This window comes from Ktedonospora formicarum (assembly GCF_016587355.1).
In the GTDB taxonomy this organism is placed as follows: Bacteria; Chloroflexota; Ktedonobacteria; order Ktedonobacterales; family Ktedonobacteraceae; genus Ktedonobacter; species Ktedonobacter formicarum.
On record NZ_BNJF01000005.1, the window covers coordinates 1 to 57,671 of the forward strand.

Sequence of the window (57,671 nt, forward strand, 5' to 3'; positions counted from 1 at the left end):
CCGCAAACTCCAACGCAGAAGCACAATGTCTTTTTCTATTTGCCTTGCCGTCACTGTCGCTGTCGGCGTATAAAATGCCACTCTCGGCCTGGGATTGTCTGGTGACAACCGTGGCTGCACCACCCCATGCCAGGATAGTAATGGTTCAATCTCCCCCCAGTGCGCATATTCCTTTGCCGACTCCGTTTTGCCCACTCCTGCTGCTCCATAGCACAGGCCAATATACTGCCCGACTCGGCACTCCTCACAAAACTCCACAAAACGACGATACTCTTTTGTCTGCACAAACCGCTTCCAGAGCAGAGGGGCGCCCTCCTCTACCCAGTCCTCCTCACCTGGTCGCAAACCTCGTTCTGCCCTCGCACCTGCCACATCCTGTGCCTGGATCACCTTACTCATTGCGATACCTCTTCAGGCGTTTGGGTGAGAGAGCTGCCTCCTGCCCTCTCTGCAAACCTAACACATCGCTCTCTTCTCCTCGTTTTCCTGTTCCTTCTCTGGCTCCTGTGAAACAGCCCCATCCGTCCTCACCATCATCTTGGTATACCGCTTCACCAATGCTTCCCGCTCCACAATTTCCACTCGCAACTGTCTTCTCCGCCTCTGGCGGGCTGCCACAATCTCCTTCAAACTCACCGTTTGCCCAGACAATTCTGGACAGACCGCCCGGCAGACAAAACGATCCTCAAAAAACACCCGGAGTTCTGCAAGATCGAGTGGATCGTACCGAATCATGACCTCCTCCCCTACATAGGCCGAAAGCGTCGGATCGAGATACGCATAGCCTTCAAAGGCAATCCCACTCTGCTGTACTCGCCGCTTCCTAGCGACCTGCACTAATAACAAGTCCAACTGCTCCAACGATTCCGGCATTCTCGGCAAAAAGCCTTCTTCTTCCCAACGCTCCTGCGGCCCTTTGCGTTGTCCTTTTTGCACTCGACTATGATAGTCAGAGAGCAACCAATCCCGAAAGCACTGCTCAAAGTCCGAGAGCGTCATCACCCCTAATCTTTCTTTCTCTCTTCCTGGCTCAAGCGTCCTTGGCCAGGCTTCCTTCGGCGCATACCCAGGCAGTTGTTCCAACAACAGTTGCTCCACACTCCGAAAAAAACGCTCAATTTTGCCTCGTCCACGCGGGCGACCCACCTGCGAAAATACCAACTGCATCTTGAGATCCGCTCCCACCTGCTCCAGGTGCACGCTCGTGAAATCGCTCCCATGATCGGTATAAAACACATCAGGTATGCCACACACTTGCCATCGCGCATCTTCTTTTCGCCACATCGCCTGCCGCAGCGTCAACGCCGTCTGGATCGCGCTGGGAGATGACCAACTCAAACGATAGCCCGCAATGGCCCGGCTCTTATCGTCCTCTATCACCGTCAACCACGGTCGCCTACTCTTGCCCTGCTCATCTTTTACCCAGATCGGTAACAGACAATGATCCGCTTGCCACATCTCATTCGACCTGGCGGCTTCCCTCCGATATAAGAGCTCATATTCCTCCCGATACGCCTCCCCTCCCTCCTGCGCTAATGTCACTAGCGCCTGCGGGAGCGCCTTGACAATCTCATACACCTGCCGATAGCTCGGTTCCACCCATCCTTGCCCTAAGACAAGAGCACTCACCTGCCGCTGAATGGTGGCCACCGACCGACGCGGTTTACAGAGCGCCAATCCCTCGATCACTTTGATCATCTCTTCCGAAAGGTTGCGTCGCGTCCCTCGATCCGCGCGCGGTTGCCTCGCCAATCCACACAGCCCATCTTCACGATACTGGCGTATCCACCGTTGCAAGGTCGAAAGCGGCACCCCCGATGCTCGCGACTGCTCCGTTTGCGGCACCCCCTCTTCCACACACGCTCTTACCACTTCATACCGTCGATAGGCTTCCGCTCGCTGATCTTCGGGTATTTCCGAAAGCGTGGAAACTCGTCTCTCCATCTCATCAATACCTCCTCTGTCGCATCTCCTCCTCCTTCCCTCCCCTCACACCGCCAGAGTATACTCCACACACCGCCCTCTTGACCATCAATTTTCCATAAAAAAATGAGGCTCTCTGCCATCTTCAGAGACCCTCTTGGACCTGGCAACACTCACATCCTGCCAGTCTTTTCTCGCTCGCTTCTGCCAGCTGGTCAGATTACCTCATGTTTCTCGACAACTTTCCCCTCAAGAACTGCATCGCAACACAATGCCATCCTCTTATACTCGCTCTTTGAAGCTCTTTTTTCCACGCTTCATAAGGGGCCCTCTCCCCACGCTCCACATGCCACTTCTCCAGAGCAACTGGCATCTCCCGCAAAACTCTCCCTACGCTGTCGTTCCCCCATTCCCCCCTCCCTTTTCAGTCCCGTTTTCCCCTTTCCCTGACCCGCTTTTTTCTCCGCTCTCTGAGGGCTTCGCTCCTTTGCGCCCATCTCCTCCCTACAAACGCTCTTTTCTCCCTTTCTGCTTCCTCTACCACTCACTTAGCTCCGCAATTTCCCCTTCACCTAGCTTATCAATTTACAGGCAGGTACAATCACCTCCAGGCACCTTCGCCAACGTTCCCACCCGCTCTTTGGCCTCTTCATATTGCCGTTGCAATTCAGCAGGAGCACGCACAAACGCCTCATCCAACGATCCTAAATGCGTGGCAAAACGATCGAGGATCACATTCGCCGATGTCAACACCTGATGCCAGGGCGGAGCCGCATAATACCCAGTTACGCGGGTATTCTTCTGGTGCAACAGAACTGCTACAATATCGAGAGGAACCTGCTCAACATGATGGATATGCGTCGCAAACACATGCCGTAACAAGTGCGCCTTGAGCACAACAGCTTTTCCTTCCACCGTCTCAAACACCATCCCATGACATAAAAAACGGAGGCAGGCGGTAATCGCCGAAGGGGAGAGATGTTGCCCTCCATATTGAAAGAGATAGGGGTGATGCCCCGGAAACAGAGCTGCGCGTCCATGATGCTTGCAGAAGGCCACAGCAGGCACTGGCTCCCCTGGCCGTAAACCATAGTGATCCTGCAACATGAGAGCCACGCGTTCAAAGTGGCGACGCGTCTCTGGACCCACCACATACTCAGCAAGCCGAGTCATCCCTTTGGGAAGAAGCCGCACGAGGAGCCGTTGCGTCCCTTCAACCACCATGGTATATAAACAGTCGGCGGTCAATCGCACCTGCAAAAGTTCATTCATCCTCGCTCCGGTCGTGGTAAAGAAATCGAGGGCCGCCAGGCCAAAGGTCACGGCGGCAAAGAGCGGTTCCACCAGCAACAACGGTCCCTGAGCTCGTGCTTGCGCTTTTCGTAAAAAATTCGCTTGCTCAAACGGCCAGGCCAGCAAACCGGCAATCCCAGAACTAAATGGCTTGCACCTTCGCTCGATCTCGTATCCCCATGAATGCAGATACGCCTGCTTGCGCTTGACCTCTTCTGGCGTCCCTAAGCAGGGCCCTTCACTCAACAAATCATAGCGAAGCACATCTCCAAACCAGAGAAACTGCTCTGACATGAGGCCCGGCGAAGGATCATCCAGCAATTCCGTTCCCACCACTTCCAAGAAATAGGTGTTGTTCCCTGGACGAAATGCTCGAATTTGGCGCCGCGCCTCCCATCCCGTCGCACGCGAATACTGATCCGCATGAGCCAGCACAAAACTGCGCCGATCCCATAAGCGGGCATGCACCCGTTGTCTTGGATGGGTTTCTTCATAGGAAAACGCAACCGGACAACTCGCCTGCCCAGAAGTGACCAACGCAATGACCTCCCCGACTTTGGTTCGCAACCGAAAGAGTTGATTCCAACGCAGATGCGCTTCCCCGCGCAGCTTCGCAAAGTGCGGGGTCAGCGCATCCGTTTCGACTTGGCGCCGATGACGCTGGTCCTCAATCACCTCGGCCATGCGATCCAATTGATGGTCTATTCCCCGCGGCAGCAACGGAAATTCCCATTGGCCATAGATCGCTTGCAGATCTGCAGGCAACGCTCGTACATAATCATGCATATGATCAGCTGATGAGCGGTACCAGAATAAAAAATCTTGTTTGGTCTTCACGCTATCGGCACACACCTCATCATTGAGATACCGTGGCAAATGTTCGCATGGGTCCCAATCAGCAAAGGTACGCAACTGATACCGCGCAAACAGGTCTTGCCAACGCACATGCATTCCATAGAGGCGGCTGAGCACCGTTGCAACATTCAACCGGGCCGAGGTCAATAAGACCCCCACCATCAAGGCCAATGGATTGATCCAGGCAGTCCCTGCAACAGACTCCTTCAAATAGCGAATAGCCCGCCCATCGACCTGATCCCAATCCAAAGAAGGGGCCTGTAAAATACGAACATCTACCACATCCAGCAATTCACGCCAGGCCCCCACTTGAAGCCTCTCAAGATTCGTTCGTCGTCGTGGCATCACTTCCTCCTGCAGCCCCTCCCAAGGCCAACAACATTGCCCAGCCATCTTCCATCACTGCATCCCCTCGCAAAGAACCTGGTATCGACAGAACAGGCCTCTCCGGCTCTTGCATCACTTCCACTGTTGCAAGAGCCAACCTTTGGTAGATCATCTCCTGGATCCTGGCATGCCGCTCCGCTTGAAAAAAATGTTCATAGGCTCCCAATGTGCGCAGCACTGCGCCACCCCATGTATCGGACCAGGTCTTCCTTCCCACGCATCACCTCGTCTGGGGTCTGCGCACTCTCACTCACCTGCCGCATTGCCTGCGTCACATACCAGTGCCGCAATCCATGAATGTTCAAATCAATCCCTACCTTCGCACAGAGCGCGTACCAGTGCGGCTTGAATGCTTCATAGTCGTAGGGCTTGCCTCGTCGTGAGACAAAGAGAGGATCGTGGTCCTCTAACTGCTCCAACCGTCTTTGCTGACCATCCCATCGCCAACGCTCCGTGTTCACATACGCACGCACCATCCGCGCTGTCTCCGAGGAAAACCGAATAACCTTCACACGCCGCCCTCGGCTCCCCTTGCTAAACGTTGTCGCCTCCTGCGTGCATCCACGCGCTCGCCAATCTCCCACCAACAAACAGAGAATTTCTCGAATACGAGCCCCTGATTCATAGGCCATCCTGACCACAATCTGATCACGCAACCCCCACTGAGCCATTCTCATTCCCTGCGCCAGTCGTGCTGGCAAACTTGGATCATCCATCGGCTGGGGAATCCACTGCTCCTCTTGCAAACGGAAATAATTTTCCGAACAGCGGTGTCCTCGGGCAATCTCCATACCGCTGTACGCAGGCATACGTGGTCGCCTTCCTGCCGCACGACGCTCCGCTGCTTCCACCTCATGGAGCACCGCACTTGCCGTATCGATCAATGGATTGCCATAGGCATACCATCCTGCACGACACGCCATCTGGTAAAAGTGCTTGAGCGCGGCCAGAAACACTCGCACACTACTCGAACTCCCCTCTCTGAGTCCAATCACCTCATATCCTTGAGACCGACGCGCATGACACCGCAGCCGTTGCACCACATACTCGCGCACCAACTCGCGCACCGTCTCTGGCGCACTCTCCCAGCCTGTTCCATCGGCACACTGGCTCTCATGACTCAGGAGATAGGTGAAATACGGCAATAACACACGCACATAGGTTCGCGCGGCACCAGCCGACAAGATCTGGTTCATCTGCCAGGCAAACTCCGTCAACGCATAGTGGGGAGCACCCGTTCCATCCACTACCACTTCCCGATAACGGCTCGTCACCCCCTCCGGACACGACACACACCGAAAAACTCCCATACTCTGACTCATACACCTCTTTTCCACATCACACACATGACACCTCGTACGCTTCTACAACGTACTCTCCTCTATCCTGGCCCCTCATGGTACTCAGGTTGGGCCCCCTTTTCCTTCATTACCGATTACTTCCATGCTCGTGAAATCGCTCCCATGATCGGTAGACAAACACGCGGGAACCCCATGAATGGGCCAGCGCGAATCATCCTTAACTCTGATGGCCCAGCGCCTCCTCAGGGCTGAAGGGGCAAGCCGATAGCCTGCAAGGCAACGACTCTACTCGTCCTCTCTCGCCGTCAACAACGGCAGCTGCGCTTTTCCCTACTCATTTTTGAGGAAGATACGTCACTGACAGTGATCAGCCTGCCAGATCGCATTCGCACACGTGGCCTCGCGAGGCCATAGAAGAGCACATGCCTCCCGATACGCCACCGCTCCGCGCCTCGGCCCAGCGTCACAAGACTCGGGAAGCTGTCCAACCATTCGATACACCTGGGCACGCCTTTGGAAGCGGGCACTGGTACTCCTGGACGACCTGGCTCACCTACGAACGAAGCCACCGCTGCACCGTTTTCAGCGGGATACCAGGCACCCGTGCGACCTTGGTTTGACACACCACGCGCCTCAAGTGGAGGACGAATGACACGAAAACGTTGGAAGGCTTGCTGGCACCGGTCCTCTGCCATCGCCATCCGCTTGTTCCCTTCTCCACAGACACCATTGTCTCTATCAACACATCAACATCTCCCACTATACCCTACAAAACGAGAGAAATCTAGGGAAACAAGAGTATTTTTATTTTTCACGCCTTTACATAGAATAAGACGAATATATAGTAAGAGCGGAAGCACAAGCAAAATCTGTTCCCTTTGCGTACGGTGGCCCCACACGCAGCACCTGCTGGAGCCCACCCCTCGGCGCTCCTCTCTGGCAAGGAGTGCGTTGCGGCGGGGCGGCTCTGCTTCCACTGCCGCAACGCACATCCTCCTCATATATGCAGGTGCAAAGCGAACAACATGCGAAAGCGACTATAGGAATTTTCGCAAAGAAGGAACGTCTCTCTCGTCTCTCCCTCCCTCAAAGCGAGACTGGCGCATGGAAGAGATGAGCTCTGCCCTCTGCATTTGCCCCTGGACGCTTTGCAGGAAGGCTTCTTCAACACCAATCATATCGAAGCCTTTCTTCATACGTCATATTCCTAAACACACCCTTTCTCAGAACACTCCTTCTTCAATAGCGACTATCAGGTGCAGTTGGCTACCATCTTTTCGCATCTACTGACCAGGCTTTTGCTTTCTTCGATATTCTCCACAATTCGTGCACCCCCCTGGATAACTTCGTGGAAAAATGGGTTGCGCCGTGCCCTACGGTTCAGGTATCCTTTGGAGGAACGAGTGTTCTTCCCCTTCCTGCGCCCGGCGGTGGCCCTTCTATTTCTTCTCTGATCGTTTGTGCTTTTTCTTCTCAAAGGAGAGAACCACTATGCCTGCAACTATCGAGGGAGAGGAGCCTCGTCTGGCCCCACGCAGTCTCCTTGTACGTCGCCGCCTGAGGTCCCAGCCCGCGAAAGCGCCAGCCGTTCAGACAGCGCGTGCCTCTCAATTCGCCAAACCACGTGCACAGCGCCCTGTCACGACTGAAGAGGTACAGGAATTCTCGCGATCGTCAGTTCCACCGTCGAAAACGTCCCGAGGAGGGAACTGGCTCCTGCCTCTTGGGTTGGGAATGTTTTGCGCCTTACTGCTTGCCCTCGCTGGATCGGCGGCGATGAGTTGGAGTAGTCGATATATTGACGATGTTCACTACGGCTATCCAAGGACAACCCAGGTAGACCACTTTGTGGGCCACGAAATCGATCCACACGTACAAACCCATTTTATGGCCATGAATCTCAAGGGACAGGTGTTGATTTTCGAGGTTCCTGGCGCCGATCCACAACATGCGCGACTCCCGCAAGGCCCGCGCCTTGTTGGCCCTGGTGCTGACTTGGCACCGGTCATGCTCACCTTCTCAGGCGATGCACGCCATCCAGATCTGGTGGCGACCATAGACGGCCTCCAGGTCGTCTTCCACAATACAGGAACAACCTTTGAGCCAATGCGGTAGAGGGCAGATCATGGGTATCACACCACTAGGGTATTACACCTCGCGGTCATAGTGGAGAGTGCTACCCTCGATTCTCACGTTAGAGTACACCCAGTACTCCTCACCCAGGGCCACTTGTGCGCATCTGCCCAAGGGCGACCATAGCAAGCGCTAGCGCGCCCAATGGCATCTTGGACAACAGGGGGATCATGACAAAGGGTTGCTCATCAAAAACACCAGAGAACGCAGAAATGGTTCTGCTCCCGCCCCTACATGCTGCGTGATATTCGACGGCTATACGAACAACTTGACTTTTCTCTGCTCTTCAGGTACACTTGATAGGTACACTTTTTTGAGAGACCATTTGGGCTCTCTCTTTTTTTCCCTCATTTCCCTCTTCTTGCGCAAGAACACCCCCTCCCATGCTCTTTTTACGCGACACACAGCTTTTCACCTTCCTCATCCTTGCCCCCAAAAGCATCAGAGAAAACAGGAACTGTTCTCCCCCTGTACCCACATACTGCGTGAGATCGGCTCTCACCTTTGGACTCCTTGCCCACCGTACACTATGCTCCTCATGCTCACATACCCCTTCTCGCAACAGCACCCCACATGGCCGTCACACGCCCATCCTTCTGCACAGAACCGCCGCGAGACGCCGATTGGACACACGCGACCTGCTCTCGCCCCTTTCACCAGAGTACGCTCTATCCTCACCGCACTTCCACCCTCACCCATTCCTGGCTCCATCACCGAAAAATGCACACTGCTAAAATCTGTTCCATGATCGGTATAAAACACCTCAGGAATCCCACACACGGGGCCCTCGCGCATCTTCTTTCCGAAAGACGCGCCTGCCGCAGCGTTAACGCCGTCTGGATGGCGACTTCCAGCTGACCAACTGAAACGATACCCGGCAATCGCCCGGCTCACGCGCGTCCTCGATCACTGTCAACCACGGTCGTCCACTCTTGCCTTGCCCATCTTTCACCAGAATCGGCAACAGACAATGATCGGCTTGCCACATCTCATTGGACCTCGCTGCGCGCACGACGATACAGCAGCTCATATCCTTCCCGCGCTTCTCTCCCCTCCCTCCTTCGCCAACGTCATTAGCCCCTGGGGAAGTTCTTTCACGATCCGATACACCTGCGCATAGCTGGGTTCTTCCCATCCCTGTTCTCACGCAATCTTGCTCACCTGTCGCGCTCATCGTCGCCATCGATCTGCGCGGTTTGCGCAACGCCAATACGCGCGATCAGTTTGATCACTTCTTCCGACAGGTTGCGCCGCGTTCCTCGATCTGCACGTGGTTGCCTGGCTCATCCACACAGCCCATCCTCACGATAATGCTTGATCCATCGTTGTAAGGTCGACAGTGGCACTCCTGACACCCGCGCCTGCTCGGTTTGCGGAATCCCTTCTTCCACACAGGCTCTCACCACGCGCCTATCTGCGATACGCTTCCACACGCTGCTCTTCTGTGAGTTCCGTCAACGGAGGAACGTCTCTCTCCATCTAATCACCCTCTCCTCTCCTTGCGCGCTCCTCCTTCCCTCTCCCAACTCCCAACCAACACCGCCTGAGTCTACTCTGATCAGTGCCCTCTTGACCATTCATTTTCTCTAAAAAATGAGGTACTCCGCCTTCGCGTGTCCCCTCTCTCAACCTTGTCACACTGACCTCCTCTCGGCTCTTTTCCCGCTCGCGCCGCCCCATGGTTCCACCTCTTCATTTTTCTCGACAGTTTTTCCCTCAAGCACCAGATCACGCGCATCATGCCATCCTCTTTGACCCATTCTTTGAGCGCTTTTTTGACAGGCTTCTTGAGGGCCGAACGACTGCGCTCCACATCTCGCTTCCCACAGCAAGCGGCTTCTCCTCATTCTCAGGGATCGCGGGATGCCTTCCGCCTTTGCTCCTTTCCGCCCTTCCCTCTCCTCACTCAGTTGCGTCCAGTTTGGCTCTTTCTTTGAGGCGCTTTTTTTCGCACTTCCTGAGGGGACTCGCCACTTTCATCCCTCTCCTTCTTATTTTCCCTCTTCTACCTCTTTTCAATCATCCTACCACTCATTTATCCTCTCAATTTCACCCTCATCTCTATTATCGATTTACACCTCGTTGCGCTTGAGAGCGTAGCGAAGAATATTACCTTTGTTGTAGTAGGTATCGGCATCGTTGGGATCGAGGCGGATGGCTTGATCGTAGGCAGCCAAGGCCTCCTCATAGCGCTTGAGATCGTTAAGAGCGACACCTTTGTTGTTGCAGGCGTAAGCATAGCGAGGATTGAGACGGATCGCTTGATCGTAGGCAGCTAAGGCTTCCTCGTTGCGCTTGAGAGCATTAAGAGCATTGCCTTTGTTGTTGTAGGTATCGGCATCGTTGGGATCGAGACGGATCACTTGATCGTAGGCAGCCAAGGCCTCCTCGTAGCGTTTCGCCTTCTGATGATCCCTTCCTACACTGAACCATTCCTCTTTCGTGTTACTTCGTGATGCTATCGCAGGAGATGTCGGAGCCAACGGGGGCTGCGCGAATGCTTCTCGCAACGCCAACACAAACGCCTCCACGGAGGCATGCCTCTCGGCCCGTTGCTTGCTCAGAGCTTTGAGCACAGCGACTTCCATGGCCGGTGGGATCTGAGCATTCCGTTGAGCAGGGGGAATTGGTTGTTCATAAAGATGCTGGGCACCCATGGCGAAAAAATCCGCAGCCTCAAAGGGTCGTCGCCCCGTCAACAGTTCGTAGGCAATACACCCCAGCGCATACTGGTCGCCCTCTTTGCTTACCATCCCTCGAAACTGTTCTGGAGCCATGTAGAAGGGTGTCCCAACAATCGTGGTACTCTGTTTGACACTGGCGGAGAGGATAGCGGCAATACCAAAATCTGCCAGCAAGACCTCGCCCTGGGCATCAAAGAGGATGTTCTCCGGTTTGAGGTCACGATGAATGATATTGAGGGAATGGGCGTGGTGTAAGGCCTGTCCAAGCTGCTCCATGATGGTCAAGGCCTCTGTCATGGGCAGTGGTGATTGGCGTTGGAGCAGATCGCGCAGGGACCCCCAGGGGCATAATCGGCGATCATGTAGGACTGTCCCTCACTGAAGCCGAAGTCAAGCAGAGCAAGGATATGAGGATGCTTGAGCTCGGAAAGGATCTGCGCTTCTTGCGCAAAGAGCGCACGCTCCTTCTCCGAGAAGAGATGGCGATGGAGGAACTTGATCGCCACCAGACGATGCTTCAGGTGGAGATGCTCGGCTTGGTAGACGCTGCCGAAGGCTCCACGATTAATCGCTGCGGTAATACGATAGTTGTGAATCACTGTCCCAAGCAATGGATCTGTCCCCATGATGGCTAGCTCCCCTTCATCCTGTTCGTGAGAATACATGCTGCATTGAACAGCATCTATTGTAGCAAACACACCTATCAATGACAACCGGGAACCAACGCATGTGCATCCTTGCTCTGAGCAAGGAGGCGAGAAGCCAGGCTTGACCCGGTGTCCCCTGTGAAAGGAGATGCATCGGCTAAGCAACAGAGCGCTGAGAGCGTGTTTTGGAACACGCTCTCACGAAGAGGAGACCTCCGCTTCTTCCGGCTTCCCCCAGGAAAAAGCGGTCGGCTCCTCAGCGATGTGGATCATCTCCGTGATCGGTTCGGGCTTGCGGTTGGAAGAAGGCCTGATCTCCTCCTCATGCGCTGCCTCCTAAACCCTGTATTATGTGCCGCACGTCCTCTACCCATGCTTCCTGGCTTTTTGTACGCCAAGCAGAGAAGCTTGATGAGAAACGCCATCAGTCTGTTGAGCAAATTTGTCAAGCGCATCTGGACTTGGAGACCGCCTACCAATTAGGACAAGGCCTCGTCATGATGCTCGCGGAGCGCCGAGGAGCGGATCTGGTCGCTTGGCTGATCCAGGCTGAACAAAGCGGTCCGCCCGAATTCAAAAAAATGGCGAAGGGGATTCGCCTCGATTATGCAGCCGTCAAAACAGTATTTTCTTCCGAGTGGAGCAATGGTCAGGTCGAAGCGCAGGTCAATTGCTTGAAGCTTCAGAAACGGATCGTGTTCGGTAGGGCCAACTTCGACTTACTGCGGCTTCGTGTCCTCTGCCGCGTCTAGAAGGCTATATTCCGTTCTAGTTCACATTCCTCCCCAAAGTCTCACAAGAGATCTCTTTCTTCGCAAACAAGCTGGCTCACTTTTTATGAGAAGAAGCCCCTTTTCACTTATCAACAACAGTGCTTCCAGTAAGAGCACCTCGATCATCACTCCTTCGCAGAAAAAGGCCCGTTTGTGCGAAAATCGCTTCGCTGCGATCTCTGCCAGATCATCCACATGGGCCAGGCTCGCGCGACCATCGAGCTAGCGTACAGGTAAGACGTAAGCAAGAGAGCGGCAAGGTTTGGCGCGAAATGGCACATTCTTTCCCTCCAGGGCTTTCCAATTCTAGAAGAGGAGGTGAAAAAGAAGAGCTTTCCTTGTAGAATACAAAAACCAAGACCTACAAAGGAAAACTCTGCATGGACTATAACATATGGACGCTAACAGCGCGAGCCGAAGAGGATCCTGAGAGAGTTCCAGTGACCTCGCTTTATCAGAGCTTACAAGCACTTTCAGACAAGAGAAGAGGACAAGGGAAGCGCTACGAACTCGCCTTGATTCTCTCGCTCCTTGTGCTCGCCAAGTTGGCAGGGCAAAAGACCCTGAGTGGAGCCACCGAATGGATTCGTCATCGCGGAGGGGTTCTCGCACAGCGCTTCGGGCTGCGTCGGGAGAAGATGCCATGCCAGATGACCTACTGCAATGTGCTCGCAAGAGTAGATGACAAGCACCTCGACGTGCTGCTTTCAGCCTTTTTCACCCGGTGGGAGGCCCAAAGCCGCTGTGGGGAGGAACCAAGTCGCTTACACACCCCATCTGCCCAAGCGGATCATGCTCACATTGCCATTGATGGCAAAACGTTGAGAGGGACCACCCAAGGGGCTCATCCTGTACATCAACTCAGTTGTTATGAGGTGGCAACGGGCACGGTGCTGTGGCATTGCAACGTGGGGGAGAAAGAGAACGAAATCAGCGCCCTCAAACCCTTGTTGACCTCTACCTGCGTGAGTGGACGCATTCTGACACTGGATGCTATGCACACGCAACGGGCATTGTGTGCTCTGGTGCAGCAGTTGGGAGGGGACTACCTCCTCATCGCCAAAGGCAACCAGCCGACGCTGCGAGAGGACATTGCGGATCTGCTGGATGATCCCTTCCCTGATCGGCGGCGCTGGCAGCAGGCAGAGACCTGGAGCAAGGGTCATGGGCGGTTGGAACATCGCCAACTCCTCTGTAGTCCAGATCTCAATGAGTGGTTTGGCAGAGATTGGGTCGGTATTGAACAGGTTTTTCGCCTCCAACGAACGACACGCCTTCTCAAGTCAGGCAAGATGCGCCACGAGGTGGTGTACGGGATCAGCAGTCTCTCGTTACGTCAGGCTCCTCCTGCACGAATACTTGAGCTTATCAGGGCGCATTGGGCCATTGAAAATCGCCTCCATTATCGACGAGATGTCTCCCTAGGCGAAGATAGCTGCCAGACGCGCACTGGCTCAGTTCCCAGCCTGCTTGCTCAGCTCAATAGTACGGCATTAAGCCTTATGGATCACCTTGGGGTTCGCAATGTCGCTCGCCAGATGCGCTTCTTGGATGCTCATCTGGACCAGGCTCTCAATCTTCTTCTCACTGGGCAATGTTCCGTTTATTAGAATTGGAAAGCCCTGTCTTTCCCTCCATCTCTCTTGAATTGGCGGCACCAAGATGCTATGCTGCAAGAGAAGTTCACGTCCTTGTTCATCCTCTCTATGATGGGAGTTCGAACGTATGCGCCGGGTTGCTCATGTGTGACCCTCGCGTACCGGTCGCTTCGGCGTTTGTGGCTCGCTATCGCGCTGAGACTATGACGCCAGGAGTGTGAAGGACATAACAACACATGCTCACTGTGTGCTTGACGGACTTCGGTACAACCTGCGACTACAAACCCGTAGTAGCAGCCCTTGCCCGATCCTTGGAGAACTCGCATGCGTGCAAAGAAAGCTCTCGACGTGAGCTTCGTCGTGGGCATCTTCGTGGTCTGCGTCAACGGCAAGATCAAGACGACACTCAGCTACTCTCAGCACTATGTCACCGCCGATGGGAGGCCTCCCGCCATCTGCGGTGACATCGAGAGGATCTCGAAGCAGAGCGAAGGCAGTTCGTTCGACGACCTCAAGGCCTCACTCAAGAGGAAGCTGGGGTCGTGCCCCCGGGAGGGCGTGACCGTGGAGATGTTCAAGGACATCGACATACACCCGGACAAGATCAGGGCCAGTGCCCCCCGTTGGATGCCCTCGGGCGTCCACGAGTGGGTGAAGGACTGCGCCTCGCCGGAGGTTTTGGGGCTTCCCGACCCCGCGTTCAAGGTCATCGTCATCAAGATGTCCGAGGACTGAGTCTCCAACGTAACATCAGGCACACGGATGCGCCGCTCGTCCCTCCTTGCTGGGCGAGCGGCGCGTCGCTTTCGCTCAAAAGTGGCTAGGCCTGCGCGACCGCCTCGCCGCTCTGCCAGAGGCTGCGCATCTCCTCATTGGTCGCAAGGAGTTCGACGAGCGTGCCTTGAGCGTCGATCTTGCCATCCTTGAGGACGATGATATGGTCGGCGCGGGAGAGATCGATAGCCATAATGTGCGCTCCGTGACGCAGGGAAGCCTGCTCCAGCATATCGGGAGAGTTACACAGGAAACCTACTTGTTCAACGCGACAATTCGCGAGAAAGAAGCCTACGGACATTCCGGCGCTGCTGATGAAGAGGTGATTGCCGCTGCGCAGGCTGCACAGATCCACGAACGCATTCTGCAACTGCCTCGCAACTACGTGCTCTCAGGTGGAGAGAAGCAGCGCGTCGCCATCGCTCGTGTCTTACTCAAAAATCCACGCATCTTGATTCTCGGCGAGGCGACTAGCGCCCTCGATACACACTCCGAGCGCCTCATTCAAGCAGCACTCGCTGAACTCCAGACGGGGCGCACGACGCTGGCGATTGCGCACCGCCTCTCGACGATTCTCACTGCCGACCAGATCCTGGTCATGAACGCTGGACGCATCGTCGAGCGTGGAGCGCACGCCCAACTCCTCCAGCAAGGTGGGCTCTATGCCCAATTCTACCTATGAGCAAGTGTCATTGCGCTCAACGCTACCACATCTCTTCTGCCAAACCGAGCAATACGATGCCTCCCCTAACACAAGGAGCCCGCCGCGAAAGGAGGCAAAAACACCGCTTCTCAAAGCCTCCTTCTCCTCACTGAGAAAGCGTTTCCGCATCTTCTGGCTTCCCCCAAGGGAACGCCGTTGACTCTTCAGCAATATGGATCATCTCCGTGATCGGTTCGGGCTTTCGGTTGAAGGAGGGCTTGATCTCCAAACGCGCATGATGGGCCTTGATCTCCTCCTCATGCGTTTCGAGAGAGGCATTGATGGCTTCTTTACGCCCACCAACCAGCTTCTGGATCGCCAGCGTGGTCATAGACCAGCGCTCCAACGGACGGCGCGTCTCATTCCACTGCATCAGCGTATGCACGGCTCGACGATACCGTTCATTGCCTGCTTCAGGAGCCTTCATCCCTGCCAGTTTGGACGTAGGCATGGCGCCGTAGCGTTCGCTATCGTGTCGCCTCGCCTGGCTGCGCAGGTGGCGCGCCTCTCGCTCCCCCGCTGCGAGAAGATAGGCCAACAGATCCGATGTTCCCATCTGGGCCATCCCTTCCCGTAGCAGGGCAGCCGTCTCTGCTGGCACAGTGAGGTGCTCCAAGGAGAGCGAGACCTTCCCCTCCTGGCGCACCCACTGCCTTGTGCAGTTCCTTTGACGACCTGCGCAACCGAAAATGCTCATCGATACTCAATGGACGCGTCGCGACAAAAACAGTCGTTGGCCCTCGCCTTCTTCCAGCCACAACACCTGAGCCAGGGCGAGCGTTTGTTGCACAACCTGACATTGACAAAGACAGTCAGCAGCACCGAATAGGTATCGCTCGCCCACAACTTCAGGTCACATCAGATAACCACAAACTGGAGACCATATGACCATCAATGAATACTTTGCTCCTGATATATAGCAACACCTTCAGCGTGCGGAAGATCTGGGTTCTCACGGCCTCCTCGCTTTTCCCAAGCTGACCAGCCATATCTATGTATCTCATCTCATAGACAAAACGCCATCTCAGCAGCCGTTGCTGCAAAGGAGGTAATGCACGTACGGCCTCATCAAGGTACATAGCTGCTTCATGCCGCAAGGCCGTCTGCTCGGGACGATATCTCTCGTTCTCATAGAGCTCGTCACATATCTCCTCCAGAGGAACACACTCCAATGTGCGGTAGACATCAATCACTTTGTTCCTGGCAACACGCCACATCCAACGTTGTTGTGCCTCTTCTGACCAGAACTGCATACATGAGTTCTCCAAGATGGTTGTAAAGATTTCTCCCTGCACATCCTCTGCCTCTTCACAAGAGGCGAGACGCTTCCAGTGCTCCTTCGTCAGTTTTGACTGACCTGTAACGGCGGGAAGCGACCTTTCATCAGCAAATGTGCTCATCAGTGGTCCTCTCGCTCTCGGTTGGCCTGGCGCGATGGTGTGCTAGCGCTTGACATATCCTGACGACCGTTGCTGCCACCGTCTGTTGCTGTGGTTCCGAGAGGCCGATCCAGACCTGTGCGTTTTGAATGGGGGGAACGTCCAGGACAAGCTTCGTCTGCTGATTCCCTCGTGGAGACATGTGGTGGTTGTGATCGCGATTCATGTTGGGTCTCCCTTCCATCTTCCTCTCCCACTTCCCTTTCTGGTGTTGGTTGTGGGCATATGTGAGAGTACACGTGGATGAGGGATGTCATTGTGGCTACATTAAGAGGAAATGGAGCAGTTACCAGAGGATTTGGTGAGTGATCTGTGGCAGCAACGGGAATGTTGCGTTCACGTCGAGCCGACAATACCACATCACCCTCTGCCTACTGCCGGGATTGCTGATCTTTCCGCTCCTCTTGGAGACATACAAGAGGACTCTGGAGATCAACACATGTCGGGTCTCTAAAAGCGACGTGGGGGAGCCGCCCTTGAGGCGGCTCCCCCACTCACCTCACCGCGGGTGCTTCGTGCTGGTGACGATCAGCGTGCAGTTCCGGGCGCGCAGCGCCTCGGGCAGTTTTCCGGCGATTCGCTCACCGCCGCGGCTCTTCCAGAGGAAGAACGCGCTGCCGCGCTCCCGGTTGCCCACGACGAGGTAGTCCCTGTCGTGGATTGTCCACCACTCGGCACCTTGGCCGCTGGTGCGCGTGCTGGACGTGTCGGCGAGATTCTGGGCGAGCCGGTCTGCGTCCTTCTCGATGTTGCCCTCCTTCGGGTGGGGCATGGTGGTGACGACCAGCGTGCAGCCCCGGGCGCGCAGCGCCTCGGGCAGACGCTCGGAGACCTGCTTTCCGTGCGCGTCCTTCCAGAGGAAGAGCACGCTGCCGCACGTCCGGTTGATCACGATAGAACTCCCCCGGTCTGTGATGCTTGCCCACTCAGAGCACTGGCCAGTCGTGCATCGATCGAAGGTGCTGGCGAGAATCTCAGCTAGCAGGTTCGTGGTGTCCTCGATTTTGCCCATTGTGTTGTGGATCCTTCGTTCCGGTTTCAGGAAACCGATTAGTTCCCCGGAGGAGGACACGAAGTGCGCAATGTGTCCAGAGCCTCAAAACCCACTCGTGTCCAGGAGGTTCGAGTAGCAATTGAAGATCTGGCCAACGCAACAGGCATGGTCCAAGTTATGATCCCGCGTGTGATAGTTCTGAGGCGTATAGCCCTCCCTTCATCGGCTTGCTCCGCGCGAAACGCAGCAGGAGGCTGCGATGAAGCCTTCTCAGGTGAACCACTCCTCTTAGTCAGAAGGTGTGCATGAATAAAAATAATTATAAAGCGTTCCTTCAAGAAAAGCAAGGGATTACATGCTCTTTCCAGGGCCTTCCTACACAGGTCGTTTGCCATTGCAGAGGTGATGTGGCTGGTCTGGTGACACTGGTTGCCAATCTATTTGGGTTGGCGGCCTAAACTGATCAAAGTGAGCCACTCTTTATACCCAGTTTTTTCCCTTTATCATTCTTGCAACACAACCGTTTTGTATAGGGCTAAGCGCTACTGAGAAGCCTTGGAAACGTTGGCTCGGCATCAGCGATTCCTGTTTCCATGGATACGATCAGGCTCACCCACTGCCCCGCTTGCACAGAGCCTCTCAGTACGCTACGCTTGAGGGTGCCAAAGCGTGAAGAACCTGAAAAACAGTTCAAGCTCATGGCATGGAGAGGTGACAGCGATACTCAAAAGCTCCACTATCCGCCTTTTTTACACCCCTAACCTGTATTTACTCCAAAGAAAGAAGGAGAAGCCAGCATGATCTCTGCGGCATTTCCATACCAAAAGCAGCGGCGGTGGGTCCAGGGCCTAGAGATGGCGTACGTGGAGGTGGGAGAGGGCGACCCCATCGTGCTGCTGCACGGCAATCCTACCTCCTCGTACCTCTGGCGCAACGTATTGCCGCACCTGCAGCCACGAGGCCGCTGCATCGCCCCCGATCTGATCGGCATGGGCGACTCCAACAAGCTGCCTGACAGCGGCCCCGGCTCGTATCGCTTCGTCGAGCACCGCCGCTACCTCGACGCTTTGCTCGAGGCCCTGAACGTGCGCGAGCAGGTTACCCTCGTCGTCCATGACTGGGGCTCAGCCCTCGGCTTCGACTGGGCTAATCGGCACCGCGAGGCTGTGAAAGGAATCGCGTTTATGGAGGCAATCGTGGCGCCGCAGGGCCGGGACCACTGGGACAAGATGGGAATGCGTCAAGCCTTGGAGGCGCTGCGTTCGGAGGCTGGCGAGGATATGGTCCTGCGAGACAACTTCTTCGTCGAGCAGATTCTGCCGAAGGCCGTCCTGCGCACCCTCTCCGACGAGGAGATGGCGCAATACCGACGGCCGTTCGCCGAACCTGGCGAGGGGCGACGGCCGACGCTGACGTGGCCCCGGGAAATCCCCATCGAAGGCGAGCCCGCCGATGTGACTGCGATCGCAACTGATTACGCAGACTGGCTGGGGACGAGCACTGTGCCCAAGCTGTTTCTGAAGGCAGAGCCAGGTGCGATCCTCGCCAACGACACACTGGTTAACCTCGTCCACGGATGGACCGCGCTCACCGAGAACAAGGTGTCGGGGATTCATTTCGTCCAGGAAGATTCGCCGGACGAAATCGGGCGGGCTATCGCCGGTTGGATGGGGGCGTTGGGCTGATGGGGGCCGTGCAGGACCACGATGGCCTGACCTCATCCAGACGGCTCGGCGATAACGCTCATTGCCTGCTTCAGGAGCCTTCATCCCCGCCAGTTTGGACGTAGGCATGGCGGCAGAGCATTCACTATCATGTCGCCTCGCCTGGCTACGTAGGTGGCGCGCCTCTCGCTCCCCTGCCGCGATGAGATAGGACAAGAGATCCGATGTTCCCGTCTGGGTCATCCCTTCCCGTAAGAGGGCAGCCGTCTCCGCTGGAAGATTCAGGTGCTCCAAGGAGAGCGAAACCTTCCCATCCTGGCGCACCACACTCCCCTGCGCTTGATCTCCCAGGCGCTCCTGCTGTTCATAGGCCGCAAAAGCTCGACGCAAGAGCTCATCGTCCTTCACCTCACGCTTGGCTTGGCGAGCGATCTCTTTCCGCAGATCATCACCCCAGGCTCGCGTCTGGATCGTCGGTTTGAAGGTCGAGTACCCCGTCTTGTTCTCTTTGGCCGCCTTCTTTCGCCCTTTCTTGAGCATGGGTAGGAACCGAATCTGTTCTGGATGTGCCTTCTCCACCCACGCTTCGTACTCCTTGCGGAACAGATCGAGCACGCTCATACCGGGCTGCCCTAAGCGCACACCCTGGCGTCCATCAATGTTGCCGTCCTTATCCGCTATCTTATCATCCGCATAGTTAGCATGGCTGGCAGAGTTGAGCCGGATCTTCTCCACCTCTTCGGGTCGCCTTACACGGTGGGTTGGCCGATGAGTTCGAGCGAGACCGTCCACAGTTTCTGTGCGATGTCCGGGTCAATCGCCCACTGCTTAACGCCGTCACTGTTTTTGAACAAGTCGGCGTCGTTGGGCACCGTGTGGGCCTCTTGGCCGTCAGTAAGATAGTGTCCGCCGGTGTGGGCGAATTCGGGGGCAACTGCCGCGACGAGGGTAGTTGCGGCCCCTTGCTCGATAGTCTTGTAGACGAAGACTCCCGCGGCCTCAGCGGTGGCCAAGTAATCTTTTTGTTTCTGTGTGAAGTCTCTTTGCAATCCGGTGGCGATACCACCGGGGTTGGCAGTGTTGGTGACAATGCCATCGGCTGCCCAGCGGCGCGCGGCTTCGACCGCGAATAACGAGTTGGCGGTCTTGGACTGTGCGTAGGCCGCCTGCGGGTCGTACTCGCGTCGTTCAAAATGGATGTCGTCGAACACGACTGGTGATCTCATATGTGCTGTGGAACAGACCGAGACGATGCGTGCCTCGCCCCGTTCGCGAGCACCAACGGCGAGGGCATCATGCAATCCAAGGCTCAGAGTGAAGTGACCAAGGTAATTGGTGGCGAACTGCAATTCCCAGCCTTCTGCAGTCCGAGACAACGTGCTCGGAATGGCCCCTGCATTGTTGATCAGCAGATGCAGCGGTCCCTTCCAGCTCTGGACAAAGTTGGCTACTGAGGCTTGATTGGCGAGATCTAGAGCGGTGACGCGCACACTCTCATTCCTGGTTGACTTCGCAATGTTCTCAGCGGCCTTCGCGCCAGCATCGGTATTGCGGACTGCGAGGGTGACTTCCGCGCCAGCACTAGCAAGTGCACGAGCGGTCTCAATGCCGATGCCAGACGAGGCTCCGGTGACAATGGCACGGACACTAGAGAGGTCGAGACCAGCTACGACGTCCGCAGCGGTGCTTGTAGCGTTGAATCGGGTTGTGATGAGTGAATTGGGTGCTGTCATGAAAACCTCTTGAATGAAACATGAGTGTTTGTGATTGTACCGGAAGTGTGGAGAACCATGATTGATAACAGACACGTCCCATTTGCCTTGGCACAATCTAATAGTCAGGCAACGTTTGGCAATCATTTGTTTTATAAATGATTGTTTAGGCACTCATTTAAGAAGAAAATTTTTAGGACCCTGTCACCGCATTCCAGAAGGCGATAAAGCCAGCATCCCAAAAACGATCTGCCTCTGAAGGATGGAGTGCAATGAATTCAATCGTCATATTCATGAGAGAGAGGAGTAAGGCTGTGCCAAATGCATAGGGCTGATCCTTGAGAGCACCATAGGCAAACATCTCTTGAACCATTGCATGAAGAGCTTCGTATCCTTCCATACTCAGGCGTTTGGTCTGTTCCCGGATGGAATCCGAAACGCTCAATTGGGTGATGACTTTGTATTTATCAGAATGGGCAATGCCGAATCTCACATACATGTCCCAAATGTAACGAGCACGGACCTCTAAGCTTGCATGGGTGGGATAGGTGTCGAGCATGTTTGCTCGCACTTCGACCTTCAATTCCAAATACAATTCATTGAGCAGTGTCTCCTTGGTCTCAAAGTAGGTGAAGAGTGATCCTTCTGAGATTCCAGCTACCTTGGCGATTTTGGACGTAGGGACACTCAAACCTTGCTCGGCGATCAGCTGAACTGCTGCCGCAAGGAGAGCGTCGCGTTTCTCTGGACTTTTGGGTCTGGCCATACACGCTCACCAATCGAATAATGACTGAGTACATACGCATTATAGCAAAAAGGAAAGTTTTTTGCTAGGCTGAGCGAATACAGTGGTGCCAACCTAGTTGTAAAAATGCTACGGAACTTCCGAACTGATCAGTTTATGCCCGCTATGTCCGCTACTTTACACCAGATGTATGAGGATCGAACCTCATACATCTGGTGATGGATGCGTCAGAACTGAAAACAAGACCAGAATGTAAGATATTGTCAACTTAGCGAAAAACAGAAGAGCTTTTTGGGGAAGAAGGGAGAAAGGCAGGAAAAAAGCGGAAGATTGGAGAGAATGGCTCGCTATTAGGCGGCAGTTTGCCCGCTGGTCGCTTCGTTCCAGACGAGGAAGCGATCCTACATGAGCACACGATAATCCTCTGCAGTGAGACGGTATTGCTTGGGTCGAAAGTGATCCAAAATCGGTCCAAAAGCGGAGAGAAACCGTTGGGTCTGGACTGCTTGATTTGAAGCATCGCATAGTTCGCTCTCGTTGCCTGGTCGGCTGATGCGAGCGTTCCGCTCGGTTGTTTAAACCCTGGTGTTGTCGATGTTCCACACTCGCCATGATCTCCCTCTTTGCGGCGGCGTAACTGGCCAGTTTGTCGGTAATGATCACACGTGGCACATATTGAAGACTAGGTCCCCCGCCTCGTCGATCTGGTCCAGCGTGCGCAGGATCGGTTCCGCACGTTCCTCTCGCCCCCACAGGCACCACTGCACCGCTTTGCGCAGGCAGAGACGCGTGCCTCCCAGGTCCTGGAGCAGCGCTTCAGCCATCGGAAACATCTTCAGCATCTCCAATGGCTCTTCGCGCTCTGGCGACACCGCCGGCTTCGCGGCAAGATACGCGCGCTCGAGGCGTCGCTCACGCTGACGATGCACCTCCTCGACGATCTTGAACACTCCCCCGATGAGCAGGCCTTTCTCGCCGCGCTCACGGACACGACAGACCCATACACCCCAGAGCGCCTCCAGGGCCTCGACGCCCCCCTGACCGCGCTCCTGGAATCAACAGAAGACGCAAAGCGTGCCCTGCTCACTTTGAAGCGCAGTTACCTGAACTCCATGCACACTTGAGCAATGTCGCGGGCTGGTGTGAGGTCTTCTGTGTCCCCACACGACGCGTCACGCCCGAACTCCATGCCTTCCTCAAAATCCTGGCTCGCCAGCGTGAACGGGGGCAGCCCATCCCTGATGCCCTCCCCTACGCCCTCCCTGCCGAGGTCGTCTCCCTGCTTCTGCAGGGGACCTCACCTACCAAACTCCTCAACTGAGGGAATTTTCTACCTGATCTTTCCCCGATTTGGTAGAGTCCACAAAGCTGAGATATACTCTAGCAAATCAGGAAAGGGATCATCAATGGCAAAGGTTCAAAAAACCTATACAAAAGAGTTTAAGGAAGAAGCAGTGCGGTTGGCCCAAACAAGTGGAAAATCAATTACACAAGTAGCCCGTGAGCTGGGTATTTCCGACACCTCCATTCATCAGTGGCGCAAAGAATTGGCACAGCACGGAAAAGATGCATTTCCGGGTAGTGGACATCAAACTGCTCTTGAAGAAGAAAATCGCCGTCTCAAACGCGAACTCGAAAGGGTACAACAGGAGCGTGACATACTAAAAAAAGCGGTGAGCATCTTTTCGCGGGAAAGCAAATGATCTATTATTTCATAGAAGAAAACAAGCAAGAGTTCCCCATTGTGGTCATGTGCCGAGTCCTCGATATCTCGGAAAGTGGCTATTACGCCTGGCGCAAGCGCCCAACCTGCCAGCGTAGGCGAGAAGATGCTCGGCTCACCAATCACATTCGGCAGGTCTTTACCTCTCATCAAGGCAGATATGGGAGTCCACGCATTCATGTGGAGCTCAAAGATCGGGGAGTCCAGTGCTCCCGCAAACGAGTCGCTCGCCTCATGCATGAGGCAGAACTTCAGGCCAAACGCAAACGGCGGCGCGTGGTGACGACCAGGAGAGATGCAACGCATCCGGTAGCTCCCAATCTCTTAGAGCGTGATTTTACAGCAACGGCACCCAATACCAAATGGGTCACAGATATCACATATATTCCCACAATACAAGGATGGCTCTACTTGGCAGTCATGTTGGACTTGTATTCACGAGCCGTTGTGGGATGGTCGATGTCAGCTGAATGCTCCGAAAAGTTAGTGGAAAATGCTTTGAAGATGGCTCTTGCCCGCCGTCGTCCCAAAGCAGGACTGTTGCATCACAGTGATCGAGGCAGCCAATACACAAGTCTGGCCTATCGAAGCCAGCTTACTCAGGCTGGGATGATCATGAGTATGTCGCGCAAAGGCAATTGTTGGGATAACGCTGCTATGGAGTCTTTTTTTGGCACACTCAAGGAGGAATGTGTCGGTGACTCGGTGTATCAGTCTCACGCAGAGGCCAAGCAAGCTCTCTTCACGTACCTGGAAATCTATTACAATCGTCTTCGACGCCATTCAACGCTTGGATACATGAGTCCGTTTATCTATGAAAAATTCGGAGAGCAGCAAGCGAAACGTAACGTTTGACGTATTCTATTTTATCATATTATAATAGAAACGTTAACGTTATGTAACGTAGAAACATCTCCCATCTTTCTCCGCTCCAATCGGTGGAGGCTCTACAAAAACGGGTCAAGGTCAAAAGGAAATGAGAAGCCAGCCAGGATAGGCAGAAGAGAAGGAGAAAAATCATGTCTCTACAGCCAGAACCTCTCCCCCAAGTTCCCGAAGAAACCGCTCGTGTCGCCAGACTTCTCTTCCCCAAAGGGAATCGATATATGTGGTTGCGCGACGAATTAAGTGGCATCTATCACGATGAGCAATTTCTTTCCCTCTATCCTAAGGGAGGACAATTGGCGGAACAACCGTGGAGACTTGCATTGATGAGCATTGTGCAATATATGGAGAATTACACAGACCGCCAAGCTGCTGAAGCTATGCAGGCCCGCATTGATCTGAAGTATGCTTTGAGCCTGGAATTGACCGATCCTGGGTTCAATTTCTCCTTGCTTTCCGAGTTTCGCAGTCGCTTGCTCAAGGGAAATCTGGAGGAACTCTTGCTGACTACCTTGTTGGAACGATGCCGAGAGCGCGGCTGGCTTCAGGAACGGGGCAAACAGCGCACCGACTCAACGCATATTGAAGCCGCCATCCGTACCATGAATCGACTGGAATGTGTGGGAGAGACCGTGCATGCCGCCCTCAATAGCCTGGCTGTCGTCGTGCCTGAGTGGTTGCGTGCACATGCGCCGCAAGACTGGTACGATCGGTATGGCAGACGGATGGAAGAGTTTCGTCTGCCCAAAGAAACAACGCAGCGGCAAGCCCTGACGGAGCAGATTGGACGAGATGGATGGGAGATCTTGGCGTGGATACAAGAGGCAGCATCTCCCTCCTGGTTGCGAGATATTCCCGCAGTGGAAATACTTCGACGGGTTTGGATCCAGCAATTTTGGATCCAGGAGGGTGAACTACACTGGCGTTCTGATGACAACATTCCTCCCGCCTCCGGTTTGATTTCTTCTCCCTATGACCCCCAGGCGCATTTGAGTATCAAGCAGGCTACAGTGTGGACGGGATACAAAGTGCACCTGACGGAGACGTGTGACGAAGACAAACCGCATCTGATCACGCATGTGGAAACCACCCCTGCTCCCAAACAAGATATGGAAATGACCGATGACATTCATCAGGGACTCGCCCGCAAGCACTTGCTGCCACGAGAACACTTCATGGATACGGGCTATGTCGATGGAGAGCATCTGGTCAACAGCCAGAACCGCTATGGAGTGGAATTAATCGGCCCCGTGACCGTTCCTGGCAATTGGCAGAGCAAATCCGGCCAAGGCTATGATACCAGCCACTTTCACATTGATTGGGAGAACAAGATTGCCGTCTGCCCGCAGGGCCATGTAAGTCACAAATGGACCGAACGAGCGGGATGGCGAGGGCTTGATATGGTTCGGATCCAATTCGGGAAGCAAGATTGTCTTGCTTGCCCGGCCCGTTCCCAATGTACCCGTGCCGTTTCCAATCCACGGCAACTGCAAATTCGTGCGCAAGCGCAGTATGAAGCCATTCAATCGGCTCGAGAACGGCAAACAACGAAAGCCTTCAAAGAGCGATATGCCAAACGCGCTGGAATCGAGGGGACGATTTCACAGGGCGTACGAGCATTCGACCTTCGCGCCTGCCGCTACCTGGGTATGGCGAAAACGCATCTTCAGCATCTTTTGATTGCTACGGCTATGAACGTTGTGCGCCTCTTTCAATGGCATATGGAAGAAACACCTTTTCAATCTCGCACTTCTCGCTTTGCTGCTCTTGCTGCTTAGACCATTCGCCAACAGAGTCAAAAAATGAACTACACCCCACACAACAGCGCTCGCTTGACTTTCGTCTCAAAACCAGGTATACTTGATATGTTGTTTGCAACAGGCCACAGATGGTGGCCTTTCTTTTTGCCTTTCACCAAACAATTGCCAGAAGGGGCACATCTCTCTCATCCTCCTTACATGCTTGCTCACTCCCTCCTCCCCTTTACATACAACCCTGGCGAGCCTCTCACATTCGCGACACACTCATGAATATGCTACCACCCTCACCCTTCTGGGTGGTGAATCCTACCTGCTCTGTTACCCCTTCGTCGTTGGTCTCCTCTGTCTCACTGTCTCCAACGCTCGCTGCTCCAGGGCGCAGGTCGCTTGACGAGCCACGCAGATACAAAGAGAAGTCTTTCTATAGATGGCGAGCAGAGCACGAAAAAGCGCGGGGCCGAAAAGCCCGCCTCCGTAGAGGTGGCTTCCCGGCCCTTGCGCTGAGTGCACTCGCACTGACTCAGGTGATGTCATCCCTGCTTGATGGCCACAGAGACCAGCACCTCGTGTGATCCGGTCAGACCCTGCTCGATGAACTGCTTGCGTAGAGCCTCGGCCTGCCTCCGGGCCTCCCCGACGAGGCCGTTTGCTTCGGTGGTTTCGACCTTGGCGGGCGTCTTAACGGTGATGTTGAAGGTGACGTTCTGCTCTGCCCCCGTGAACGATGTCTCGTTGATCTTGACGCGGACGGCGACGCGTGCGTTGTTCACCCTCATCTTTTCCTGACTGCCCGCTCCACGGTTGGCCTGAAACAGGTCAAAGGCGGACTCCTGGGCGGCGGCCTCAGCGGCCTCATTGAACGCATCCTTGTATCCCATGTTCAGGTGACGCGTGTCGCTGCCCAGGAAGGGCATTCCAGACATGGCGGTTCCTCTCCGCTCCACCGTAAGGGAGGAGCAAGACGAGATCTTATAGAACAGGAAACCGAGACGGAGGTGCGTGTCCGGTCTCCGGAAAGCAACTCACAGTATGAGTCGCTATCGAGTGATCGGTGTACCTTCGATCCTGCAAGCACTCTCTCACTCATGCAAACTGCCACGCCCCCAGGAGCTCAGCCAGTGCAGCGAGCGAGCGCGCGAAGGGCTAGCTACAGACAATTGGAGGATGCAGGTGCATCAGCGAATGCTATTAGAAGTGAGTATAACAGGCATGAAGGGAAAAGCCAAGAGGAAGAGGGGGAAGAATTGAAAGAAATAGCGCCTGGAATGAGGGCAGAAAAGCGTGGGCCAGGAGGCCGCCTCCGTAGAGGCGACCTCCTGGCCTTGTGCTGAGAGTGCTTCCGCCGGTCTGGCGGGGTTTCGCGTCAGCTCACGACGGGGGCCACGACGAGCCGGGTCCACTGCCACCCGCTGGCGCCGTTCGTGATCGCTTCCTGGCGCAGCTCCTTGACCAGCGTCGCGATCGAGACGCCGCGCTCGGGCATGAACGCGTTCTTGACCGCGGTGTAGTCGCTCACCGAGACCTCCTGGAACGTCGCGGGGCGCTCGTACTTCTTGTTGCCACGCAGGAAGAGCGTAACCGTGACCTCCACGGTCCGCACCGGCGGCTGACCGTTGCCGCTCCAGGGGTACGCCCTGCTGATTTCGTACGCGGCCTCATGCACGGCGGTGTCGACGGACTCGTCGAGCGAGTCCTCGTTGTCGAGGTTGACCGTCGGGCTGTGGTCACCGGGACGGATGGTGCGTTCGGGCATGGTGTTTCCTCTCCGCTCCCCATAAGGAGCTGGCAGGGATCTTGCAAGGATCTTGCGGGATAGGAAAACCAGGACAGATGGTGCGTGTCCGGTCTCCTGATGGGTACTCACAGCGTAAGCCACCATCGAGGGGAACGGCATAGACCTTCGATCCTGCCTGTACAACGTGCAAGCGCTCTCTATTCTCATGCAAACTGCCTCATCCACAGGAGCTCAGCTAGTGCAGCGAACGAGCGCGCGAAGAGGTGAGCTACAAACTTGTGGAAAGATGCAGGTATATGAGTGTTGTTAAATCGGGAATAAGTATAACAGGTGGAAGGAACGAAACCAAGGAGGATAGAGGGAAGGTTTGGAAATTGGGTCTCTCCTACGTGCCCGGCGAGGGAAAGAGAAGGAGAAGAAAGCGCGGGGCCGAGAAGCTCGCCTCCGTAGAGGCGGCCTCCCCGGCCCTTGTGCTGAGAGCGCTGTTGTCGTTCGTTGCTCAGTTCTTCGTCGTCAGTTCGACGATGACGCGCACGGGCTGCTCACCCGGCACCTCCACCGGCTTGTCCTGCACCTTCGACTTCGCGAGGTCCGCCGCCTGCTGGCCCAGGATCATCTTGCGCATGGCCTCGGCGTGCCCCCGCGCCTTCGTGAGGAGGTCGTTGGCAACCGCGTTCCCAGGGTTGAGGGGTTCGCTGTAGGTGATCCTCGCCTGGACGCGCTCCGGCTGCGACGTCCTGCGACTCACCTTCAGCGAGCCGCTGCCCATCGACAGCCTGACGACAAAGGTGCCGTTGAACTGCTTCTGGGTCGCGCGGGCCGAGGGCATGATGCGCTTGGGGACATTGGGCTGCTCGTCGTCACTGGCGACCTCGATGAGGGCCGCATCCATGGCCCGCTTCACGAGGTCGTCGAGGGCGCTGGCGAGCTTGACGGACGCCTCGTCCGTCTTCGCCTCACCCGTATAGGTCTTCGGCTCGGACATCATGTTTCCTCTCCGCACCTTCCCTTATGAGAAAGGCGCTGCTGAGATCTTACTGGGATCTTGCGGGTTTGGAAACCAGGACGGATGGTGCGTGTCCGGCCTCCTGAAGGCAACTCACAGCGTAAGTTACCATCGAGGGGAACGGTATTCAACCTTCGATCCTGTCAGCATGACGTACAAAGTGCTCTCACACTCATGCAAGCAGCCTCATCCACAGGAGCTTGACCAGTGCAGCGAACGAGCGCGCGAAAGGCCAGGCTACAAACCAGCGGGAGGATGCAGAGACATCAGTGGATACTATTAGGAGTAAGTATAGCAGATGTGGAGACATAGGCCAAGGGGAAGATAGGGAAGAGGGGTACGTTATGTTTTTACAAAAGAGTCTCACCTCTGCGAAAATGCGTTCATTCTCAAGAGGGGAAGGAACACAGATGTCAGTAGGAGCAAAGAAGCGTTATCTTGCTTCCATAACGATGGTCTCACCCTGCTCGTTACTTCTCCCTTGAGCAAGCCGCTCAGAGGGTTCGCCAGCAGTATCTTCTCAGGTCTGAGAGAACCTCATCGGGAGTAGGATGCTCAGGGTACAGCTAGAATTTTTGCTTTGAGCTTGTCCTGGGCAATGGCAAGAGGTTTGATGAGAAAGAACCACGCATGATCGGAAAGAAGGAGAACTTTTTGTGTCGGAAGGTCTGTTCGCACATAGCGTCCCTTGGCTTCAGAGGAAAAGTGGGACGAGCCCAGGATGACCCCGGAACTTTAGTGAGGAGAACGCACACAGAGCGGGGGTGAGCCGGTCGGGCCGTTCAGCACGTATGCTGACGGCCCAACCGACCCTCCCACACGAAGGCAAGAGAACACCTTCTGAGTTTGACGTCCCTCTCGGATCAGGTCAGGAGGCGCGTCACCCCCAACCCAGCCGCCTGCGCTCTGCCGTGAGAAGCCTCTTCTCCAGATCGGAGCGCGCCTGGGGCGGGAGGGCTGCGTGGAGCGCGAGTTTCTGCGCGTCCGTGAGATAGTCCCACAGCTTGCGCTGCTCCTTCGAGAGAGCGTTCCTCATGGACCCTTCGCTGGCGAGGGCGTACCACAGCCTGCGCTGCTCGTCGTCCGGGAAGAGCGCCCACAGCTGCTTGAACTCCGGCTCCAGGGTTGCGTACCACAACAGGGCACACATCCTCTGGTCCATATTTGCCGCGAAGAGCTCGTGCCTCTGCTCGGCCGTGAGGCTGGCCCACAGGTCGCGCTGCTCGTTCGAGAGGGAGCGCTGAGAGCGGTCTCCACCGAGATCGCTCCACCAGAAGGGCCGCTCGTCCGGCTCCAGAGAAGTCCACAGCGTGAGACGCTCGTCTTTGCTGAGGGCCTTCCAGAGCTCGCTCCTCTCTCGGACTGGGGTCACCTCCCAGAGCCAGCGCTGGTTCTCCTGCGGAAGCATTTTCATCAGAGCACCTCGCTCGGCTTGTGAGAAGCCGCGCAGGAGGTCGCACCGCTCCTCTACGGAGAGAAGTAGCCATATGCGGCGCTTCTCATCCTTCGGGAGCCTCCTCCACTCGCTGGAATTCATTCCGATCTCCAATCGGAGCCGTTTCGGGTAGGTGCTTGCGCTTGTGCGTTGTCTCCTCATCTCGCGAGAAACGCAGCGGTGGGGCAACAGTGGCTAACCCTCGCGCGAAGTTCGCATGATGCCTGTCTGTGGAGCATCACTTGGGATGATCTCCAGGCCGGGTTACCAGGGACTTCTCCTTTACGAGAGTAGGTGGAACCGGCCCGCTCTCGGCGGCAGGGTGAGACGAAACCGAGAACTGCTTGCGTTGCTCTTAGTATATCCAATTTTCCCTCCTCTAAACAGTGGTATTCTTCCCTCTATAGCCCCGATTGCGTGTGAGAAACGGTAAATCCTACCTAAGGCAATGGATATCCATGCGCAAAAACCTTAGCGCACCCATTGCTCACGGGTACGCCACAACTTTTTGCACACAGACACCCATCTTAAAGCGTTGCTTGAAAAAGAGAGACACATGTAGGATATCGAAAAGGTGAGGAGGGAAGAAGAGAGCAGGCTTATGTCAGCCTGCTCTCGGAGCCTTCTTGGACACGCTCTAATGAAGCCGCCGTAGTTTTGTGTATAAGAGGATCGTAATCATAAAGACGTGCTATGCTGGGTTGGTTGCTCGCTCAAGTTGAATAAGATAGTGAAGAGCTTCTTCGCGGGAATGTCCACACATCTCCTGAGAGGCGCGAAGAAGACGGCAAACCGGCGGGCGGTCAGGGTGACCAAAAAGCTTGCAACGGTTATCGTCTGTAAGCTGGATACAACGCACCCCAGCTGGCTTTCCATCTGGCATACCAGGAATTGGTGAACTGATTGATGGTGCGATACAGCAGGCACCACAACCAACACGACAGTTCATAAGATTCGCTCATCTTTCAATTGGTAGTCTATTTACAAAATTACGAGGTGAAGAAGATTATTCCAGCAATATTTCGCTGATAACAGGGTAATGATCGCTGGGATAGAGAGGTGGTTTGGCATCACGCACTATTTCAGATAACCTAACTTGTAACAACTCCTGCTTATCTCGCAAAAGTATCCAGTCGATGCGCTGCTCCCAGCCCTTACCCTCCTCCTTTGATACAAGCGAACATCCAAAATCATGGAAAGTAGGTGCATTCAGATTATCGCTTTTCCCTGCCGCCAAATAGGTATCTACAAATCCATGCTCTTGGAAAAGTCGATAGACAAAGGAATTCGGGCTACAATTGAAATCTCCAGTTACGACTATTGGAAGGCGACTTTCCGGCATTGAGGTCAATCGTTGAAGGATAAGTTGCACTCCTCCCCTTCGTGCCCGTTCACTGACATGATCGAGATGGGTATTATAGTGGAGAAGCTCTTTCTCGCTTTCAACTACACGGAAATGCGCCCAGTTTGCTACTCGGATACATGCAGCATCCCATCCCTTTGCGAAAGTCTGTGGCATCTCGCTAAGCCAGAAACTTCCCGCTTTAAGCAATGTGAGTCGCGCTGGCTTCCAGAATATCGCAACATACTCATATGGCTCGCTGTCCGCAGCCCTGAGCCCTAGTAGGCTCTCATATTCAGTCAGGTGATGCTGGTACATGTTGAGATTCTCAAGTTGTAGTTCCTGAAAACCAATGAGATCAGGATCACAGGATCGAATAGTTTCAATATTCAAGAGAGCGCGCTGCTCCCAAATATTTAGGCCATCTTGCTGATGATGAGCACCGCGTATATTGAAGCTCATAATACGGAGAGTATGCAAGGTTGTTCCTCCTGGCTAATTCTCTGAATGATGATGTTTCAATCTTAAGACAGTCCTTTTATGATACCTTACCAGGCACATGATGTACACATTACGCGTGATTTGATAAAGGCTAGCCGCTCCTACATTGACATATACTCATAAATATGCTACGGTTAAAGCGAACGTTCGCCTAGTAGGAGATAGTTCAGATGCCTCCCGTCTCTATCAAAGATATTGCCGCGCGTGCGGGTGTCAGTTTCCAGACAGTGAGCAAAGTCCTGAAGGGCAAAGGCTCAGTTTCGCCCGAAACCAGAGCCTGGATTCTCGAAGTAGCTGAACAACTTGGCTATGTGCCAAATGCGTTGGCACGGAGCCTTGTCAGTCAACGAACTGGGACTATTGGCATCGTCGCTAGCGACTTCAGCGACTATGTGTTGGCTCAATTCGTGGTTGGAGCCGAGCGAGAAGCCCGCCGCCAGGGACAATGCGTCATTGTGGGAAGCGTGGATCGCGAAGGATCTGATAGCGAACGATACCTACGTCTCTTGATGGAGCGGCGGGTGGACGGTATTTTACTCGCTGCGCCACAGCTAGAACAGAACATTCAAATAGGAACCATGTTGAATGGCAAGCTCCCTGTGGTGAGCCTTTTTCGCATCCCAGGGGTAAGCCTCGTACGAGTTGGCTCCAATCACCTGGAAACAGGCCTTATCGCGACTCAGCATCTCCTGGAACTTGGCCATCGTCGCATTGGTACGATCACAGGTCCGCAGGAACGCCGTGCTACTCAGAGTCGCTTGCGTGGCTATCAAAAAGCCTTGCAAGACGCGGACATCACGTATGATACAGACCTTGTCGAAGAGGCCAACTGGGAGGCAGAAGGTGGCTATGAAGCGACCCTACGCCTGCTCAAACGCGTTCCGACTATCACTGCTATTTTCGCGCAGAACGACATGATGGCTATTGGCGTACTCAGCGCCTTGCACGACCAGGGGCTACATGTTCCCAATGACTGCGCCGTTGTCGGGTGTGACGACATTCCTATCGCAGCCCATACTATTCCAACTTTGACAAGCGTCCACATTCCCCTCTATGAAACAGGCGAAGCCGCCATGAGTTTACTTCTTAATCATATTGAAAACCAGGCAACGGAGCCTCAACGCGTTCTATTGCCCATACATCTCATAAAACGTGCTTCATCTGGTCGTCACGTAGTTCAAACAGCATAACTCCCATCCCCAGATGGAAGGAGAATCTCTGTGTCCAAAATCAAGATTGACCTTGAACGGAAAATTGGCAATGTAGATCGTCGCATCTATAGCGGCTTCATCGAACATCTCGGTCGCTGTATTTATGGTGGCATCTATGAGGAGAACTCGCCACTCAGCGATGAGCATGGCTTTCGCAAAGATGTCATGGACGCCGTTCGCCCTCTACGCATGCCCCTGCTACGCTGGCCTGGTGGCAACTTCGTAAGCGGCTATCATTGGACAGATGGTATCGGCCCCAAAGAGGAGCGTCCGCGCCGCATTGAACTAGCCTGGCACACAGAAGAATCAAACCGTTTTGGCATTGACGAATTTATTGAGTATTGCCGTACCATTGGAACGGAACCATACATTTGCGTCAACATGGGTACAGGAACGCTCGATGAAGCTCAGGCTTGGGTAGAATACTGCAATGGTACAGGCAATACCTACTGGGCAAATTTGCGCCGCCAGAATGGGCATGAAGAGCCATATAATGTCGTGTACTGGGGGCTTGGTAACGAGATGTATGGTCGCTGGCAGATAGGTATGCTTAGCGCCGAAGACTATGTGAAGAAGGCCATCGAGTTCGCTAAAGTTATGCAATGGACCGACCCCAATATTCAATTCATTAGTTGCGGCCTCAATGGCTGGTCGGATTGGGATCGTATCGTTCTGGAAGGGCTCGCCTCCTTCGTGCGTTACCATAGCATCCATATCTATACTGGCAGCGAAGACTATTACAGCAATGTCTTCTCCGCGCACCAGGCCGAGCGTGCCCTGCGTAATAGCCAGGCCATGATTGATATTGTTCGCTACGAGCAAAACATTGAGCATCCTATTCATATCGCCTACGACGAATGGAATATCTGGTACAGAATGCGCGAGGCCGATACTCGTCTGGAAGAGAAATACAGCCTGGCCGACGCTCTGGCTGTCGCGAGTTATCTCAACAGCTTCATACGCCACTGTAACACGGTCAAGATCGCGAACCTCGCCCAACTCGTCAACGTTATCGCGCCTATTTTTACCAACGAGCAAGGGTTATTTCTCCAGACGATTTACCATCCACTACGTCTGTTCAGTGAGCATATGCTAGAAACGGCCCTGGATGTCTTTGTCGATAGTGAGACCTACACGCTGTCACCTGAGCAAGAGGTATCCCCTTGGCCTCATAGGGTTGGGGACCTGGGGCCATTCAAGATGTTGGATGTAACGGTAACATGTGACACATCCGAGCGCGAACTTGCAATCGCAGTCGTGAACCGTGACCGCGATCACGCACATACCGCGACTATTCAACTAACAGATCCCGCGACGCTGACTGGCGTTGTCGCTTATGAGGTCAATGGTAAGAGCCCGGAAGTTATCAATTCCTTTGAGCAACCTCATGCGGTTAATGTACAGGAACATCGCCTGGATCTAGAAGGACAGAATATCAACTACACTTTTGCACCCCATTCGTTTACTCTTTTACGCGCACGTCTCGCGTAAAACTATCAACACCAATCGGCCAAACACTCACTGTAGAGCCTGTAAACCGTAAATTGTAATCTCTTATTAGTGTTGTTCTAGCATCGATGCTAATCATTTCAGGGAGGATTTCGTATGGTTTCTGAGCAACGCGAGATTCTAGCCGAATGGAGTAAGAAGGTCCGGATTGGTCGCATGTCGCGCCGCTCGTTTCTCGCGAGCACGGTCGCGCTCGGTCTAAGTAGCAGCGCCGCGCTCACACTACTTGAAGGATGCGCCGCTCCATCTGGATCAGGCCCAAGCATTACGTACTGGAACCTTTTTGGGGGTGGTGATGGCGCGCGCATGATCCAGATGGAAAATGCCTTCGCGCAAAGCAACCCCCACATTCATCTCCAGCCAGTTACTCTGGCCTGGGGCGATCCCTATTACACGAAACTGACAATGGCATCGGCTGGCGGACGTCCGCCCGATGTCGCTATCTCGCATATGACGCGAGTAGCAACATATGTCGCGCAGGACTTGCTGGAGCCATTCGACCTCAACGAGCTAGCGAAATATGACATTGCTGAAGACAAATTCCTCTCCCCAATCTGGCAGAGGGCTCACCACGGCGATAAGGTGTACGCTATTCCCCTGGATACTCACCCCTTTGTCATGTACTACAACGTCGAAATCTGCCGTAAGGCAGGGCTCCTCGATGCAGACGGGAATCTCAAACCTTTCCAGGGAATCAACGGAGTACTTGACGCATTCAAGAGCGCCAAAGAGGCTTCTGGCGGGTATGGCGTGGTATTTGAGATTCAAGGTGTTACCCCCTGGCGATTGTTCTACTCCCTCTATAGCCAGTTGGGCGGCGCAATCTTTACGCCAGATAATAAAGAACTGGCTCTGGATGACGCCAAGGCGGAGCAGGCTCTCTCCTTTATGGCAGACCTGACCATCAATACCAAAGTAGCCGCTTCCAATATTGACTATGCTGGTTCAGTCGCGCTATTTGGCGGTGGCAAATCTGCGTTCCTCTGGAATGGAGAGTGGGAAGTAACCACTTTCGAGAACCAGAAGGGCTTCGAGTTTAGCATGGCCCCCTTTCCACTGGTATTTGATAAGTACCGCGTCCAGGCCGATTCGCACTCCTTCGTGCTGCCGCGCCAAATCGCGACAGATCCGGAGCGCAGAAGTGCTTCACTGGAATTTATCAGCTACATGTTGAAGAACAGCTACGAGTGGGCACAGGGAGGACATGTCCCTTCTTATCTGCCAGTTACAGACAGTGAGGAGTACAAAAAACTTAAGCCACAATCGAACTATGCCAGTGTAGCCTCCAATGTCGTCTTTGACCCTAACGCGTGGTTTAGCGGTTCAGGTTCCGAACTTGAGAACCAGGCAGGCGCAGCTTTCCAGACCATACTAAATGGGCAGGCATCCCCACAGCAAGGGCTGCGCCAGTTCCGTGACGCTCTGCAAAAACTGCTAAGTATTAAGCTCCCATTTCAACAATGACAGGCGTTGAATAAACATCGAAAGACACTGTAGTCAACGAGAGGAGCGATCATGTCAGATATAATATTAGCGACATCCAACGCTCAGGAAACAACCGAGAAGCAACTCAAAGCTCGGCGCTGGCGCCTGGACCTGGCAGGATATGGCTTTGTACTGCCATTTCTCATCATATACGCGCTCTTTCTGATCTGGCCGGTTATCCTTGGCCTACGCATGAGCTTCTTCAATTGGACCATTAGCGGGGCTGGAGCCTCAGACTTCCTCGGCTTCGCGAACTACCAGGAGCTATTGGGTGATCCCGCATTCTGGAAGTCTCTGGGCGTCACTCTCTTGTTTACCATCATCAGTACCCCCATACTGGTAATTATTGCCCTGGTCCTGGCCCTTCTTGTGAATCGCGCCATCCCTGCTCAGGGCTTCTTTCGTGCCGTCTTCTTCGCGCCCTTTATACTACCAGTCTCCGTCGTCGCTCTGATCTGGAACTGGCTCTACCAGCCAGGATTTGGACTGATAAACGGCATATTAGCGAGTCTTGGTCTCAAAGAAGTAGGTTGGCTGGCTGATCCCAGTGTCTCCTTAATGTCAGTCATCATCCTGACAGTCTGGTGGACAGTGGGCTTCAACTTTGTCCTCTACCTCGCGGGCTTACAGCAGATTCCGCAGGAACTACAGGAGGCCGCATCCCTGGATGGCGCGGGCGCGTGGGCAAGAATACGCTGGGTTACCATTCCCCTTCTCAACCGCACCACGACTATGATCATCATTCTACAAGTGATCGCGTCACTTCAAATCTTTAACCAGGCCTACTTGTTGATGGGTGGCGATGGTCCAAATTTCTCGACACGCGGCGTTGTGCAATATATCTATGAGTCAGGCTTTACTACCTATCGCGTTGGCTTCGCATCCTCTATGTCGTACATCCTCTTCCTCATCATCCTGATCGTCTCATTAGGACAGTTCGCGCTACTCACGCGCCAGAGAAGGGAGGCATAAATGGCTATACAAGCACTGAAGCAACCGTCTATAAACAGTCAGGCCACAACAAATCAGCGCACAAGGCGCAAGATTGCCAATGGAGCAGCATTTGTCCTGCTTATCATACTAGCAATTATCTGGCTACTTCCGGTCTTGTGGGCTATCGACACCTCACTCAAACCGGAGGGAGAAACGACGGCTATTCCCATCTCCTGGCTTGCCTCGCACTTCACGTTGGACGCGTATATCAGCACGTTCGCGACAAGCAATCTGCCACAGTGGTACTTCAATAGCATCCTGACTTCAGCGATCATCAGCGTGGTGACAGTAATTCTGGCAAGCTTGACCGCGTTCGCATTCTCACGTATCTCCTTCCGAGGCAAGAATATCCTCTTCTGGGTCATTCTGGCAGGCATCATGATTCCAGGCCAGATCCTCATTGTGCCTTTGTTCACTCAGATGCAGGCATTCGGTCTGGTGGATACCTATTGGGGAGTCATTCTGCCACAAATTGCCTCACCTCTTGCCGTCTTTATCTTCAAGCAGTACTTTGATGGCATTCCATCTGAGCTTGAAGATGCGGCGGTCATGGATGGTGCAAGCCTGCTCCGCATCTATTGGCAAATCTGGATGCCGCTCGCGAGACCTGCGATTGCCGCTGTCGCGATCTTCGCCTTCGTGCTTTCCTGGAATAACTTCCTCTGGCCGTTTATCGTTGTGACCGGAAACGATATGATGACAGTGCCCGTTGGCCTATCGACGGTCCAGACATCGTTTGGCATTCGCTATGCTCAGATCATGGCAACGGCTGTACTAGGTGGCATCCCCGTGCTGATCGTCTTCCTCTTCTTCCAACGCCAGATCGTGCAAGGCATTGCCGGAACTGGCCTCAAAGGCTAGTTTGCACGCTATAGTTGTGTTTAGAAGGTACGCGCCTACATATTATATAAATTGTAATATGTAGGCGCGTCTGAGGCTGACCAGGCACGAAGCAGGATTTTTAACTATGGGCAAGAGAGCATCTTTAATGAGGAAGAGAAACTCAAATGTTCATGAGTCACTTTCCAATCACCACTAAGCTTTTGAAATACACTTGTTCCATGCCCTATACCTTGCTTTAACTGGCCTTCTTCTTTACGAGAATCAAGCACATGCGTTCCTTCAACCTTAGACTGGCTATCTGATTGTTCCTCTGCATTTCCTCCAGTTTGATGAAACCGGTAAGCTAGTTTATAATAGACTCGATCCGGGAGGTAACCCACCAAAAAAAAGAAGGCGCAAGGCGACAGTGTGGCGTTGTGTCAGATCCGAAAAGAACAAGAGAAATATGGCAACAAACTCAGTCGATGTCGCGTTTTTATCGAGAACCGAGGGGTCAAACCAATGCTGTTAAAAAATCAAGTCGAGTGGGTACTACATTGTTGCGCCATCCTCGCCGGGCTGCCAGAAAATCGTTACTTGTCGACCAAAGATTTGGCGGAGTTTCATGGTATTCCAAAGGAATATCTCTCAAAGGCCTTACAAAGCCTCTCGCAGGCTTCCATTGTTGAAAGTACTCTGGGCCCTTCTGGTGGATATCGTCTGGCAAAGGATACCTCCGAGATCACCTTTCTAGATATCGTCGAGGCCGTAGAGGGGAAAAGATCAACCTTTATATGCACCGAAATTCGAAAGAATAATCCCTGTCGAGAGGCAGAGTATTGTGAGTCGAAGGCATGCCCGGTCGCCCGTATTATGTGGGAGGCAGACCACGAATGGCGAAAGAAACTACAGAGCGTGCATCTTTCTGAACTCGTTGAAACTCTTGCAAAAGAAATTCCCGCTGATTTGTGGGAAAAAAGTTTCGAATGGGTAATCTCAAGGACATGATACCTCACATAGAAATAGCATAATCTCTCCATCTTCGCCGGGCTCTAAGCCTATGTAGGCGCTTAACAAAAGCAGGCACTTTCATAGGCAGTAGAACCCTCTTTCATCACTCCTCCGTCATTCTGCTTTGCCAGAGTGCTCGCATCTCATCGGAGTGCTCAAGCAAATAGGCAATGGAGCCCTGGCTCTCGATGCGACCATCTTTGAGCACAATTATATGATCAGCTCGTCGCAATACAGCTCGCCGATGTGTAACAACCAGGTAGGTCTGCTCACGCCGGGAGAAAAGTCGCTGCCAGAGCATAGACTCCGTCTGGACATCAAGCGCGCTAGAGAGATCATCCAACACAAGAAGCTCAGCTGGACGCACAAGCATCCGAGCAGCTGCGGTTCTTTGCGCTTGTCCTCCCGAGAGCTTCATGCCACGTGTACCTATCTCAGTTTGTACCCCCTGTGGAAAGTTCACGACATCTTGATCCAGTACAGCCTCGTAAAGAGCCTTCTGAAGACCATCATTTCCCTCAGCCAGTCCCAGTTGCACATTTGCTTGCACGGTATCGCTAAAGAGATGCGGTACTTGCGGGGTATAGGACGAGTATGGTGGTACAAAGAAGTTCCCTGCGTCCTCGACAGGTGCTCCGTTCCAACGCACCTCGCCCTTCTCTTTTGGCAACAATCCCAGGATCGTGCGCACCAGAGTTGTCTTGCCTGAGCCAACACGACCCACAATCGCGGTCAGTGCCCCTCGTCGCAATTCCATGTTGATATCCTCAATGCCTGCGCCTGTGGGATAGTGATACGTCAGATGAGCGATAGTCAATCGCTCAAGCCTCTCCTGAAGAGGGTGAACAGATGGCTCTTCGACCGGAAATGGCCCACGCTTTAAGGAAACAGGATGGTGCTCGACCAGATGACCGGTATTACGCTGCCCCTGCATCAGAGCTAGCAGTCGCCCAAAGGAGACCCGAGTTTGAGCAAGGCTACTTAAACTTGCCCCAATTCCCGAGATTGTACCTGCGATATAGTCTATGTAGTAGATGAAGATGGCAATATCGCCGATACTCAAGCGAGCCTCATGGGCATTGAGGGCGGCAAGAAAGAGCACTAGACCCGTCCCCAGGCCAACCGTGTTGCCTAGCACAGCGCTGATGGTATCGTTTTGCAAGCGCTCGCGCAACATCTGCACCAAGCGGTGGCTACTCAGCTGACGGAAATGCGCGATAACTGAGGGCTCAGCGCCAGCTACCTGAATGGCTTGCGTAGCCCCCAGAATCTCTCCAATCAAGCCGGTCACCTGGCTTGTGGCATTTCGACTGACCTCCCGATACTTCTCTACACGCTTCATCCAGGTCTGGGTAATGATGATAACAAGCGCGAGTGGAAGAAGAACTAGCAGGGTTATCAGGGCATCAATGCGCAAGAGGATGACTATAGCAACTACAGCGAAAAGCCACCCTCCAAGCTGGTTGAATCCTGGCGCGTTGGCGATTGACTCCGTGTCGTCGCGCAGCGTATTGAGAGCCTCACCAGGCGCGACATTGACTGCTCTGGCTCCCGGAAGCTGAAAGATATGGGCAATGACATTTCGGCAAAGCAAGCCACGTACCGGATAATGTACCTTCAATGTATTGTCGAACCCGATGAACTGTAGTGCCACCTGTACCAGGATTAGCCCAAAGAGAGTAAGCAATAAATATCCCAGGGCAGCATCAAAATGGGGCTTCTGGTAAAGCGTGTCAAAGAGTTGCTGGAGCAAGAGACCAAATGCCACCGTCGAGGCATGAGAAATGAAAGAGACTATTACACCTCTGGCCTCATAGAAGAGTCGATAGCGTATCAAAGCTCCGCGCAATTTATAGGTTTTCATGCGTGTATGGCTCCATCAACGTAGTGTAGTAGGCGAGAAAAATGGGAGTCGGGATCACTTGCAAGTTCTGTCCGCGGACCAAACTCTATAACTTTCCCATGTTCAAGTACAAGAATATCATCGACGCGCTGAAGCGTCTCCAGACGATGCGCGATGACAATGCCGGTCCGCCCAGCAAAAAGCTTCTCCATGCCTTGCTCAAGCAACTGCCCAGTGAGCGGGTCCAGCCGGGAGGATGCCTCATCAAGCACAACGAGATCGGGATTGGTCAGGAACACTCGAGCAAAGGCCAGTAACTGCGCTTCGCCTGCCGAGAGACCTGCACCATCCGCGCCCAGCATGGTCTCCAGGCCATCCGCGAGCGCGTGATACCACGGCGATAGACCGATTTCCGCCAGAACAGTCAGTATCTGCTCGTCCGAGATGTCTCGCTTGAAGAAAGTCAGATTGTCACGGACTGTCGCGTGAAAGAGTTGTACATCCTGCGTAATCAGCCCAACACGTTGGCGAAGCTCACACAGGTGCAGTTCAGTATGCGGAACTTCACTCAGGCGAATAACTCCCACCTGTGGATCATACATGCGAAAAAGTAAGCGCGTGATCGTCGTCTTGCCCCCACCAGTCCGTCCTACGATGCCAAGTGTCCGCCCGGCTGGCAGATGAAAGGAGACGTTTTTGAGCACAGGCTCGCCTTCTGTATAACCAAAGGAGACTTTCTCAAAGGTGACAGAGAGCGCACCCGCTGCCGGTTGTGTGCCATCTCCATCCTCAATTGCGGAGTGCGTGCTGAAGAGCCCTTCGATGCGCTGAATACAGGATACGGACTTGTTAAGGTCCTGTAGCTGCCATTGAACCTGGTCTAAAGGCTGCATGAGGAGAGAACTATATACAAATATGAGGTAGACTGTTCCCGGCGAGGCTAACCCAATACTCCATAGATATGCCCCTAGGACCAGCCCAAGCATGCGCCCCAGCACAAACAGGCCCTGAGAGACAATCCAGGGAGAAGCCCCCGACCAGCCCGCATGGCTTGTGGTAGTATACCAACGATAGAAGCGCTTATAGAAGTGATGCCATACATAGCTCATGCTACCATTCGAGCGAACATCCTCCACCGCAGCGAGAGACTCACCCAGGAAGCCAAAGAACTCCGAGCTAGCCTCGCGTGCGACCACCCAGCGATTCACAGTGGATCTGCGCATCCATGTCAGGGCCACGATAACCAGCAGACAGTATAACCCCATACTGATTCCCAGACGCCAATCCATTACGCTCAAGGCCACTAAAATTCCCAGGAGGAGCAGGAGATGAAAGAGCATATGGACCACGAATTTCGAGAAGAAGTTTGAGAGGTCATTGACATCACCGTCAATGCGCTCAAGCAGTTCTCCCTGCGTATGGTCCTCATGAAAGGCCAGATCAAGACCAAGCACATGTGTTAGCAGATCAGCGCGTAAGTTATTGGTCGCAGTCCAGGCTACATGCTCACAAAGATAGGCTGAGATTACTGAAGCCCCTTGAGTAAGAAAAGTAGCAAGCAGAAAGAGCAGCGCCAGCCAGATAAGGGCTTGCGAAAGCCCCTGCTCACGCGTAGTATCAATAAAGCGCCCAAGCACCCACGGGCTATACAGTTGTAAACCGATGCTGGCAAGCAGCAAGGCTGACATGAGTAGGGCTTTTCCCATCTGTGGCTTGAGATAACGTGCAAGCAAGGAGAAGTAGCGCGTAAAGGGTCGAAAACTCACAATGCATCCTTTCCTGTGAGGGCCTGCCATTAACTTCCAATCACTTCAAGAGGCTAATGAAGTGAGGTAGGCTGCAAAACATCAAGATCATGACTTGCATGCTGGTGACCGGGCACGCGCAGACGCGCCAGCGATGTTTGTGCACAGGATGGATAGCAAGGTATGGAGAGAGAGGGAATGGGAAGAAGGGATAAACCTCGCACTCTTATCTCACCAGTACGACACATGCACACGGACAAGCAATGCACACACCCACACATTCAGACACGCATCTACCCAAACGATAGGAGAGCGCTCTTATTTTGCGAGTGTTAAGATTACCTGTTTTTCACCAGCTTTGTGGTTCAGCGTGCATTAGTACTTGGGGGGCATATGTGCGGTTTGTCCTCCATGAAGTTATTGTAGTATTGAGCATAACGTACACCTGTCCTCATTGTCAAGCCTCTACTACGACCATTTACTACTTTTTCGGCAAAGAGGTTTTACCACCAGAGACAGGCTTGGCACTTAAGCTGGAACCCACTCACGCCCTCTATACCTCCGCTCCCCTACCATAAAACTGGACATCCTCGCGAAAACCACCCTGACCTGCACCGATGTGGCTGTAATCCTCAACAAAATCAATTGAGTGTAGATACTTGACCATCTTGTAGCCCAATAGCGTCTCGACGCGCAGACGCAGTGGTGCTCCATGCTCAAGTAGTAGTGGGATACCATTCATCTCGTAGGCTAGGATGGTCTGGTGATGGCGAGCCTGCTGCATATCAATCGTTTCATAGAAGTAACGCTGCTTCTCTTCATCAGTCGCCTCTGGATATGATTGCGCACCTCGCTGATAGGATGTAAAAACCAGATATTTCACCTCTGGCCGCACACCACAAACCTCCATTAGCTCGCTCAACGAGACACCACTCCATTCCGCGATCCCAGACCAACCCTGAATGCAGTTATGTTTTGTAATCTGGGTATGCTTGGGGAAGGCACGCAGGTCCGCCAACGAGAACTGAAGGGGATGCTCCACCAGACCACCAATCTGTAAGCGCCAGTCGCTAAAATCGTTGGCAACCAGAGCCTTGAACTCATCCTCCTGTGGTGGACGACCATTGACCCAGAAGTAGGTAGAGATGTCGTCCGAACCATAGCGTTGTTTGGATACGGCCTTATGCAAAAGGAACCTACGCACAGGATCAACAATGGCTCCCAATGCGTGCTGCATAAGGCTCCGGCGACGCAGTGTATACCAGGAAGACCAGATGTAGATAATAGCTACCACTAGTAGAGCAATCACGCCAATAGTGAACGCCAGACCCAGGTCACTCGTCTCTGACCCCAGCACAATAGCACGAACATTGCTTTGAAAGTGAACGATAAGGACTAGAGCTGTGTGCACAAAGATAAAGACGGTAAATAAAATGAGGCTTAGATAGTGCAGACTACGCGCTGACTGCTTGCCACCCAGCAGCTTGAGGTACCAGGGAAAACGCGCCTCTATCGCGGGCGACATCGCCGCACCGGTCGCCAGCATAAAAGGTCCTAACAAAAACACGACGGCAGCATATGCCAGTTGTTGCAGTGGATCGTAGGGACGAAACTCGCTCGCAGGTGGGATATGTAACGTAATATAGGTCACAAAGGTATGCCATGCCGCTGGAACAATGGACCAGGAGGTTGGAATCAAACGACTCCATTCGCCTGTAACAAACAGCAAGGTCACATAGACGAGACCATTGAGAACCCAGAAGATGATTGAGAAGAAATGCCAGTGACGCCCCAGGCCAAGATTCTTCTTCCCTGGCAGGCCCAAAAACGGGGAAACACTCACCTCATCGTCCATAGAGGTATAGAGCTTACCCTCTGGAATCTTCTTCTTTGTCAGAGTCAGCCAGGCACGGCGTGGATCACTACTATCATGCCAGTAAAGCCTGGGGTGCGCACCCAGTATTTGAAGCCCACTACGAATAAGCAGCCCGATAAAGAGCAGATTGATATAGTGACTTACACGTAACCATAAGGGAAAGTCTAATGAGGCCTGTATCATATACCAGAACATCATTTCACTCCTGTTTTTCTCTATTGAGAAAACTATACGCGACAGCGCTTGCTACACCAGGAAAATACACGCATTCAAGTGAGAATTGGTTTTCATATAATGACCTTCAAACAACCTCTACTCATAAGCAAGTGGTCATCAGCATCCTCTTACTCTCACACGTATTGATTGCATTATCTGGTTACTGCTGTGCTCGTAAATGGGGGATAATAGGTGGTACACTGGCAATACAAGTTTTGTAACGTTGTAATACCGCAAAGGTGTGCTTAGAAGAAGAATGCTATAACAAAGGAGTGTTATGGACAATTCTTGCAAACCTATTCGCCATGCCGTGCGTTTCGGGCTTGCCGCCTGGCTGGCTCTCATCATGGTTATTCTTGCCGCCGCTGGCAGTGGTACTCCTCAAGCGCACGCAGCTTGCACGATGCAAAATCCCATTGTCTCTCCTGGACAGGACCCCTCAATCTGGTATGCTAACGGCCTGTACTACCTTGTACAGTCAGATGGAACAAGTATCTGGATACGAGCGTCAACCAATCTTGGTGGCCTGGGCAGCGCCCAAAACACGCGCATCTGGACGGCACCAGCCGGGACCGAGTATAGCACCCAGGTCTGGGCACCAGAGCTTGAGAATCTGAATGGGCGTTGGATCATCTACTTCGCCGCCGCTCGCGACATGGGTAGTTTCGATGCAACGAACAATACCCATCGTATCTATGCAATTACCGCCAATAGCGGCAATCCGCTGGGTTCCTGGTCCTTCTTCGGACGCGTACAGGACCCCACCAATGAGTGGGCCATTGATCCAACAGTTTTCTACTATAACAACAACTGGTATCTGCTCTGGTCCGGAACGCCTCCCGGCAATGGAGGAAACGCGCCTCAGCAGATCTACATCGCCCATATGAGCGACCCCTTGCACGTCGACGAGCCATACCGCAAGCTCATTGCCAATCCCGATCAGAGCTGGGAGATCTCAGTTCAGGCTATTGAAGAGGGGCCCGAGGCATTTATCGGCCCCAACAATACTCTGACTATCGTCTACAGTGCGAATGCAAGCTGGACCTCGTCGTACAATCTGGGTGAGCTCGTCTATCATGGGGGAGACATGGGCTACTATGCCTCTTATACCAAGATTGGGCCGGTCTTCAGCTCAGGTGGTGGAGTCTATGGACCTGGGCACAACTCATTGCCTGTGCCAGGACCAAACGGCAAAAACTGGCTGGTCTACCATGCTAAGTCCTCCGCCAGCGATGGCTGGGATGATCGCAAAATCTTTGCTCAGCCGCAGACCTGGAATAGCGATGGAACGCCAACCTTTGGCGGTGGGCCAAAGGGTTATACATCCTTCGATGAAACCACCCAACAACCCTGCTAGGCATATACCCTCTCATTGAAGAGTTGGCTCGCACCCTGGTCACATCCTCACGCTGCTGGATAGCAGCGCGATATAGTTTTCGCGCTGCTACCCTCCGCCCTCTTTAAGCGTATAGATAGAGGCTTGCTATTTCTTCATTGAAAGGGATTTCCATGCAATTGAATAATATCGTGCTCATCGTGGCGGGAACACTCACGGGCCTCGATGCCGGACTGCTCTATGCCTTCAGCGTCGCGGTTGTGCCATCTCTTCGTGCCCTAAAAGGGACGCAGCATATTGCGGCAATGCAAACGATCAATGTCAAGATTCTTAATTCGGTCTTCTTTCTAGGTTTTTTCGGGCCAACTATATTGCTACCTGTTGCAGCATTTCTCTATTGGGGAACACCCCAGTTTGGCTGGCTTCTGGCTGCCGCGCTCCTTCATATCCTGGGAGCGAACGGCGTGACAGCCATGGGCAATATTCCCTTGAACAACCAGCTCGCCGAAATTGATATAGATCAGATCTCGGAAGAAGAGGCTGACAAAGTGAGAAAGGAATTTCAAGGACCAGGATCGCCCTGGATGCTCCTCCATACTATCCGCACTCTGGCTGCTATTGCGGCTACAGTGCTTGTCTTCGTTGCGTGCCTCTTAGGTTAAGCGCGCTCATCTGGGCACTCTACAGCAGAATATTCCAATTCTGCTTGAGACCTATCGCTAACAAGCAAACGGAATCCCTCGCGCTCGCATCTGATCCCCTCTGCTGCTTGTGCTCGTTTCTTGCAATAGAAGACAAAACGCTGCTATAATGGCTCTGCCCAATTGGGCAACGCATGCGTCATATATCGATACCAACGATTGAGGGAGGCAAACGTGATCAACCCTGGAGGGCAGCAACAGTTAGGCAACTATCACATCATACGTCGCCTGGGTACGGGGGGGTTCGCGGATGTCTACCTCGGTGAACATGTCCACCTGGGCAGGCTCGCGGCAATCAAAGTCTTACGCTCACGCGACTCACATCATGGCTTCCTCACTGAGGCCAAGCGTGTAGCAGCCCTACGCCACCCGCACATCATCTCTATCCTCGACTTCGGTTTGGAAGACGAGTTCCCTTACCTCGTCATGGATTATGCTCCACAGGGCACGCTACGCGAGCGCCATCCACGTGGACAAACGGTTCCCTTACCCACCATCGTCAATTATGTACGCGATATCGCATCCGGCTTGCAATACGCTCATCAGCAGAAGATCATTCATCGCGATGTCAAGCCAGAGAATATCTTGCTGGGCGCGAATGGGGAGACGCTACTGGGTGATTTTGGCATCGCGATCATCGCGCACCGTATGGAGACAATGACCCCACAGACTGCTCAGGGCACATACACCTATATGGCACCCGAACAGGCTCAGGGACATGCCACGCCCGAAAGCGACCAATACTCGCTGGCGGTTGTTGTCTACGAATGGCTTTGTGGCTATCCCCCTTTCTTTGGAGGCTCAATAGTTGATATCGCGGTAGGGCACGCCAAAGAGCCACCTCCTTCCCTCAGTCAGCGCCAACTTGGCATACCTTCCTCCATCGAGCATATAGTCTTCAAGGCACTCGCGAAGACACCACAGGAGCGCTATTCTAGCGTTCAGGAATTCTCCGATGCTCTGGAGGAGACGCTCAAAACGTACAAACAGCCAACCGAAGTTGTGCCACCGCCTGCCACACCGCGCGTGGTTCCTGCTCCCCCTACACCTGTCGTCAATCCACCTGCCCACACTCCGGTAATGCCCAGTCCGGCACCTGTCATACATACAACTGGCGAGCAGAGTAAACGTCTTCAGGACTACTTCTCGCAGCCTGCCGAGATTATCCAACTGGCCTTGATCGCTGAGAAGAAGGCCGACTGGCAGAAGCAACAGAACAATAGCGGCAATACTGGTCAGGGGAGTACCCTTGATGCCGATACCTGGTACCATAGCGGCCTGATGGCCCGCGCGCAAGGCGATATGTATGGAGCTATTCTCTGTTGGCAGCAGGGCTTAAAGATCGACGCTACCTATAATAATGGCGTCCTTATTAAACTCATCAGAGAAGAACTTCGTCAGCTTCAGCCCTCCCACCTTAAATTGCTCGCAGGCCGTGTTGAGCAAGCGAAACTGAGTAGTAAGCTTGATGAGGAAATTCGCTTGCTTGAGGATATGCAGACCCTCGCTCCCCAGGACCAGTCCACCTCCGAACAACTCTTCCGCGCTCGCCAGGACAAAGAATATAACTGGATGTATGAGAAGGCGCGTAAATTCCTGGCATCCGGTGATGTCGTGCTAGCAATCGAGCAAGTCAGCGTTCTACAATCCCTCGCGCCCGACTTCCGTGGTCTGACTGAGATCCGAGAGCAACTGATGCTTTCTATCGGACGCTCTGCGGATGCCGCTCTGGCAAATAGAGACCTTGTGCTCAGCAAACAACAGATCATACATATGCGCCGCGTCTTACCTCAGGATGAACGCCTGCGAAGGCTTGAGAAGCGCTGGTCCCAGGCAATCTTCCACAACGCAGACCAGGCTATCATGGGCAACGAACCAATTTCCGCCCTCACTCTCATTGAATCACTCCGGGAGATCACCCCGAACTATCCAAACATAGGCACACTACGCCAACGTGCATACAATCGAGCCTGTGAAGTTACCAGACGCTCTATCAAAGAGAATGACTTCGCGGACGCCCGTAATCGTCTCAATGAAATCGCGCAACATTTTGCCGCCCCTGAACAAGCTCAATATGACCATGCTGTTATCGCCGCACAGCAAGCAGCGTACAATAACCAGATCGCCTCTAAAGGTGGGAGCACCGCACGCAATCAGGCCACGCCTAACGAGGTGCAGTTGATGACCTATTCACAGCTCAAAGACTGGCTACCACAAATGGAGCGTCAGCATATTGCGAGCGAACAAAAGAAGCTCTTCCTGCAAGGCGAGCAGGCGCAAAATGCAGGTAAGTTTGCCGAAGCCAGGAATATCTTCGAACAGCTACGCCAGCAAAAGCCAACTCTCCCTTCGGACCCAAGGCAATTTATCATGGACGACCAATTCTATGCCGCCGTTGATAAACATATTAAAGATCTCACTACTCGCCAGGCACGGGCAGCCGAAAAGGCCCGTGATTGGCAGCAGGCTCATGCGTATTGGCAACAGGCCATCGATCAGGATAAAAACAATCGTGTGGCGCGTAATGCGCTCACCATCGTCGAACAGAACCAACGCTATACGCCAGTGTATCAGCAGGCTAAGCAACTCGTCGCTCAAAAGCAGTTCGAACAGGCGCGCCCATTGCTAAAGGATGTCTGGAGCAATGCCCGCCAGTTTGGAGACCCCGATCACCTTGCCTCCGAGACCGAGATGTACAGCCCATTATCCAGAAAGAGTGGTACAACTATTGTCACCGTCATTGCCCTCACAGGCGCACTCACAGGGCTGTTCACGCACCTTTTCTGGCTAGGGCTAGTTCTCGCGCTCATCATAGCCTCTATCTGTTGCGTCATCATGCTCATAAATCACCGGGGTCAGCCACGCACCATTGTTATCCTTGCCTTATTAGGCTGCTTCCTTGCGGCCCTCCTTATGCTACCCATCATTGGATCTTAAAGCGTATGCAATACGCTGGACACTGCTATAAGAAAATTATAAAGAGACAGCTACGAAGAAGATAATTCGTAAGCTGTCTCTTTATTTCGCCTCTTAAAAGACGATCTGTAGCTCTTCTTCCACTGTCACAAACCAGTCTCCAAGCAAGGAATTGTGGTGTGCGATAATTTGAGGAGCCGCAAGTTCTTCCCTCGTCCATGTGCTATGTGCATCTTTGACAAGAGTAACGTCATAATCCTTATCAGACGCTTCCCGGCAGGTAGTATCTACACACAACTCCGTCTGTATTCCTGCTATAACAAGCTTTTTTATACGATGGGTGCTCAAATACTCATCGAGTGTAGTCTGATAGAAGGTGGAAGGCATTTGCTTCTGAATAATGATATCCTGTGGGCCAGGTACAAGGATGGGGTGTAGTTGCCAGCCAGGACTACCCATTTCGAGAGGGTGCCCTTTGCGTGGGCGTCCCTGTTGAACGTAGATGATTGGGACCTCAGCCCGGTGCGCCTTCTCCTGAAGGCTGCCTATTTTCTCCAGAAGTAGCTCGCCTTGATACACCGGGTTCTCAGGTGAAAACATGTACATTTGAATATCGATCACAATCAGCGCGGTGTTTGTCTTTTCCATTGCTAGCTCTCCATCCTACCTTTTTGCTAAAGAGAGTATATCATCTAACTCCCCCTATATACTCATCCTGAGTACTCTTGATGAAAAGTCCATCAAGATAGGTTCGCAGACTGCTCAGGTCTTGCGCAGAACCACGATAAGCGATATGCCCGTCGGGACGGACGAGAAAGAGCGTTGGTGCTTCTACTTCATATGCTTCTTGCAGGCTCACATTCCCCTTCGACACAGTATGCAGTTGAATTGGCATAGCATAGGCCTCGATGAGTGACCGCGTGCTGGCTTCCATCTCTTGCAAGTGTATATCTGTCGTATCGGCCCTACTTCCAGCGAAAAGGAGGAGATGATGATCCATGTCCGTGAACAAACTAAAAACGCTTTTCCCAGCGTTGGCTCCTACTTCAAAGTAACCATAGGGCGCGCGGTCACCCGCTCGCGATCCTTCTTTCCCTGATTCAGTCGGCGCGACAGCCGGGCTGGTTCGATAGCTAGTCCAAAGCTGAGAAACGAGCCAGAAGGCGCGCTGCCTAAGCGGGGCAAAACTTGTGACCAAACGGAAGAGTAAAGGAATTCCAAACATCTTGAGCTGCTGCACAAACGGCTGCGACATTGCCTGCACTTGGAAAGCTTTATCCGAGCCATTTAAAATGGCGCGGGCAAAGGGCATACGTTCGGCTTCGTAGGAATCAAGAAGCTCTGGCTGGGCTTGGCCCTTGATTACAAGCGCCAATTTCCAGGCTAGATTATAGGCATCGCCAACCCCCGTGTTCATCCCCTGCCCACCCGCTGGACTATGGATATGAGCGGCATCTCCAACGAGGAAGACATGCCCAACTCGGAAGCGCTCACACATTCGATGGTGGGTACGGTACACCGAAATCCAACGAGCTTTGGTAATCTGGATGGTTCGGTCTCGGTAGGTGTCGAATACCTGTTGCACCTCGTCAACCGTGATAGCATCTCTATCTTTCCATTCCAGAGGGAGTACGCCAACAGCGCGGAAGCGTCGCTTTCCAGGCATTGGGAAGAAAGCGAGAAAACCCAGAGGCATGAAACCAATAGAAGCCTCACTATCTTCCAGATTTCCCTCCAGGTCAACATCTGCCAGGAAAAGGGCCTGCTTGTACGTCTCTCCTTCAAATCCCAGGGCGAGTGTGTGCCGTACAGGGCTGTGCGCACCATCCGCGCCAATGATCCATCTAGCCTCGATGGTTTCCTGGCTGCCATCGGCACACCGAATGGTAGCCTGTGTACTCGTTGCTGCCTGCTCCATGTTCAATAGTTCGGTGTTCCACTCGACTCGAACTTCGGTCTGGTCAAGACCCTGAATCAGAAGATGCTCGGTCTGGTCCTGGGTGTAGATCAGCGGGAATGGATAAGGTGTGCGCGCACTTTCACCTTCAAAACTAAGCACTCTTGCGCTTTTGCCCTCATTGAGAACTCGAAGTGCGTTTAACTTCTGACCCTCCTTAACTGCCTGGTCTGCAAGGCCGAGTTTTCCCAGCAGTTCCAGCGTCTTCGCATGCATTACAATAGCGCGAGTCTCCTCTGTAGGGCTGTCTTTCTTGTCCACTATTCTCACACGTACACCATTACGAGCTAGCAAGTTCGCAGCCATCAGACCTGTGGGACCTGCGCCAATCACCAGGACATCTGTCGTTGTTGCCATTGCTCATTCCTTTCGAGCTCTTACCTCTCTAGACTAGAATTGCCTTCATAAACATATTGACTATCTCTTTGAGCTTCTCGATGTCTGGTGGCTGCGGTTCTGGTCGAAGTAAGCCATCAAACAAGACATAGCTCAAAATCGGACCAATAAGCATACGCGACATAATTTTTGTATCACCCTGCTGGATCGCGACTCCATTCGCTCGTGCTCGCTCAAGCATCAGGGAAACTTCCAGAGTGGCGCGTTCTGGAATAGTTGAGCGCAAAGTCTCTGTAAGTTGAGGAAAACGGTGGGAGTCGGCAATAATCGCACGCAAAATCGCCAGTTCCTTTGACCGCATAATACTATCAATAACTTTTTGCGCCAGCATAAGTATGGTACCGTGTAGCTCTTCTGAAGTACGTGGCCTCGCCCCTTGTATAAAGTCGAGCACGCGTGTTCTAGGATGCTCGATGGTGAACCTGCGCACAACGTCGACAAAGAGCTCCTCCTTGCCTGGGTAATAAGCATAGAGAGTGCGCTTGGAAACACCCGCTTCCCTGGCAAGGGTATCTGTACTCGCAGCCGCGAAGCCTTCGCGCAGGAATACGTGTCTTGCACCTTCTAATATTTGTTCGCGTTTGGCTCGACTTCGTGCTCCCTCCTCCAATGTTTCCTCCATATATCACCTCGCAACAAAAGTAAACTAAACCGTACCGTACCTATATAGAAACTATAGCTCGATTAATCGGTATTGTCAAGAGAAGTTGTTATGAATGTTGCGTGTAGGAGCTGTACGTTGTACTCTGTGGGGGTAACGATTGTTTGGTTGGATTAAGAAGGAGTCTGCTCCGTGAGCAGTGACGCGCTATCTCTGCCACAAGTGATGCTACCGAAATTACATCTTCCACGCCTGCGCACTTCAATAGTGGAGCGAGAGGCATTATTGGCATGCCTGGATACCACGACTGAGCGTAAACTGACTCTGATCTCCGCGCCCGCTGGCTATGGCAAAACAACGATAGCAAGCGCATGGGCTGCTAGTCGTAACGCCAGGCAGGAGCACCCAGTAGTAGCATGGATGGCTCTAGATGAGGGTGATAACGATCCCGTTCGCTTCTGGCGTTACTTCATCCTGGCATGTCAGGTAATCTATCCTGGTGTAGGGCAAGCCGCGCTAGACCTCCTGCAATCGTCACACCAGACCCAACCTGACCGCCTGCCAGGCATCATGTTAACAACGCTGCTCAATGACTTGCATGGCCATTCCAAGGTTGGCACCTTGATACTGGAAGATTACCACTTGATTGAGACGCCACAGCTCCACAATGATTTGACGAGCATTCTCGATCTGCCCAACTCTGGTTTGCGACTGGTTCTCCTGACGCGTAGCGATCCACCCTTTCCTCTAGCTCGCCTGCGTGCCAGTGATGAACTTTTTGAATTGCGCGTGCCTGACCTACGCTTTACGCTTGAGGAGACGAGTCTCTTCCTGGAGCGTACGCTAGCACACTCCTTGCCTTTGGAGGTAATCCAAAAGCTAGCCGAACGCACAGAAGGCTGGCCTGTGGGCGTCCAGCTAGCCTCTCTGGCTCTGCGTGGACATGAACGGACACCTGAGCAGTTCCTCTCTACCTTCACTGGTAGTCATCGCCACATCCTCGAATATCTGGTACAGGAGACGTTGCGCAAACAGTCGGAATCGCTACAGACCTTCCTTCTACAGACGAGCCTGCTCGACCGCCTGACAGCCCCGCTATGCGATGCAGTCTCCGGTCGCGGCGATAGCGCGGGAGTACTCGACGACCTGGAGCGTGCCAATCTGTTCCTTCAACCACTTGATGACGAGCAGGTCTGGTACCGCTATCATGCCCTTTTCGTTGAAGCTATGCGCCACGAAGCTCATAAGCGACTTGGAGATGCGGAAGTATACTCCTGTTTGAGTCGAGCTAGTGCATGGTACGAGGGTGAAAATAGATTACCGGAGGCGATTGAGGTCGCTATGCAGGCCCAAGACTTCCCGCGCATGGCAGCTCTGATCGCACGTCTTGTCGAACCGATGGGGAACTACCTGGAACACCAAACACTCTGGCGCTGGTTCAAAGTGCTACCCATTGAGACTTTGCACACACAGCCGGGGTTGGGTTTCCTCTATGCGACCGCATTACTCTTCACGCAGGATCGACACGCCCCAGCCACACGCATACGCATCGAGACACCTCTGAGCATCGCAGAGCACCATTGGCACGCCGAAGGCAATCTGGCACGCCTGGCTCAAATTCAATCTTTTCGTGCCCTCGTCGCTCTCTGGCAAGAGGACTACGCCGAATCCTTCCGCCTGGCACGTGAGTCCCTGCTCCATCTCCCAGCACATGAGGTCCAATGGCGTGGCATGAGCCTGCTAAATGTCAGCATGGAAGAACTATGGCTGGGGCGACTCGACGCTGCCTGGAACGCCTGTACAGAGGCTCGCCAGCTACTAGCCTCCTGCGAAGCAATATCGCCTATGCTCGCGGCCATTGCCGCCCAGGCTCAGATCAACCTCCTGCGCGGCAATCTCCATCAGGCGAACATGTTTTATCTGCAGATACTTCAGGAGGTTGAGAAAGAAAGCGCGGAGGAATACTGGCTTGATGACAAGGGAGAAGCGTTGCTTGGGCTGGCTCACCTCTCCTATGAATGGAATCTGCTTGATCAGGCTGAACATGAGGCACGTAAGGCCCTGACCCTGGGTGAGCAACGCAAGAAAGAAGGATTACAAGTGAGAGCCCTTCTCCTTCTGGCATGTGTAACCAGGCAGGAAGAATACATGCATGCTGCCTCAGCGCTCCTGGCGCGCGTGCGACGCCCACACCTGCGTCGCGAACTGCTGCTAGAGCAGGCCATTATAGCTCTCACGTGCGATGACCAGTCCACTGCACAACGCTGGTCTACGAGCCGAGCCAATGATGAACGGGCCCTCTCCTACATCCTGGACGAGCGCGAAGCGCTGACCCAGGCTCGCCTCTTGCTCGCGCAAAAGCAGACTTCTGAAGCACTGAGCCTGCTTAATACCAGTCTCCATCATGCCCGCGAGCAAGGACACACCCAAAGAGAATTGGAGGCTCTTATTCTCCTGGCTCTAGCACATACGATGGGAACGCATCAGCAAGAAGTGGCTCAGCGACTCTTGATACAAGCACTTGAGAAGGCACAGCCAGAAAATTATCAGCGCCTCTTTCTCGACCAGGGCGAGCCGATGCGCATACTCTTAAGCGCGACCATACGCGACGTGCAACAGAGAGAGCATAACTATGATAGAGCAATGCATCCTCATATAGTAGCCTACGCTCGCGTGCTCATACAGGCCTTCCCTGAACCTGAAACAACGCCAACTAACGCTGCTCTACTCAGTCCTCAGGAGTTGCGCGTTCTGCGCCTACTTGCCGCCGGACGTTCCCGCCCGGATATTGCGAGCGAACTGGTCGTCTCTATCAACACAGTTAAGACCCAGGTCAGAAGCATCTACAGCAAACTCAATGTCTCCAGTCGCAAGGATGCCTACGATGCCGCCCAACGCCTGGGGCTATTGTAATTATCACAGCACTACACTATTCTCGCTGGCAATACCTGCTCTATTCTTTTTAAGAAGCCATCATGACTAAAGTTAAACTTTCAAGGGCAAATAGAGACTTTTGCGAGCTTTGCGCCCTCTCCTTCTCGCCCTCAACCATCACACGCTCCAATCTTGCGTTGGTGTTATACAGTAGAATAGCTATCCCGAAAGAGCTTGGCCGGCTTGGATAGCTCCGCATGCATGCACAGAACGATGGATATGCTCATATCAAAAGAGGGGAATCTATGGTTTCTGTCATCAATGTCAAAGATCTTGCTATGATCTATAAGGCTCCTGTACGAGAGGCAGGATTACAAGCCGCACTATCCTCATTATTCCGACGCACTTACCGCGAGATACGGGCTGTTCAGGATATCTCATTCGAACTTGAAGCGGGAGAAATAGCGGGTTTTATTGGCTCCAATGGGGCCGGAAAAACAACCACTTTAAAAATTCTCAGCGGTATCCTACATCCAACCAGTGGGTTGGTAAGTGTCCTTGGCTTTACTCCCTGGCACCGAGAGCCGCATTATTTACAAAGCATCGCCTTGATTCGGGGGAGTCAGCCTATAGGTGGTCCAGGTGAGCTTACTGTACTCGATTCGCTCCACTTCCAACAACTCCTGTATGAAATAACAGACACTGCCTTCCAGAAGAACCTAACTTTGCTTGTAGAAATGCTTCATCTGGAGCCATTGCTCAAACGACAGATCCGTGCGCTGAGCCTGGGAGAAAGGATGCGCTGTGGCCTGGCACTCTCACTTATCTACCAACCACGCATCCTCTTTTTGGATGAACCTACGCTTGGACTGGATGTAACAGCAGTGCAGATGATGCGCCGTTTCATCTCTACTTACAGTCATCAGACAGGCGCTACGATACTTCTGACAAGTCATTATATGGCTGATGTCGAAACGCTTTGCAAACGAATCGTGCTGATCGACCAGGGAACAGTGAAATATGATGGGGATCTGGAAGAACTCTCCACAACACTCTCATCCTATAAACTACTCAAAGTCGCGTTCGCGGATGAAATAATGCCTCTGTGGAGCATGTATGGTGAAGTTATTGAAGAAGAGCCAAATAAAGTCGCGCTACGCGTCAAGCGTTCACAGGTAGCAGAGGTCACCACGCGCCTGCTGACAGAGTTAACAGTAATTGACCTGGCAATAGAAAATCCACCATTGGAGCGCGTCATCGATCAGGTCTATACGGAGGAAATGTAGTGAGACGCATCTTACGCTTGCTCTTGATCTCAACACAGCGCGAGATCCTCCAGTGGTTGGCATGGCGCCCTTTCCTGCTCACAATGCTGCTGAATCAAGCTGTAGGGCCACTAATTGGCCTCGCGGTCTGGTCAGTCGCGCTTCCCGGTAATACTCGGATTGGGATATACTATGTCGCGCTCCTGGCAGTTCAGTTGATGACGGTCTCCTATGAGAATCACACGGTCTCCAATACAATCTATGATGGAACCTTCAGTCAGGCGTTGCTTAAACCACAGCCAGTTATGCTGGGACCACTCGGCACAAATATTGCGCTTCGCCTCTGGCACTTCTTGTTTGGCCTGCCACTGCTCCTTCTTGTGAGCATAGTCGAAAAGATATCATGGGATGTGCGCCTGATCCTACTGGCACTACCTGCTCTGCTGTTCGCGGCGATCTTACGCTTTCTCATCACGTATGTCCTGGCACTCTCCGCTTTTTGGACTGAACAAGCGCATGGCATTGTGGGTCTGAACGAAACATTGATCTTTCTGCTAGGTGGTGCCTCGGCTCCCATTATTTTTCTTCCGCCCAGCTTTCGCGCTATTGGAGAGGCTTTACCATTTCGCGCGCTACTTGGGTTTCCGGCAGAAATTATGAGTGCTAGCCTGGATACCAACCAGATCCTCAGAGGATATGGATGGCAGATGCTTTGGTTGATTATGTTCTGGCTTTTAGTGACCGTTATCTGGCGAGCTGGCATACGTCGTTATACGGCAATCGGGGGATAAACATGAAACTTCTGAGACTGCTTGCCGCCAGTTTTTCGCTTTCCTTACGTCGGGAAATCACATTCCGGGCTAATCTGGTCTTTCAACTTGTATTGACTGCTCTCAATGTCG

The 57,671-nt window shown here is 53.4% G+C and carries 52 protein-coding genes and 3 pseudogenes (1 of these 55 running past the window's edge); 25 read left to right on the forward strand and 30 right to left on the reverse strand.

The features are described from left to right. From K3T82_RS36220 to K3T82_RS36240, 5 genes are all read right to left on the reverse strand, one after another. Nucleotides 1-399, reverse strand: a 399-nt coding sequence (locus K3T82_RS36220; RefSeq protein ID WP_220198382.1) for a TniB family NTP-binding protein, incomplete at its 3' end; no start/stop codon positions are given. A gap of 57 nt (nucleotides 400-456) precedes the next feature. Next, complete coding sequence (locus K3T82_RS36225; protein ID WP_220198383.1) at nucleotides 457-1,944, reverse strand: Mu transposase C-terminal domain-containing protein; 1,488 nt, start codon at nucleotides 1,942-1,944, stop codon at nucleotides 457-459. A 564-nt stretch (nucleotides 1,945-2,508) separates the two neighbouring features. Beyond that, a complete protein-coding gene (locus K3T82_RS36230) occupies nucleotides 2,509-4,416 on the reverse strand; it encodes a hypothetical protein (protein WP_220198384.1) in 1,908 nt (635 codons plus the stop codon). Nucleotides 4,417-4,610: 194 nt separating this feature from the next. Further along, nucleotides 4,611-5,780, reverse strand: a complete 1,170-nt coding sequence (locus tag K3T82_RS36235; RefSeq protein ID WP_220198385.1) for a tyrosine-type recombinase/integrase — start codon at nucleotides 5,778-5,780, stop codon at nucleotides 4,611-4,613. 284 nt (nucleotides 5,781-6,064) lie between these two features. After that, a complete protein-coding gene (locus K3T82_RS36240; protein ID WP_220198386.1) occupies nucleotides 6,065-6,460 on the reverse strand; it encodes a hypothetical protein in 396 nt (131 codons plus the stop codon). A 790-nt stretch (nucleotides 6,461-7,250) separates the two neighbouring features. Here K3T82_RS36240 and K3T82_RS36245 point away from each other — a divergent pair. Further along, nucleotides 7,251-7,874: a hypothetical protein gene (locus K3T82_RS36245; RefSeq protein ID WP_220198387.1), complete on the forward strand. Its 624-nt coding sequence runs from the start codon at nucleotides 7,251-7,253 to the stop codon at nucleotides 7,872-7,874. An 844-nt stretch (nucleotides 7,875-8,718) separates the two neighbouring features. On the opposite strand, the gene K3T82_RS36250 is transcribed toward K3T82_RS36245, so the two are convergent. From K3T82_RS36250 to K3T82_RS50445, 4 genes and pseudogenes are all read right to left on the reverse strand, one after another. Then, nucleotides 8,719-8,922, reverse strand: a complete 204-nt coding sequence (locus tag K3T82_RS36250) for a hypothetical protein (protein WP_220198388.1) — start codon at nucleotides 8,920-8,922, stop codon at nucleotides 8,719-8,721. A 253-nt stretch (nucleotides 8,923-9,175) separates the two neighbouring features. After that, on the reverse strand, nucleotides 9,176-9,325 hold the full coding sequence (locus K3T82_RS50435) for a helix-turn-helix domain-containing protein (RefSeq protein ID WP_220198389.1): 150 nt from the start codon (nucleotides 9,323-9,325) through the stop codon (nucleotides 9,176-9,178). 639 nt (nucleotides 9,326-9,964) lie between these two features. Continuing rightward, nucleotides 9,965-10,480 carry a tetratricopeptide repeat protein gene (locus K3T82_RS50440; RefSeq protein ID WP_420799385.1) on the reverse strand — a complete coding sequence of 172 codons (516 nt, stop codon included), beginning with the start codon at nucleotides 10,478-10,480 and terminating at the stop codon, nucleotides 9,965-9,967. 12 nt (nucleotides 10,481-10,492) lie between these two features. Further along, nucleotides 10,493-11,241, reverse strand: a pseudogene (locus K3T82_RS50445) (serine/threonine-protein kinase); the annotation flags it as partial. A gap of 332 nt (nucleotides 11,242-11,573) precedes the next feature. Between K3T82_RS50445 and K3T82_RS36270 the strand changes: the two are divergent. The 4 genes and pseudogenes from K3T82_RS36270 to K3T82_RS36285 form a co-directional block, all read left to right on the forward strand. After that, on the forward strand, nucleotides 11,574-11,975 hold the full coding sequence (locus K3T82_RS36270) for a transposase (protein ID WP_220198392.1): 402 nt from the start codon (nucleotides 11,574-11,576) through the stop codon (nucleotides 11,973-11,975). 401 nt (nucleotides 11,976-12,376) lie between these two features. Next, a complete protein-coding gene (locus K3T82_RS36275; RefSeq protein WP_220191658.1) occupies nucleotides 12,377-13,606 on the forward strand; it encodes an ISAs1 family transposase in 1,230 nt (409 codons plus the stop codon). A 312-nt stretch (nucleotides 13,607-13,918) separates the two neighbouring features. Continuing rightward, entirely contained in the window at nucleotides 13,919-14,329 is a 411-nt protein-coding gene (locus K3T82_RS36280) for a hypothetical protein (protein WP_220198393.1), read from the forward strand. Between the two features lie 208 nt (nucleotides 14,330-14,537). Beyond that, nucleotides 14,538-15,050: pseudogene (locus K3T82_RS36285) on the forward strand (ATP-binding cassette domain-containing protein); the annotation flags it as partial. A gap of 127 nt (nucleotides 15,051-15,177) precedes the next feature. Here K3T82_RS36285 and K3T82_RS36290 read toward each other — a convergent pair. From K3T82_RS36290 to K3T82_RS36305, 4 genes are all read right to left on the reverse strand, one after another. After that, nucleotides 15,178-15,768 carry a hypothetical protein gene (locus tag K3T82_RS36290; RefSeq protein ID WP_220198394.1) on the reverse strand — a complete coding sequence of 197 codons (591 nt, stop codon included), beginning with the start codon at nucleotides 15,766-15,768 and terminating at the stop codon, nucleotides 15,178-15,180. Between the two features lie 151 nt (nucleotides 15,769-15,919). Continuing rightward, nucleotides 15,920-16,471 (reverse strand): RNA polymerase sigma factor, encoded by a 552-nt coding sequence (locus tag K3T82_RS36295; RefSeq protein ID WP_220198395.1) that lies wholly within the window; start codon nucleotides 16,469-16,471, stop codon nucleotides 15,920-15,922. Beyond that, on the reverse strand, nucleotides 16,455-16,676 hold the full coding sequence (locus K3T82_RS36300; RefSeq protein ID WP_220198396.1) for a hypothetical protein: 222 nt from the start codon (nucleotides 16,674-16,676) through the stop codon (nucleotides 16,455-16,457). The genes K3T82_RS36295 and K3T82_RS36300 overlap by 17 nt, the downstream gene beginning before the upstream one ends. A 333-nt stretch (nucleotides 16,677-17,009) precedes the next feature. Next, nucleotides 17,010-17,522: a hypothetical protein gene (locus K3T82_RS36305; protein ID WP_220198397.1), complete on the reverse strand. Its 513-nt coding sequence runs from the start codon at nucleotides 17,520-17,522 to the stop codon at nucleotides 17,010-17,012. Nucleotides 17,523-17,809: 287 nt separating this feature from the next. On the opposite strand from K3T82_RS36305, the gene K3T82_RS36310 reads away from it, so the two are divergent. The 3 genes from K3T82_RS36310 (at nucleotide 17,810) to K3T82_RS36320 (ending at nucleotide 19,714) form a co-directional block, all read left to right on the forward strand. Then, nucleotides 17,810-17,962, forward strand: coding sequence for a hypothetical protein (locus K3T82_RS36310; protein ID WP_220198398.1), 153 nt, complete (start codon nucleotides 17,810-17,812; stop codon nucleotides 17,960-17,962). A gap of 339 nt (nucleotides 17,963-18,301) precedes the next feature. Continuing rightward, entirely contained in the window at nucleotides 18,302-19,189 is an 888-nt protein-coding gene (locus tag K3T82_RS36315; RefSeq protein ID WP_220198399.1) for a haloalkane dehalogenase, read from the forward strand. A 264-nt stretch (nucleotides 19,190-19,453) separates the two neighbouring features. Next, nucleotides 19,454-19,714 carry a hypothetical protein gene (locus K3T82_RS36320; protein ID WP_220198400.1) on the forward strand — a complete coding sequence of 87 codons (261 nt, stop codon included), beginning with the start codon at nucleotides 19,454-19,456 and terminating at the stop codon, nucleotides 19,712-19,714. Nucleotides 19,715-19,917: 203 nt separating this feature from the next. On the opposite strand, the gene K3T82_RS36325 is transcribed toward K3T82_RS36320, so the two are convergent. From K3T82_RS36325 to K3T82_RS36340, 4 genes and pseudogenes are all read right to left on the reverse strand, one after another. Then, the gene (locus K3T82_RS36325; RefSeq protein ID WP_220198401.1) at nucleotides 19,918-20,901 is read right to left on the reverse strand and encodes an SDR family NAD(P)-dependent oxidoreductase; all 984 of its coding nucleotides are present in this window, start codon (nucleotides 20,899-20,901) and stop codon (nucleotides 19,918-19,920) included. A gap of 172 nt (nucleotides 20,902-21,073) precedes the next feature. Next, nucleotides 21,074-21,646 carry a TetR/AcrR family transcriptional regulator gene (locus K3T82_RS36330; protein ID WP_220198402.1) on the reverse strand — a complete coding sequence of 191 codons (573 nt, stop codon included), beginning with the start codon at nucleotides 21,644-21,646 and terminating at the stop codon, nucleotides 21,074-21,076. A 380-nt stretch (nucleotides 21,647-22,026) separates the two neighbouring features. Beyond that, nucleotides 22,027-22,306: pseudogene (locus K3T82_RS36335) on the reverse strand (DDE-type integrase/transposase/recombinase); the annotation flags it as partial. Then, nucleotides 22,285-22,497 carry a hypothetical protein gene (locus K3T82_RS36340; protein WP_220198742.1) on the reverse strand — a complete coding sequence of 71 codons (213 nt, stop codon included), beginning with the start codon at nucleotides 22,495-22,497 and terminating at the stop codon, nucleotides 22,285-22,287. The pseudogene K3T82_RS36335 and the gene K3T82_RS36340, both read right to left, overlap by 22 nt. A gap of 51 nt (nucleotides 22,498-22,548) precedes the next feature. Here K3T82_RS36340 and K3T82_RS36345 point away from each other — a divergent pair, with 51 nt between their 5' ends. From K3T82_RS36345 to K3T82_RS36360, 4 genes are all read left to right on the forward strand, one after another. Beyond that, nucleotides 22,549-22,749 (forward strand): hypothetical protein, encoded by a 201-nt coding sequence (locus K3T82_RS36345; protein WP_220198403.1) that lies wholly within the window; start codon nucleotides 22,549-22,551, stop codon nucleotides 22,747-22,749. Beyond that, on the forward strand, nucleotides 22,746-22,946 hold the full coding sequence (locus K3T82_RS36350; RefSeq protein WP_220198404.1) for a hypothetical protein: 201 nt from the start codon (nucleotides 22,746-22,748) through the stop codon (nucleotides 22,944-22,946). The genes K3T82_RS36345 and K3T82_RS36350 overlap by 4 nt, the downstream gene beginning before the upstream one ends. A gap of 85 nt (nucleotides 22,947-23,031) precedes the next feature. After that, a protein-coding gene (locus K3T82_RS36355) for an IS3 family transposase (protein WP_220197995.1) occupies nucleotides 23,032-24,203 on the forward strand; the annotation gives its coding sequence in 2 pieces (ribosomal slippage) (nucleotides 23,032-23,299 and nucleotides 23,299-24,203; 1,173 coding nt in all). A gap of 164 nt (nucleotides 24,204-24,367) precedes the next feature. Next, on the forward strand, nucleotides 24,368-26,011 hold the full coding sequence (locus tag K3T82_RS36360; protein WP_220198405.1) for an IS1182 family transposase: 1,644 nt from the start codon (nucleotides 24,368-24,370) through the stop codon (nucleotides 26,009-26,011). Between the two features lie 512 nt (nucleotides 26,012-26,523). On the opposite strand, the gene K3T82_RS36365 is transcribed toward K3T82_RS36360, so the two are convergent. From K3T82_RS36365 to K3T82_RS36390, 6 genes are all read right to left on the reverse strand, one after another. Beyond that, nucleotides 26,524-26,916, reverse strand: coding sequence for a hypothetical protein (locus tag K3T82_RS36365; protein WP_220198406.1), 393 nt, complete (start codon nucleotides 26,914-26,916; stop codon nucleotides 26,524-26,526). Nucleotides 26,917-27,356: 440 nt separating this feature from the next. Then, nucleotides 27,357-27,746 carry a hypothetical protein gene (locus K3T82_RS36370; RefSeq protein ID WP_220198407.1) on the reverse strand — a complete coding sequence of 130 codons (390 nt, stop codon included), beginning with the start codon at nucleotides 27,744-27,746 and terminating at the stop codon, nucleotides 27,357-27,359. 481 nt (nucleotides 27,747-28,227) lie between these two features. After that, nucleotides 28,228-28,716, reverse strand: coding sequence for a hypothetical protein (locus K3T82_RS36375; protein WP_220198408.1), 489 nt, complete (start codon nucleotides 28,714-28,716; stop codon nucleotides 28,228-28,230). Nucleotides 28,717-29,614: 898 nt separating this feature from the next. Next, nucleotides 29,615-30,271 carry a hypothetical protein gene (locus K3T82_RS36380; protein ID WP_220198409.1) on the reverse strand — a complete coding sequence of 219 codons (657 nt, stop codon included), beginning with the start codon at nucleotides 30,269-30,271 and terminating at the stop codon, nucleotides 29,615-29,617. A 589-nt stretch (nucleotides 30,272-30,860) separates the two neighbouring features. Beyond that, nucleotides 30,861-31,118 carry a YkgJ family cysteine cluster protein gene (locus K3T82_RS36385; RefSeq protein WP_220198410.1) on the reverse strand — a complete coding sequence of 86 codons (258 nt, stop codon included), beginning with the start codon at nucleotides 31,116-31,118 and terminating at the stop codon, nucleotides 30,861-30,863. 57 nt (nucleotides 31,119-31,175) lie between these two features. Further along, nucleotides 31,176-31,991 (reverse strand): endonuclease/exonuclease/phosphatase family protein, encoded by an 816-nt coding sequence (locus tag K3T82_RS36390; protein WP_220198411.1) that lies wholly within the window; start codon nucleotides 31,989-31,991, stop codon nucleotides 31,176-31,178. Nucleotides 31,992-32,182: 191 nt separating this feature from the next. Between K3T82_RS36390 and K3T82_RS36395 the strand changes: the two genes are divergently transcribed. The 5 genes from K3T82_RS36395 (at nucleotide 32,183) to K3T82_RS36415 (ending at nucleotide 38,071) form a co-directional block, all read left to right on the forward strand. Continuing rightward, entirely contained in the window at nucleotides 32,183-33,202 is a 1,020-nt protein-coding gene (locus K3T82_RS36395) for a LacI family DNA-binding transcriptional regulator (RefSeq protein WP_220198412.1), read from the forward strand. Nucleotides 33,203-33,232: 30 nt separating this feature from the next. Continuing rightward, nucleotides 33,233-34,714, forward strand: a complete 1,482-nt coding sequence (locus tag K3T82_RS36400) for an alpha-N-arabinofuranosidase (protein WP_220198413.1) — start codon at nucleotides 33,233-33,235, stop codon at nucleotides 34,712-34,714. A gap of 114 nt (nucleotides 34,715-34,828) precedes the next feature. Next, a complete protein-coding gene (locus K3T82_RS36405) occupies nucleotides 34,829-36,196 on the forward strand; it encodes an ABC transporter substrate-binding protein (protein WP_220198414.1) in 1,368 nt (455 codons plus the stop codon). Between the two features lie 51 nt (nucleotides 36,197-36,247). Beyond that, nucleotides 36,248-37,189, forward strand: coding sequence for a carbohydrate ABC transporter permease (locus tag K3T82_RS36410; protein ID WP_220198415.1), 942 nt, complete (start codon nucleotides 36,248-36,250; stop codon nucleotides 37,187-37,189). Next, nucleotides 37,190-38,071, forward strand: a complete 882-nt coding sequence (locus K3T82_RS36415; protein ID WP_220198416.1) for a carbohydrate ABC transporter permease — start codon at nucleotides 37,190-37,192, stop codon at nucleotides 38,069-38,071. Between the two features lie 104 nt (nucleotides 38,072-38,175). On the opposite strand, the gene K3T82_RS49720 is transcribed toward K3T82_RS36415, so the two are convergent. Beyond that, the gene (locus tag K3T82_RS49720) at nucleotides 38,176-38,433 is read right to left on the reverse strand and encodes a nuclear transport factor 2 family protein (protein ID WP_338001103.1); all 258 of its coding nucleotides are present in this window, start codon (nucleotides 38,431-38,433) and stop codon (nucleotides 38,176-38,178) included. Between the two features lie 121 nt (nucleotides 38,434-38,554). Here K3T82_RS49720 and K3T82_RS36420 point away from each other — a divergent pair, with 121 nt between their 5' ends. Continuing rightward, complete coding sequence (locus K3T82_RS36420; RefSeq protein ID WP_220198417.1) at nucleotides 38,555-39,040, forward strand: RrF2 family transcriptional regulator; 486 nt, start codon at nucleotides 38,555-38,557, stop codon at nucleotides 39,038-39,040. A gap of 106 nt (nucleotides 39,041-39,146) precedes the next feature. Here K3T82_RS36420 and K3T82_RS36425 read toward each other — a convergent pair whose 3' ends face one another. From K3T82_RS36425 to K3T82_RS36435, 3 genes are all read right to left on the reverse strand, one after another. Further along, nucleotides 39,147-40,907: an ATP-binding cassette domain-containing protein gene (locus K3T82_RS36425; protein WP_220198418.1), complete on the reverse strand. Its 1,761-nt coding sequence runs from the start codon at nucleotides 40,905-40,907 to the stop codon at nucleotides 39,147-39,149. Further along, a complete protein-coding gene (locus K3T82_RS36430; protein WP_236031799.1) occupies nucleotides 40,904-42,652 on the reverse strand; it encodes an ABC transporter ATP-binding protein in 1,749 nt (582 codons plus the stop codon). The genes K3T82_RS36425 and K3T82_RS36430 overlap by 4 nt, the downstream gene beginning before the upstream one ends. Before the next feature lie 532 nt (nucleotides 42,653-43,184). Continuing rightward, the gene (locus K3T82_RS36435; protein WP_220198420.1) at nucleotides 43,185-44,705 is read right to left on the reverse strand and encodes a molybdopterin-dependent oxidoreductase; all 1,521 of its coding nucleotides are present in this window, start codon (nucleotides 44,703-44,705) and stop codon (nucleotides 43,185-43,187) included. A 295-nt stretch (nucleotides 44,706-45,000) separates the two neighbouring features. Between K3T82_RS36435 and K3T82_RS36440 the strand changes: the two genes are divergently transcribed. From K3T82_RS36440 to K3T82_RS36450, 3 genes are all read left to right on the forward strand, one after another. Next, a complete protein-coding gene (locus K3T82_RS36440) occupies nucleotides 45,001-46,080 on the forward strand; it encodes a glycoside hydrolase family 43 protein (protein ID WP_220198421.1) in 1,080 nt (359 codons plus the stop codon). 152 nt (nucleotides 46,081-46,232) lie between these two features. Further along, the gene (locus tag K3T82_RS36445) at nucleotides 46,233-46,721 is read left to right on the forward strand and encodes an anthrone oxygenase family protein (RefSeq protein ID WP_220198422.1); all 489 of its coding nucleotides are present in this window, start codon (nucleotides 46,233-46,235) and stop codon (nucleotides 46,719-46,721) included. 213 nt (nucleotides 46,722-46,934) lie between these two features. After that, nucleotides 46,935-49,697, forward strand: coding sequence for a serine/threonine protein kinase (locus tag K3T82_RS36450; RefSeq protein WP_220198423.1), 2,763 nt, complete (start codon nucleotides 46,935-46,937; stop codon nucleotides 49,695-49,697). Nucleotides 49,698-49,790: 93 nt separating this feature from the next. Here K3T82_RS36450 and K3T82_RS36455 read toward each other — a convergent pair whose 3' ends face one another. Genes K3T82_RS36455 through K3T82_RS36465 form a run of 3 tightly spaced genes read right to left on the reverse strand, consistent with a single transcriptional unit; the run spans nucleotide 49,791 to nucleotide 52,651 of the window. Next, entirely contained in the window at nucleotides 49,791-50,324 is a 534-nt protein-coding gene (locus K3T82_RS36455; RefSeq protein ID WP_220198424.1) for a cysteine hydrolase family protein, read from the reverse strand. Nucleotides 50,325-50,364: 40 nt separating this feature from the next. Further along, complete coding sequence (locus tag K3T82_RS36460; protein WP_220198425.1) at nucleotides 50,365-51,990, reverse strand: FAD-dependent monooxygenase; 1,626 nt, start codon at nucleotides 51,988-51,990, stop codon at nucleotides 50,365-50,367. Between the two features lie 28 nt (nucleotides 51,991-52,018). After that, entirely contained in the window at nucleotides 52,019-52,651 is a 633-nt protein-coding gene (locus K3T82_RS36465; RefSeq protein WP_220198426.1) for a TetR/AcrR family transcriptional regulator, read from the reverse strand. Nucleotides 52,652-52,822: 171 nt separating this feature from the next. Here K3T82_RS36465 and K3T82_RS36470 point away from each other — a divergent pair, with 171 nt between their 5' ends. From K3T82_RS36470 to K3T82_RS36485, 4 genes are all read left to right on the forward strand, one after another. Beyond that, on the forward strand, nucleotides 52,823-55,543 hold the full coding sequence (locus K3T82_RS36470; protein ID WP_220198427.1) for a winged helix-turn-helix domain-containing protein: 2,721 nt from the start codon (nucleotides 52,823-52,825) through the stop codon (nucleotides 55,541-55,543). Between the two features lie 266 nt (nucleotides 55,544-55,809). After that, nucleotides 55,810-56,790, forward strand: coding sequence for an ABC transporter ATP-binding protein (locus tag K3T82_RS36475; RefSeq protein WP_220198428.1), 981 nt, complete (start codon nucleotides 55,810-55,812; stop codon nucleotides 56,788-56,790). Beyond that, entirely contained in the window at nucleotides 56,790-57,560 is a 771-nt protein-coding gene (locus K3T82_RS36480; protein ID WP_220198429.1) for an ABC-2 family transporter protein, read from the forward strand. The genes K3T82_RS36475 and K3T82_RS36480 overlap by 1 nt, the downstream gene beginning before the upstream one ends. 2 nt (nucleotides 57,561-57,562) lie before the next feature. Beyond that, nucleotides 57,563-57,671: the beginning of an ABC transporter permease gene (locus K3T82_RS36485; protein ID WP_220198430.1), read on the forward strand. The gene runs 674 nt beyond the window's last position; 109 of the gene's 783 nt are visible here — the first part of the coding sequence; the start codon lies at nucleotides 57,563-57,565; its stop codon lies beyond the right edge, outside the window.

Bases quoted from the DNA above. Each gene is read 5' to 3' on its own strand.
- K3T82_RS36455 (WP_220198424.1), bottom strand. From the start codon at position 50,324: ATGGAAAAGACAAACACCGCGCTGATTGTGATCGATATTCAAATGTAC.
- K3T82_RS36435 (WP_220198420.1), bottom strand. From the start codon at position 44,705: ATGATGTTCTGGTATATGATACAGGCCTCATTAGACTTTCCCTTATGG.
- K3T82_RS36310 (WP_220198398.1), top strand. From the start codon at position 17,810: ATGAATAAAAATAATTATAAAGCGTTCCTTCAAGAAAAGCAAGGGATT.
- K3T82_RS50440 (WP_420799385.1), bottom strand. From the start codon at position 10,480: ATGGAAGTCGCTGTGCTCAAAGCTCTGAGCAAGCAACGGGCCGAGAGG.
- K3T82_RS36325 (WP_220198401.1), bottom strand. From the start codon at position 20,901: ATGACAGCACCCAATTCACTCATCACAACCCGATTCAACGCTACAAGC.
- K3T82_RS36445 (WP_220198422.1), top strand. From the start codon at position 46,233: ATGCAATTGAATAATATCGTGCTCATCGTGGCGGGAACACTCACGGGC.
- K3T82_RS36420 (WP_220198417.1), top strand. From the start codon at position 38,555: ATGCTGTTAAAAAATCAAGTCGAGTGGGTACTACATTGTTGCGCCATC.
- K3T82_RS36235 (WP_220198385.1), bottom strand. From the start codon at position 5,780: ATGAGTCAGAGTATGGGAGTTTTTCGGTGTGTGTCGTGTCCGGAGGGG.
- K3T82_RS36440 (WP_220198421.1), top strand. From the start codon at position 45,001: ATGGACAATTCTTGCAAACCTATTCGCCATGCCGTGCGTTTCGGGCTT.
- K3T82_RS36370 (WP_220198407.1), bottom strand. From the start codon at position 27,746: ATGCCCGAACGCACCATCCGTCCCGGTGACCACAGCCCGACGGTCAAC.
- K3T82_RS36250 (WP_220198388.1), bottom strand. From the start codon at position 8,922: ATGAGCTGCTGTATCGTCGTGCGCGCAGCGAGGTCCAATGAGATGTGG.
- K3T82_RS36460 (WP_220198425.1), bottom strand. From the start codon at position 51,990: ATGGCAACAACGACAGATGTCCTGGTGATTGGCGCAGGTCCCACAGGT.
- K3T82_RS36395 (WP_220198412.1), top strand. From the start codon at position 32,183: ATGCCTCCCGTCTCTATCAAAGATATTGCCGCGCGTGCGGGTGTCAGT.
- K3T82_RS36385 (WP_220198410.1), bottom strand. From the start codon at position 31,118: ATGAACTGTCGTGTTGGTTGTGGTGCCTGCTGTATCGCACCATCAATC.
- K3T82_RS36330 (WP_220198402.1), bottom strand. From the start codon at position 21,646: ATGGCCAGACCCAAAAGTCCAGAGAAACGCGACGCTCTCCTTGCGGCA.
- K3T82_RS36365 (WP_220198406.1), bottom strand. From the start codon at position 26,916: ATGTCTGGAATGCCCTTCCTGGGCAGCGACACGCGTCACCTGAACATG.
- K3T82_RS36290 (WP_220198394.1), bottom strand. From the start codon at position 15,768: ATGAGCATTTTCGGTTGCGCAGGTCGTCAAAGGAACTGCACAAGGCAG.
- K3T82_RS36425 (WP_220198418.1), bottom strand. From the start codon at position 40,907: ATGAAAACCTATAAATTGCGCGGAGCTTTGATACGCTATCGACTCTTC.
- K3T82_RS36315 (WP_220198399.1), top strand. From the start codon at position 18,302: ATGATCTCTGCGGCATTTCCATACCAAAAGCAGCGGCGGTGGGTCCAG.
- K3T82_RS36300 (WP_220198396.1), bottom strand. From the start codon at position 16,676: ATGAATCGCGATCACAACCACCACATGTCTCCACGAGGGAATCAGCAG.
- K3T82_RS36295 (WP_220198395.1), bottom strand. From the start codon at position 16,471: ATGAGCACATTTGCTGATGAAAGGTCGCTTCCCGCCGTTACAGGTCAG.
- K3T82_RS36345 (WP_220198403.1), top strand. From the start codon at position 22,549: ATGCACCTCCTCGACGATCTTGAACACTCCCCCGATGAGCAGGCCTTT.
- K3T82_RS36380 (WP_220198409.1), bottom strand. From the start codon at position 30,271: ATGAATTCCAGCGAGTGGAGGAGGCTCCCGAAGGATGAGAAGCGCCGC.
- K3T82_RS36360 (WP_220198405.1), top strand. From the start codon at position 24,368: ATGTCTCTACAGCCAGAACCTCTCCCCCAAGTTCCCGAAGAAACCGCT.
- K3T82_RS36305 (WP_220198397.1), bottom strand. From the start codon at position 17,522: ATGGGCAAAATCGAGGACACCACGAACCTGCTAGCTGAGATTCTCGCC.
- K3T82_RS36415 (WP_220198416.1), top strand. From the start codon at position 37,190: ATGGCTATACAAGCACTGAAGCAACCGTCTATAAACAGTCAGGCCACA.
- K3T82_RS36275 (WP_220191658.1), top strand. From the start codon at position 12,377: ATGGACTATAACATATGGACGCTAACAGCGCGAGCCGAAGAGGATCCT.
- K3T82_RS36225 (WP_220198383.1), bottom strand. From the start codon at position 1,944: ATGGAGAGACGAGTTTCCACGCTTTCGGAAATACCCGAAGATCAGCGA.
- K3T82_RS36230 (WP_220198384.1), bottom strand. From the start codon at position 4,416: ATGCCACGACGACGAACGAATCTTGAGAGGCTTCAAGTGGGGGCCTGG.
- K3T82_RS36410 (WP_220198415.1), top strand. From the start codon at position 36,248: ATGTCAGATATAATATTAGCGACATCCAACGCTCAGGAAACAACCGAG.
- K3T82_RS36280 (WP_220198393.1), top strand. From the start codon at position 13,919: ATGCGTGCAAAGAAAGCTCTCGACGTGAGCTTCGTCGTGGGCATCTTC.
- K3T82_RS36245 (WP_220198387.1), top strand. From the start codon at position 7,251: ATGCCTGCAACTATCGAGGGAGAGGAGCCTCGTCTGGCCCCACGCAGT.
- K3T82_RS36270 (WP_220198392.1), top strand. From the start codon at position 11,574: ATGTGCCGCACGTCCTCTACCCATGCTTCCTGGCTTTTTGTACGCCAA.
- K3T82_RS36240 (WP_220198386.1), bottom strand. From the start codon at position 6,460: ATGGCGATGGCAGAGGACCGGTGCCAGCAAGCCTTCCAACGTTTTCGT.
- K3T82_RS36405 (WP_220198414.1), top strand. From the start codon at position 34,829: ATGGTTTCTGAGCAACGCGAGATTCTAGCCGAATGGAGTAAGAAGGTC.
- K3T82_RS36465 (WP_220198426.1), bottom strand. From the start codon at position 52,651: ATGGAGGAAACATTGGAGGAGGGAGCACGAAGTCGAGCCAAACGCGAA.
- K3T82_RS36475 (WP_220198428.1), top strand. From the start codon at position 55,810: ATGGTTTCTGTCATCAATGTCAAAGATCTTGCTATGATCTATAAGGCT.
- K3T82_RS36375 (WP_220198408.1), bottom strand. From the start codon at position 28,716: ATGATGTCCGAGCCGAAGACCTATACGGGTGAGGCGAAGACGGACGAG.